The 57178-nt window shown below is 64.6% G+C and carries 51 protein-coding genes, 1 tRNA gene and 2 pseudogenes (2 of these 54 only partly in view); 17 read left to right on the plus strand and 37 right to left on the minus strand.

The features are described 5' to 3' along the window. From ACR9ZC_RS20345 to ACR9ZC_RS20380, 8 genes and pseudogenes are all read right to left on the minus strand, one after another. Positions 1-1033, minus strand: partial view of an ATP-binding protein gene (locus ACR9ZC_RS20345; RefSeq protein ID WP_481581683.1) — the beginning only. 1871 nt of this gene lie to the left of the window's left edge; 1033 of the gene's 2904 nt are visible here — the first part of the coding sequence; the start codon lies at positions 1031-1033; its stop codon lies off the left edge, out of view. Then, positions 1030-1683 (minus strand): response regulator, encoded by a 654-nt coding sequence (locus ACR9ZC_RS20350; RefSeq protein WP_481581684.1) that lies wholly within the window; start codon positions 1681-1683, stop codon positions 1030-1032. The genes ACR9ZC_RS20345 and ACR9ZC_RS20350 overlap by 4 nt, the downstream gene beginning before the upstream one ends. A gap of 242 nt (positions 1684-1925) precedes the next feature. Further along, complete coding sequence (locus ACR9ZC_RS20355) at positions 1926-2534, minus strand: HrpE/YscL family type III secretion apparatus protein (protein ID WP_481581685.1); 609 nt, start codon at positions 2532-2534, stop codon at positions 1926-1928. Continuing rightward, positions 2531-3136 carry a hypothetical protein gene (locus ACR9ZC_RS20360; RefSeq protein WP_481581686.1) on the minus strand — a complete coding sequence of 202 codons (606 nt, stop codon included), beginning with the start codon at positions 3134-3136 and terminating at the stop codon, positions 2531-2533. The genes ACR9ZC_RS20355 and ACR9ZC_RS20360 overlap by 4 nt, the downstream gene beginning before the upstream one ends. Continuing rightward, a complete protein-coding gene (locus ACR9ZC_RS20365) occupies positions 3133-3900 on the minus strand; it encodes a hypothetical protein (RefSeq protein ID WP_481581687.1) in 768 nt (255 codons plus the stop codon). The genes ACR9ZC_RS20360 and ACR9ZC_RS20365 overlap by 4 nt, the downstream gene beginning before the upstream one ends. Beyond that, positions 3897-4310: a hypothetical protein gene (locus ACR9ZC_RS20370; protein ID WP_481581688.1), complete on the minus strand. Its 414-nt coding sequence runs from the start codon at positions 4308-4310 to the stop codon at positions 3897-3899. Before ACR9ZC_RS20370 ends, ACR9ZC_RS20365 begins: the two co-directional genes overlap by 4 nt. 20 nt (positions 4311-4330) lie before the next feature. Beyond that, entirely contained in the window at positions 4331-4528 is a 198-nt protein-coding gene (locus ACR9ZC_RS20375) for a hypothetical protein (protein WP_481581689.1), read from the minus strand. A gap of 59 nt (positions 4529-4587) precedes the next feature. After that, positions 4588-4875: pseudogene (locus tag ACR9ZC_RS20380) on the minus strand (type III secretion system major pilin HrpA); the annotation flags it as partial. A 337-nt stretch (positions 4876-5212) separates the two neighbouring features. On the opposite strand from ACR9ZC_RS20380, the gene ACR9ZC_RS20385 reads away from it, so the two are divergent. Genes ACR9ZC_RS20385 through ACR9ZC_RS20435 form a run of 11 tightly spaced genes read left to right on the plus strand, consistent with a single transcriptional unit; the run spans position 5213 to position 14000 of the window. Next, a complete protein-coding gene (locus ACR9ZC_RS20385; RefSeq protein WP_481581690.1) occupies positions 5213-5707 on the plus strand; it encodes an RNA polymerase sigma factor in 495 nt (164 codons plus the stop codon). Continuing rightward, positions 5704-5958, plus strand: coding sequence for a hypothetical protein (locus ACR9ZC_RS20390; protein WP_481581691.1), 255 nt, complete (start codon positions 5704-5706; stop codon positions 5956-5958). Before ACR9ZC_RS20385 ends, ACR9ZC_RS20390 begins: the two co-directional genes overlap by 4 nt. Beyond that, positions 5945-7492: a secretin N-terminal domain-containing protein gene (locus ACR9ZC_RS20395; protein WP_481581692.1), complete on the plus strand. Its 1548-nt coding sequence runs from the start codon at positions 5945-5947 to the stop codon at positions 7490-7492. Before ACR9ZC_RS20390 ends, ACR9ZC_RS20395 begins: the two co-directional genes overlap by 14 nt. Before the next feature lie 23 nt (positions 7493-7515). Beyond that, positions 7516-8208, plus strand: coding sequence for an FHA domain-containing protein (locus ACR9ZC_RS20400; RefSeq protein WP_481581693.1), 693 nt, complete (start codon positions 7516-7518; stop codon positions 8206-8208). Beyond that, entirely contained in the window at positions 8202-9608 is a 1407-nt protein-coding gene (locus ACR9ZC_RS20405; RefSeq protein WP_481581694.1) for a FliI/YscN family ATPase, read from the plus strand. Before ACR9ZC_RS20400 ends, ACR9ZC_RS20405 begins: the two co-directional genes overlap by 7 nt. Then, entirely contained in the window at positions 9589-10095 is a 507-nt protein-coding gene (locus tag ACR9ZC_RS20410) for a hypothetical protein (protein WP_481581695.1), read from the plus strand. Before ACR9ZC_RS20405 ends, ACR9ZC_RS20410 begins: the two co-directional genes overlap by 20 nt. Next, entirely contained in the window at positions 10092-11141 is a 1050-nt protein-coding gene (sctQ, locus tag ACR9ZC_RS20415) for a type III secretion system cytoplasmic ring protein SctQ (RefSeq protein WP_481581696.1), read from the plus strand. The genes ACR9ZC_RS20410 and sctQ overlap by 4 nt, the downstream gene beginning before the upstream one ends. Further along, complete coding sequence (sctR, locus tag ACR9ZC_RS20420; protein ID WP_481581697.1) at positions 11138-11800, plus strand: type III secretion system export apparatus subunit SctR; 663 nt, start codon at positions 11138-11140, stop codon at positions 11798-11800. Before sctQ ends, sctR begins: the two co-directional genes overlap by 4 nt. A gap of 5 nt (positions 11801-11805) precedes the next feature. Then, entirely contained in the window at positions 11806-12069 is a 264-nt protein-coding gene (locus tag ACR9ZC_RS20425) for an EscS/YscS/HrcS family type III secretion system export apparatus protein (RefSeq protein ID WP_481581698.1), read from the plus strand. Between the two features lie 6 nt (positions 12070-12075). After that, positions 12076-12885 carry a type III secretion system export apparatus subunit SctT gene (sctT, locus tag ACR9ZC_RS20430; protein ID WP_481581699.1) on the plus strand — a complete coding sequence of 270 codons (810 nt, stop codon included), beginning with the start codon at positions 12076-12078 and terminating at the stop codon, positions 12883-12885. Continuing rightward, the gene (locus ACR9ZC_RS20435; RefSeq protein WP_481581700.1) at positions 12882-14000 is read left to right on the plus strand and encodes an EscU/YscU/HrcU family type III secretion system export apparatus switch protein; all 1119 of its coding nucleotides are present in this window, start codon (positions 12882-12884) and stop codon (positions 13998-14000) included. The genes sctT and ACR9ZC_RS20435 overlap by 4 nt, the downstream gene beginning before the upstream one ends. Here ACR9ZC_RS20435 and ACR9ZC_RS20440 read toward each other — a convergent pair whose 3' ends face one another. The 24 genes and pseudogenes from ACR9ZC_RS20440 to ACR9ZC_RS20555 all read right to left on the minus strand — a co-directional run bounded on the left by ACR9ZC_RS20440 (position 14001) and on the right by ACR9ZC_RS20555 (position 46825). Then, on the minus strand, positions 14001-16118 hold the full coding sequence (locus ACR9ZC_RS20440; RefSeq protein WP_481581701.1) for an FHIPEP family type III secretion protein: 2118 nt from the start codon (positions 16116-16118) through the stop codon (positions 14001-14003). It abuts the gene before it with no gap. 74 nt (positions 16119-16192) lie between these two features. After that, positions 16193-19693: a type VI secretion system membrane subunit TssM gene (gene tssM / locus ACR9ZC_RS20445; protein WP_481581702.1), complete on the minus strand. Its 3501-nt coding sequence runs from the start codon at positions 19691-19693 to the stop codon at positions 16193-16195. A gap of 45 nt (positions 19694-19738) precedes the next feature. Continuing rightward, positions 19739-21082 carry a type IVB secretion system protein IcmH/DotU gene (gene icmH, locus ACR9ZC_RS20450; protein WP_481581703.1) on the minus strand — a complete coding sequence of 448 codons (1344 nt, stop codon included), beginning with the start codon at positions 21080-21082 and terminating at the stop codon, positions 19739-19741. After that, positions 21064-22404: a type VI secretion system baseplate subunit TssK gene (gene tssK, locus ACR9ZC_RS20455; RefSeq protein WP_481581704.1), complete on the minus strand. Its 1341-nt coding sequence runs from the start codon at positions 22402-22404 to the stop codon at positions 21064-21066. The genes icmH and tssK overlap by 19 nt, the downstream gene beginning before the upstream one ends. Then, on the minus strand, positions 22391-23005 hold the full coding sequence (tssJ, locus tag ACR9ZC_RS20460; protein WP_481581705.1) for a type VI secretion system lipoprotein TssJ: 615 nt from the start codon (positions 23003-23005) through the stop codon (positions 22391-22393). Before tssJ ends, tssK begins: the two co-directional genes overlap by 14 nt. Next, entirely contained in the window at positions 22998-23264 is a 267-nt protein-coding gene (locus tag ACR9ZC_RS20465; RefSeq protein ID WP_481581706.1) for a hypothetical protein, read from the minus strand. The genes tssJ and ACR9ZC_RS20465 overlap by 8 nt, the downstream gene beginning before the upstream one ends. 8 nt (positions 23265-23272) lie before the next feature. Continuing rightward, positions 23273-25216 (minus strand): type VI secretion system Vgr family protein, encoded by a 1944-nt coding sequence (locus ACR9ZC_RS20470; RefSeq protein WP_481581707.1) that lies wholly within the window; start codon positions 25214-25216, stop codon positions 23273-23275. Positions 25217-25276: 60 nt separating this feature from the next. Next, a complete protein-coding gene (locus ACR9ZC_RS20475) occupies positions 25277-25666 on the minus strand; it encodes a DUF4280 domain-containing protein (protein WP_481581708.1) in 390 nt (129 codons plus the stop codon). A gap of 43 nt (positions 25667-25709) precedes the next feature. Further along, the gene (gene tssH / locus ACR9ZC_RS20480) at positions 25710-28433 is read right to left on the minus strand and encodes a type VI secretion system ATPase TssH (RefSeq protein WP_481581709.1); all 2724 of its coding nucleotides are present in this window, start codon (positions 28431-28433) and stop codon (positions 25710-25712) included. Between the two features lie 11 nt (positions 28434-28444). Then, a complete protein-coding gene (gene tssG, locus ACR9ZC_RS20485) occupies positions 28445-29464 on the minus strand; it encodes a type VI secretion system baseplate subunit TssG (RefSeq protein ID WP_481581710.1) in 1020 nt (339 codons plus the stop codon). Further along, positions 29449-31347 (minus strand): type VI secretion system baseplate subunit TssF, encoded by a 1899-nt coding sequence (tssF, locus tag ACR9ZC_RS20490; protein ID WP_481581711.1) that lies wholly within the window; start codon positions 31345-31347, stop codon positions 29449-29451. The genes tssG and tssF overlap by 16 nt, the downstream gene beginning before the upstream one ends. Further along, positions 31344-31865: a type VI secretion system baseplate subunit TssE gene (gene tssE, locus ACR9ZC_RS20495; RefSeq protein WP_331571064.1), complete on the minus strand. Its 522-nt coding sequence runs from the start codon at positions 31863-31865 to the stop codon at positions 31344-31346. Before tssE ends, tssF begins: the two co-directional genes overlap by 4 nt. Positions 31866-31968: 103 nt before the next feature. Continuing rightward, the gene (locus tag ACR9ZC_RS20500; RefSeq protein ID WP_331571066.1) at positions 31969-32460 is read right to left on the minus strand and encodes an Hcp family type VI secretion system effector; all 492 of its coding nucleotides are present in this window, start codon (positions 32458-32460) and stop codon (positions 31969-31971) included. Between the two features lie 99 nt (positions 32461-32559). Continuing rightward, positions 32560-34068: a type VI secretion system contractile sheath large subunit gene (gene tssC / locus ACR9ZC_RS20505; protein WP_481581712.1), complete on the minus strand. Its 1509-nt coding sequence runs from the start codon at positions 34066-34068 to the stop codon at positions 32560-32562. Positions 34069-34094: 26 nt separating this feature from the next. Further along, positions 34095-34645: pseudogene (gene tssB, locus ACR9ZC_RS20510) on the minus strand (type VI secretion system contractile sheath small subunit). 46 nt (positions 34646-34691) lie between these two features. Next, the gene (tssA, locus tag ACR9ZC_RS20515; RefSeq protein WP_481582724.1) at positions 34692-35708 is read right to left on the minus strand and encodes a type VI secretion system protein TssA; all 1017 of its coding nucleotides are present in this window, start codon (positions 35706-35708) and stop codon (positions 34692-34694) included. A gap of 179 nt (positions 35709-35887) precedes the next feature. Continuing rightward, a complete protein-coding gene (locus ACR9ZC_RS20520; protein ID WP_481581713.1) occupies positions 35888-37036 on the minus strand; it encodes an anthrax toxin-like adenylyl cyclase domain-containing protein in 1149 nt (382 codons plus the stop codon). 96 nt (positions 37037-37132) lie between these two features. Further along, positions 37133-40882: a hypothetical protein gene (locus tag ACR9ZC_RS20525; RefSeq protein WP_481581714.1), complete on the minus strand. Its 3750-nt coding sequence runs from the start codon at positions 40880-40882 to the stop codon at positions 37133-37135. A 26-nt stretch (positions 40883-40908) separates the two neighbouring features. Beyond that, a complete protein-coding gene (locus ACR9ZC_RS20530; RefSeq protein ID WP_481581715.1) occupies positions 40909-41268 on the minus strand; it encodes a hypothetical protein in 360 nt (119 codons plus the stop codon). Beyond that, positions 41249-43180 (minus strand): ATP-binding protein, encoded by a 1932-nt coding sequence (locus ACR9ZC_RS20535; protein ID WP_481581716.1) that lies wholly within the window; start codon positions 43178-43180, stop codon positions 41249-41251. The genes ACR9ZC_RS20530 and ACR9ZC_RS20535 overlap by 20 nt, the downstream gene beginning before the upstream one ends. A gap of 15 nt (positions 43181-43195) precedes the next feature. Continuing rightward, entirely contained in the window at positions 43196-43861 is a 666-nt protein-coding gene (locus tag ACR9ZC_RS20540; RefSeq protein WP_481581717.1) for a response regulator, read from the minus strand. A gap of 670 nt (positions 43862-44531) precedes the next feature. Continuing rightward, a complete protein-coding gene (gene tnpC / locus ACR9ZC_RS20545; protein WP_481581718.1) occupies positions 44532-46067 on the minus strand; it encodes an IS66 family transposase in 1536 nt (511 codons plus the stop codon). Positions 46068-46130: 63 nt separating this feature from the next. Further along, on the minus strand, positions 46131-46448 hold the full coding sequence (tnpB, locus tag ACR9ZC_RS20550; protein ID WP_481581719.1) for an IS66 family insertion sequence element accessory protein TnpB: 318 nt from the start codon (positions 46446-46448) through the stop codon (positions 46131-46133). A 14-nt stretch (positions 46449-46462) separates the two neighbouring features. Continuing rightward, entirely contained in the window at positions 46463-46825 is a 363-nt protein-coding gene (locus ACR9ZC_RS20555; protein WP_481581720.1) for a transposase, read from the minus strand. 36 nt (positions 46826-46861) lie between these two features. Here ACR9ZC_RS20555 and ACR9ZC_RS20560 point away from each other — a divergent pair, with 36 nt between their 5' ends. After that, positions 46862-47245: a helix-turn-helix domain-containing protein gene (locus ACR9ZC_RS20560; RefSeq protein WP_481582725.1), complete on the plus strand. Its 384-nt coding sequence runs from the start codon at positions 46862-46864 to the stop codon at positions 47243-47245. An 898-nt stretch (positions 47246-48143) separates the two neighbouring features. Here ACR9ZC_RS20560 and ACR9ZC_RS20565 read toward each other — a convergent pair. From ACR9ZC_RS20565 to ACR9ZC_RS20585, 5 genes are all read right to left on the minus strand, one after another. Continuing rightward, positions 48144-48845, minus strand: a complete 702-nt coding sequence (locus ACR9ZC_RS20565; RefSeq protein ID WP_481581721.1) for an HIRAN domain-containing protein — start codon at positions 48843-48845, stop codon at positions 48144-48146. Beyond that, positions 48842-49792, minus strand: coding sequence for a HipA domain-containing protein (locus tag ACR9ZC_RS20570; protein ID WP_481581722.1), 951 nt, complete (start codon positions 49790-49792; stop codon positions 48842-48844). The genes ACR9ZC_RS20565 and ACR9ZC_RS20570 overlap by 4 nt, the downstream gene beginning before the upstream one ends. 106 nt (positions 49793-49898) lie before the next feature. Beyond that, on the minus strand, positions 49899-51089 hold the full coding sequence (locus ACR9ZC_RS20575; RefSeq protein ID WP_481581723.1) for a tyrosine-type recombinase/integrase: 1191 nt from the start codon (positions 51087-51089) through the stop codon (positions 49899-49901). A gap of 173 nt (positions 51090-51262) precedes the next feature. Beyond that, a tRNA-Arg gene (locus tag ACR9ZC_RS20580) sits at positions 51263-51337 on the minus strand. A gap of 113 nt (positions 51338-51450) precedes the next feature. Continuing rightward, complete coding sequence (locus tag ACR9ZC_RS20585; RefSeq protein ID WP_481581724.1) at positions 51451-52281, minus strand: undecaprenyl-diphosphate phosphatase; 831 nt, start codon at positions 52279-52281, stop codon at positions 51451-51453. 243 nt (positions 52282-52524) lie between these two features. Here ACR9ZC_RS20585 and ACR9ZC_RS20590 point away from each other — a divergent pair, with 243 nt between their 5' ends. From ACR9ZC_RS20590 to ACR9ZC_RS20610, 5 genes are all read left to right on the plus strand, one after another. Next, a complete protein-coding gene (locus ACR9ZC_RS20590) occupies positions 52525-53568 on the plus strand; it encodes a substrate-binding domain-containing protein (RefSeq protein ID WP_481581725.1) in 1044 nt (347 codons plus the stop codon). A gap of 183 nt (positions 53569-53751) precedes the next feature. Continuing rightward, complete coding sequence (locus tag ACR9ZC_RS20595; protein ID WP_440560514.1) at positions 53752-54729, plus strand: ABC transporter substrate-binding protein; 978 nt, start codon at positions 53752-53754, stop codon at positions 54727-54729. A 95-nt stretch (positions 54730-54824) separates the two neighbouring features. Then, positions 54825-55649 (plus strand): ABC transporter permease, encoded by an 825-nt coding sequence (locus ACR9ZC_RS20600; protein WP_481581726.1) that lies wholly within the window; start codon positions 54825-54827, stop codon positions 55647-55649. Between the two features lie 7 nt (positions 55650-55656). Then, positions 55657-56541 (plus strand): ABC transporter permease, encoded by an 885-nt coding sequence (locus ACR9ZC_RS20605; RefSeq protein ID WP_331573402.1) that lies wholly within the window; start codon positions 55657-55659, stop codon positions 56539-56541. A 20-nt stretch (positions 56542-56561) separates the two neighbouring features. Next, on the plus strand, positions 56562-57178 hold the 5' portion of the coding sequence (locus ACR9ZC_RS20610; RefSeq protein ID WP_481581727.1) for an ABC transporter ATP-binding protein. Its footprint extends 457 nt past the window's final position; the window shows 617 of its 1074 coding nt (coding positions 1-617); the start codon lies at positions 56562-56564; the stop codon falls past the right edge of the window.

A 57178-nucleotide genomic window follows, 5' to 3' on the forward strand; every position in this document is an offset into this window, starting at 1 on the left:
CGGGCAACGACTGAGTGAGTTCCACGAGCTGCCGTTCGGTCGAGCGCCGCTGCCGTACCTCTTTACGAAGCCGAAGCATGTAGACGCACAAGACCGCGAGGAAAAGCGCCGTCAATACGGCGATCGGCGTCAGGACGATCCACAGCGTCCGGGCAGGTACGCCGAACGTGAAGCGCGCCGATAGCCAGCTGTTCTGGATATGCTCGCGCTCGCTTTCTGGAATCGCGGCGAGCGCCCGGTTGATGAGCGGGATGAGTGGAGCATATTGCGGCCCGACGCCGAACGACAGCTCCTCGACATAGCCTGCCGGCGCGGCGATGCGCAGGACCCCCTCGTATTTTTCGCGAACGAGGCGATCGATGACGCCCAGATTGCCGATGTAAGCGTAGGCCTTGCCTTGTGCGACGGCATCGAGCCCTTCCTCGGCCGAGCTTACGATGACTTTATGCGTGTCGTGCATGCCCGGCAGTTCCGCCGTGAGCGCGTCGGAGTCTTTTACGATCGCGACCTCCGCACCGGAAATGTCGCCGGCGCCCGCGATGAAGGGTGCCGTTTCGCGCGTCACGATGACGAGCGGGTAGCGACCATAGGGGGTCGTGTATTTGAACGTGCTGTTGAGACCGTCCGATCGCGACGTCGCGACGACAAGGTCGAGTCCCCCCTCATTGGCAAGCTGCACCGTCTTCGCCCATGACCCGGTGGGCACGATGTGAAGCCGCAAACCGAGCGTCTGGCGAACGAAGTCCAGGTAATCCGCCGAGATACCGCCGACGCGACCCGATGGGTCGAGGAATGCGATCGGTGCCCAGTGGGGATCGGTGCCGATCCGCAGCGGCGGCAACGATTCCAGATAGGCTCGCTCCTGCGGCGACAGCGCAATGCGCAGATCCCAGCCAATGTGGGGCGGTTGCTCGTCCTGTCCATGCGTATGGCAGCCGGCGATCGACAGGGCAAGGATGATGCAAGCCAGCCCGACGATACGCCCGACGCAAGCGCCTACGAATCGCCCGCACGAACCGGCTTGCGCGTTCATGTCAGAAACACGTTATTCTTGCGGCAATATTCGAGCAGTTGCTGGCTATTGTGCGCACCCAGTTTGCGTTGCGCGCTCACCTTGTGACGGCTGATCGTCTTGACGCTCCGGTTCAACCGCTGGGCAATTTCGGTCGGACTCTGACCTTGGACGAAAAGCCGGATCACCTCGAGTTCCGCTGTCGTCAGCTTCGCCTCGTGACCGACGCGGGTACCGACGATGCTCGCGCCCGCGAGCAGTGACTGGAGCCCGGGACTCAGATAAGAGCGCCCCTGCGACACGGCAAGCAATGCGTAATGCAGTTCCGTGACACCGCCGGCTTTTTCGACGATGGCCTTGACGCCTTTGGCGATCAGCTTGTTGAGAATGGCGGCATTGCGCAAAGCAGTGACGACGACGATGGGTGCATTCGGACAAAGCCGCATCAAACGATCGACCAATGCCATGCCATCCTGGGTGATCTCGCCAGGCATCGAATAGTCGGTGACGATCGCGTCGCACGGCTCGCTTTGAACCACCGCGATCAGTTCGTCCGAACTGGAGGCTTCGGCAACGATTTCCGCGACGCCGCTCGCCTCGATAGCGAGACGAATGCCATAGCGGACGATGGCATGGTCGTCAGCGAGAATGATGCGCAATGATTTGTTCATGGTTGAGCTCCGAGCCGACGCAAGTCGCCGAATGGCGCGGCACGCCGATATGCGCATTGCGCAGGAGGGCGACTCGAACCCGGTTTTGCTTGCGAAAATCAAAAATACTAAAGGGCATCAGTCGAACCGATAATACGAAAAATCTTGAAAATGGAAATCCCGAACGCAGACAATTACATCTCGATATCGTCCAACCCCGGTGAAATACCAACATATGGGAACAAGCGGCCCGATTTGCCTAATCAACCGCGATCGAGAAATCGTTCGATGATCGATTCCCATTCGATCTCCCACGCTCCGTTTCCCACCTCGAGGCGGCAATGACCCCGAGGCAGCGAGGCGTCCGCTTGCACCGCCCACGGCAGCCCGATGCGCGCGGCATCGTCGCCAAGCGCCGTTGCATCGTCCGGACTGAAGAACAGACAACCGGTCGCCTCCGTGCCCGCGCATTCACGCAGAGCTTGTGCGCAGATCTGCATACGCTGCCCCGACGGCAGCGTCGCGGCCAGGCGTCTTATCGCCACGGCCAGCGCCGCATCGAGTGTCGTTTCGAGCCGCGCCGCCAGGTCATCGCGGCACGCTCGATACGCGGCCTCGAGTTCGATGGCACGCTCGAGCAAGGCGGCATCGGCGCTGCGACGACGCCGCCCACATTCGAGCGAGGTTCGCCCGTGCAGCGCGGCGGCTTCGTCACGCGCCCGCGCAATGAGTGCATCGGCTTCGCGGCGTACGACTTTCGCATAGTCGATCGCTTCACGGAGCGCATCAAGTTCTGCGCGCCGAAGCACGGTCCGCGTGATCGGCACGGGACACTCCGGAGGCGTAGCGATGCGGCGGGAGACGAAACTCATGAGCCGGTATTCGCATCGAGCGCGCGCAGCCGTCGCAGCACGGCAAGCCAAAGCGTGACGCACAACGTCACATCGATCCGCTCGATAACGAGCCATGCGTCGGTCGCCAATCGTTGCGGTGCTCGCATCATCGCGACGCGGGCTGCCACGTCAGGCCAGCCGGCCTCGGCCATTGCAGACAACACGTTCAGGCCGCAAACCGTCGCATCCCATTGCGCACCGCCGGATGGTAGGAGACGCGCATCGATGCAACTGACGTCACGATAGCGAAGCGCGATCGATAGTCGCGGCTGCGCCGCCCTGTCCACTTCCTGGACGCCTCCCGCTCGCACGAGTGCGATCCATCCGAAGACCGCCGCTGCCTCGACCATCATGGCCCGCGGCGCGGCGAGCGCCTCGAACCATCGAATATCGGCCGGCGGTGACCAGCACCGTCCAAGCTCGAACGCATCGATCCAGCCGCGAAACAGCAATCGTTGGCCCGCTACGCCGGCAGGAGGCACGGCCACCGATGCGCCGTATCGCCGATGCCAATCGGCATGGGCCCAGCGCCACGGAGAGCACCAGAACGCCGGCCAGCCGTCATCGGGTGGTCCGCTCATCGCTTCGTTGCGCGCAAGCGCGTCACCCAACGGCGCAGATGCCATCCCAACATCGCTGTGCCCGCCGTGCCGAGTGCCGCTGCCGCCGCCCATGCCATATAGGACCGACGCACGACGGCTCCGGGGCCGGCTCGCACCGCCGCAGCAGCGGGCTCGCGCTCCTTGACCAGCATCACGGCGACATGTCGATCGTCCTCGCCGGCCAGCCCCGGCACGCCGTTCTTGACGAGCCGTACAAGGCCCGGCAGAAGGCCCGTCAGATCGATATCGGGCCGATGCTTGATGAGCAACGACGCGGAGGCCGGCACGAGGGGCGCACCGGGCGAGGGCCGCTCCGGCGGTACGACGCGGGCACGCACCGACACCACACCGTCGATGTCGAGAATGACGCTTTCCAGCGCTGCTTCGAGCGCATGGACATAACGGGTCCGCTCTTCGAGCGGGCTCGGCAACAGTCCTTTGCCGGTGAATGCATCGGCCAACCCACGACGGGGCTGCCGAGGCAGCCCGGCATCGCGCAGCGCGCCGGCCGCGCCGTAGAAGTCGGCGTCGGTTACGGACAGTACGACGTCGTCCTTGTCCCCCGTTCGCTCGACATCGATTCCGCGGTGACGCAACGCGGCCTGGATTTCGTTGGCGGCCTGGACATCGGACGAGCGAAACAGTTCGACTCGCGCATCGCAGCCGGCCAGCGCCAGCGCGAGCCCCGCTGCGACCGATCTGCCAACGCGGCAACGACGTGACGATGCGGCGCCGTGCGTCATGACGCGGTGATCAGTTGTTTCAGCGAAGCTGTCGCAGTGCCGACGAGCTTCGCGGTCCACAACACATCGAGTTGATACGCTGCCATGAGCCTTGCCTGACGGTGCATCGCGATCGCGATATCGGCCGTGCCCGCGCCGTTCGCATGAGCCTTGACGATGCGCTCGGGCAACTGGCGAGCTTCGATGCGGGTGCGGGCGATATGCTCGAGGTGCCCCTCGAGACGATCGAGCGCCGAGGAATGGGCCGGCGCGCGCGGCTCGAGCGCGCGCAGCGATGCACCGGCCAGCGGTGCCTCGGCCAGCGCCTGCGCGAACTCCACGCCCTCGCGGGCGAGGGCCGGAGCATCCGTTGCCGGCACGACGCCGACGGCGGGAAACGCCCGAAAATCGGAACGGTGCAACGCGTCCATGGTCTCGCTCCTGGCCGGCATCAAGCCTTGATTTGCTGCGTCAGTTGACGAAGCGAGTTGATGAGCTCGGTCAACATGCGCGAGTGCGACGCATCTAGACCGGCTTGCGCATCGACCCGGTGCTTTTGCTCCGCAAACGCGAGCGCGGCGTGAGACGCCGTGTCGATCGCACGTACGCGCTGCGCCATCCGGTCCATCGCCGCGGCTTGAACATCCATCGACATATCGTTCCTCGAAGTGATTCGGCCACCGCGCGATAGGGCGATGGGCCACGCGATCAAAAATGAATGCCTTGCGCTGCTTTGTGCGCGGCGTTTTGCATCTTGGTCGCCGAGTCGAGCTGACCGCTCGCGATGCTGTTGGCCGTATCGGCCATCATCTTCTGGATATTGGCCTCGGTCTGTAATTCGATCGTCTTCAACTGCATGTTCTGCTGACGTTTGAAAACACTGCCCATCTGATCGAGGTTTTCGGTTCCGTCGGCCGAAACGGCCGACGAGGCGGTACTGGCCAATGCGCTCAGCGCGCTGAGTGCGGGAATCACGGCTGCGAAGGTCATGGCTAACTCTCCCTGTGTCGGCGAAACGTCTTTACGCTTCCCGGAATCGACGAGTACCGGGAAGAAATCGACACCTTAGTAACAACGCACGCGCACCGGTTCCATCCAGTGGCGAGCCGGTGCCGGGATGCCGCGACGAGCGGGGCGCCGAACGCAACCGGCCCATGCGCATCGATGCGATCCGTTCGGCGCGGCGCGGTGCGTAACATCGTCCGATTTTCATATCAAAATCGACTGCAGCCGGGGCCTGGCGCGACGATCGCGGCTATTCCAAACCGCAAAACATTCGACGCTCATGATTTCGAGGCCTTCGGACCTGCCGGCGCCCCTTGCCGACGCTGACGTGTCCGTCGTATTCGACGACTGGTACCGCTCGCACGCGCTTGCCATTCAACGCTTCATCATGCGTCGGGTGCGCAGCGCGGAAGATGCGGAAGACATCCTCCAGTCCACCTATCTCGGCGCATGGGAAAACCGGTCGTCCTATCGAGGCACGGCACATCCGAAAACATGGCTCACGGCCATCGCGCTGAACATCGTGCGCAATTACGTCAATCGCACCGCGGACTACCGGTTCATCGTCGAAAGCATCGACGACCACGAAGAAGAACTCGTCGACACGCTGGCTCCCGAGCGCCGCATGTCGATCAACCAGCGCTTTGCGCAATTCATCGAATTCGCGCAGTCGCTTCCGCCCGATCAGCAACGCATGATCGAGCTGCTCTTTATCGACGACGTCAGCTACGTGCAGGTCGCGCAACGGCTCGGCATCCCCGTCGGTACCGTGCGCTCGCGGCTCGCCCGGCTGCGCGCGAAACTCGAGCGGCACTGCGCATGAACCACCCCCTCTCCCAGGCCACGCTCGACGGACGATCCATGACACCCACACTGAGCCCCACTGAACTCCAACTCACGCGCGCGATCGAACACGCCGATCAGGTCCGCGATACGCTTTCGCCGGGCGCTCCCGAGCAGTGGCAGCGCTACGTCGATGCGCTGCGCGGCGTTTCGCTCGCCAACTGGAGCGCAACGAGCGATCTGCAGACGAAGTTCCTGCTCGCGCGTGCGGTGCTCAATGAAATCCGTTGAATGGCTGCGCCGATGCGCGCTCGCACTCGTCGGCGCGATCGTTCTCGGGTCCGCCGGCGCACGCGCGGGCGAACCACCGCATGACGGGCTCGATGCGCCCTATGCGTTTCAAGCGGCGCAATCGACGCCGCTCGATGCGCTCGATCGCTTCGCCGAGGATCACGGACTGCGTCTTCGCCTCGCCGCCGAGAGCGGGCGCGCAAACGATAGCTGGCGCACGGCGCGCCTCGCCGGATGGCTTCGGGCGGAGACCGGCCGCGACTTTCTCGAGCAACTCGCCCGCACCCATCATTTCGATTGGTTCGTCGCGAACCGCACACTGTACGTGAGCGCACGCACCGCTTCGCGCGTCGCACGCATCGCGCTCGGCGGCCTCGACCCCGAGGCGGCGCGCGCGGCGCTGGCAGCCGTCGGGCTCTATGAGCCGCGCTTCGGCTGGGGCGCACTGCCCGGCCAGGATGCGGTGCTCGTCGGTGGGCCGGACGAGTATCGCTCGCTGCTGCGCCGGTTCGTTGCGCACCGTCCGACCACCGGGGCAGCCGCCGATCCGCAGCCGATGGTCTTCGTGCTGCGCCACGCGCAGGCGGCCGATGGGCCCGCGCCCGAGCGCGGGAATGCATCGCGGCCCGGCATCGCATCGATTCTTCGCCAGTTGCTGACCGGCGAAGACACGCACCCGCCAAGGCAGGGTTTCTTGCCCCCCCAGGCTTCCGTATCCGATTTTCCCGGCGTCGCCGCACCTACCCCATTGCCGCTCGTCGATGCGATCTTTCCGAGCCGAACCGGCACCGCACCCGTCATGCCGGTACTGCCCGATACGCAGTCGAGCGCCGCGCTGCCGGGGAGCTCACGCCGCACGGATATCGTCGTCGCCGCCGACGAGCGAACGAACACGGTGCTCGTGTGGGCCGATCTTGCCCTGCGCACACGCGTGGCGCAGCTCGTCGAAGCGCTCGATCGCCCGCAGCCGATGGTATCGATGGAAGTGCTCGTTCTCGAGACAGAGGATGCGGCGCTCATGCCGCCCGCCGCGGAACACGCGTCGGGCCGCGGCCCCGACATCGCGGTGCAGGGCGCGAGCGCTGCCGATGCCCAACGCGATGCACGATGGCTGAACGCACTCGTCGAACACCGCGCGCGCGTGCTCAACCGGCAACGCATCGTCGGCTTCGCGAACCGGCACCTGGGTCTGGCGATCGGCGCGGAGGAGCCGAATGCGCCCGCCCCGTCGTCGGCGCCGAGTGCCGACCACGCGAACGGTCGGTCAGCGCCGCGTGGCGACGCACTCGATCTCGTTGCGCGTGTCCTGCCGGCGCCGCCGAGCGGCCCAGCAGCGATCGCCGTCGACATCGGGCTCGCCATGCGGCAGCCAACCGGGTTGCCCGGGCAGGAATGGGCCAGCACGAGCAGCACCGAACTGACGACGGCGGTGGTGCTCGAATCCGGCGCGCCGCCGCGGCTCGTTGCCGTCTACCCGGTCGCCACATCGCGCGCGCGTCAACGTGCAGTGCTTCTTAGTGCGCACGCGCTCTAACCCGAACGCAGTCATCCCTTCCCATGCTCGAACTTCGCATCTTGAGCGGCTTGCATCGCGGCGCCGCATTTCCGCTCGACGGCGACACGATTCGCCTCGGCAGCAGTCCCGACAACGATCTCGTGCTGTGCGACCCGGGTATGCCGGCGCACGCCGGAACATTCTCGCGCGGAGTCGACGATGTATGGTCGTTTCGCGCCGGCGGCACAGGCAAGGCCGCCTGTCCGATCCTGGTAGGCGCCGGGACACAGGTGGCGATCGGCCCCGCTTGCGCGAAAATCGCCGACGAACAGGCGCCGTGGGACGCGGGCCTGGCATCGTCGAGCCCGGCGGGCAGCGGCGGTTGGCGGGCAGCATTGCGTACTTCGATCGCGGAGCTTGCCTGCGTTGCGGCGTGCGCCGCGATCCTGCTCTGCGCAGCGTTGCTATGGCTCGGGTCCACGCGAAACGCACGCCCCATCGACGCGGCAGGCAATGCACCTGCGGCATCGCAGACGGTCCGCCCTGTCGAGGCATCGATCTATCCGCCGCCCCTGACCGTCGCACGCGCCCCGCTCGACGTCGCGAGCGTACGCCACGGCCGCCACGGCTTCGTCGTCACTCGTGAAGGACAAGTCCTGGCGCCCGGCTATCGATGGCGCGATTACACGCTACAACGAATCGAGCCGCACAAGATCGTGTTCTCGGGTGCGGGCGTCGCGGAGCTCGCATGGTGACGTTCGCGCGCCCGTCGTCCGATGCGTGCGATTCGGCCGATACCGCCTCGCTCGAAGCCCGCCTCGCGGCGTGGCTAGGCCGGGTAAACGAGCGCTGCGCCGGCCGGGCCACTGCGCATGCACTGGGTCATGTCGTCGAAGTCAGCGCCACGCTCATCGCCGCGCGATTGCCTCGCGCCAGAGTCGGGCACTTGTGCGAACTCGATTGCATCGACGCGCATGGCCATCCGATGCTCGCCGAAGTCATCGGTTTCAACGATTCACGTACGCTGCTCGCTCCGCTTGCGGCCACGCAGGGCCTGGCACCGGGCATGTCGCTGCGATCGCTGGGACGCCCGCACGACGTCGAAGCGGGAACATATTTGCTGGGTCGGCAGCTCGATGGCCTCGGGCGACCGCTCGATGCCTCGCCCCCCGTCGTGCCGTCGGGCCGGCACGCGCCGCGTGGATGCGTGCGCCGGCCCGTGCTGGCAGATCCGCCTGCGCCGCTCGCACGGCCGCGCATCGTCGATGCGCTGACGACGGGCATTCGCGCGCTCGACGGGGCGTTGACGTTGGGCCGCGGTCAACGCATCGGCCTTTTCGCGGGACCGGGTTGCGGCAAGACGACGTTGATCGGCGCGCTCGCACGCGGCATCGACGCCGACGCCGTCGTCCTCGGGCTCGTCGGCGAGCGCGGCCGCGAACTCAATGAATTCCTCGAGCGGGAGCTCGATTCGGCTGTGTCCGCGCGAACCGTCGTCGTCTGCGCCACCTCCGAGCGGCCCGCCATGGAGCGCGTGCGCGCCGCTTTCACCGCCACGGCGATCGCCGAGGGGCTCAGCGCGAACGGCGCTCATGTACTGCTGCTCGTCGATTCGCTCACACGCGTCGCTCGGGCTCAACGGGAGATCGGCATCGCGGCCGGGGAGCCGACAGGGCACGCTGGGTTGCCCCCCTCCGTCTACGCGATGCTGCCGCGCCTCACCGAGCGAGCCGGGCCGTTGCCGCGGGGCTCGATCACTGCCGTCTATACGGTATTGACCGAAACGTCGACGCTCGATCCGATCGCCGAAGAAGCGCGCTCGCTGCTCGACGGGCACATCGTGCTGTCGACGGAACTGGCCCAGCGCAGTCATTTTCCCGCGATCGACATACTCGCGAGTACGAGCCGAACCATGGACGCGATCGTCGCCGAATCGCATCGAAACGACGCGGCTCGGTTGCGCTGCCTTTTGTCGCGGCATCGCGATCTTCAGCTACTGCTGACGCTCGGCGAGTATCAAGCAGGGCGCGACACCGAAAACGACGACGCCGTCGCGCGTCATCCGCGCCTTCTCGCATTCCTGCGTCAAGACACGCGTACGCCGTGCCCATGGCGCGATACGCTCGAGCAACTGCATGCTGTCGTCGCTAATTGATCCACGCGTCCTGCGCCTGTTGGGCGGACGGGCGGAGGCCCGGCTCGCACGGGCCGGCGAGCTCGTCGCCGATGCCACGCGCGATGCGAGCGCGGCATCTCACGAACTCGAATGCGCGCGCCGCGTACTGGCCACCCTCGACCTCGAAATCGCGCGCACACGCGAAGCGCTTCGGCGCCGCATTGCGCAAGGCGCTTCCCATGCCGACTTCCTGAACCGCAACGATTTCGTGTGCCACGAGCACGGCTATACGCATCTCATGGCGCGCCGCTCCAACGCAGGCTCCGCCGTCGACACGGCGAACGAGCGATTCGAGGTCGCACGCGCCGCGCTGGCCGCAGCCCTGGACACTCAGCGCAAGTGTTGGCGCCAGCGGGAAAAATATCGGCTGGCCGAGCGACTGTCGGCTCGGGTGGGCATCGAGGATCCCGTCGACCTGTCGTCGCTGGCCGTATCGTCGACACCACCGATGCGAGTGCAGGGATGACGCATTCGCACCGCGCGATAGTCCTGCGCCGGGCTGACGCGGCTCACGTCGCGAAAAGCCGGCTCGCCCGCATACCGACCCTGCGCGTCTCGCTGGGCGACGCCAGTACCGCCACGCTCGAGCTGCGCGGCGCAGCGCGCACCGCTCTCGTCGAAGGCCGCGGGCTCGCCATCTCAACCCGCTTTGGCGGCATGAGTTGGCACCATTGCGAAGCATGGTTGCTCGCGCTGACAGGCATCGATCCGGGTCTGGCCGAGCACCGCGCGGCGCGGGAGGCCTTCGTGCACTACGCCCTGGCGGCATTGCCCACACCGCTCGGCGCCGCGCTCGGCGACCCCCGCTACGACGCGTGCGCGGGCCCTTCGCAAAGTTCGTGCGCCGGCAGTGACGACATCCTCACCGTCAGCCTCAGTTGCACGATGCCGCACCTGCGCGTTGCGATGCTCGTGCGCCTCAGTGCCGATGCGCTCAACGAGATGATCGAGCACGGTCCCTGGCAATTCCCGTCGCCGGCCATCGCCCCGTGGCTCGAGCACTTGCCCAGTCGCGCACGCGTGATCGCCGGAACGCTTGCGCTGCCGTCCGCCGACATCTCATCGCTCGCGAGCGGGGACATCCTCCGCCTGCTTTCGTCCGCGTTCGACACGGCCGGTGTCGGACGTGTCGTTTTCGCCGGCCTCGCCTGGCAAGTCCGCTGGCGCGACGCCGATTCCAGCTTCGAAGTCCTTCATGCGATGCACGACGATACCTGCCCCCCTCAACCGTCAACCGCCGGCCTGCCGCCCGATACCCCGAACCCGGTCGACCCGGCGCGCCTGCCCGTGCAGTTGTCGTTCGTCATCGGCACCCTCGATCTCTCGCTGGGCGCGCTCGCCGCCGCCAGCGGAGGCACGCTGCTTCGGCTCGCCGAGGGCATGCCGCCGACCGTGCGCATCGAAGCCAACGGTGTGCCCATCGGCTATGGCGAACTCGTCGATCTCGACGGCCGGCTGGCCGTCGAGATCACGCAATGGCACAGCGAGTCCGGGAACGGCGCTTCGCCATGACGCCCGATCAGCACCCGCTCGCCCTGCTCGTCCTGCTCGGCACGCTTTCGTTGCTTCCGCTTGCCGCGATCACGATGACTTCCTATCTGAAGATATCGGTCGTCCTCGTCCTTGTACGCAACGCAATCGGCGTGCAGCAAGCGCCGCCCGCGCTCGCACTCAACGCCGTGGCGCTGGCCGCCACGCTTTTCGTGATGGCGCCGACGCTGAGCGCGTGCCTGGACGAAGCGCAACGGAGCGCCTCATCGGCAACGGCCGGCGCCGTTTCGGGACGCGAGCAGATCGCGCGGGCCCAGGCGATCGCCGAACCGCTACGTCAGTTCATGCTGCGTAACAGCAGACTGGAAGAACGCGAGCGGTTCGTCGAGCTAGCGCTGCACGGTTCGCCCGACAGGACGCGAGCGGCCGCCGCGAATGACTGGAGCATCGTCGTCCCCGCATTCGTCGTCTCGGAACTGCAGGCCGCATTCGAAATCGGCTTGATTCTTTTCGTTCCATTCGTCGTCATCGATTTACTCGTCTCCAATGTCCTGCTCGCGCTCGGTATGCAAATGGTGGCGCCCACGATGGTTTCACTGCCGCTCAAGTTGCTGCTTTTCGTGGTCGCGAACGGATGGGGCCGTCTCATCGAAGCGCTCGTCGTTTCGTATCGAAGCTGAAGCCGATGCCCGATTCCCTCGCCTTCATGCAGCATGCGCTCATTCTCACGTTCAAGATGTCGCTGATCGTCGCGCTCGTCGCCGCCTGTGCGGGTGTCACGATGTCGCTCGTGTTGTCCGCCTTCCAGATCCAGGATCAGACGCTGCCGTACGCCGTCAAGCTCGTGGTCGTCTGCGCGACGCTCGCCGCGAGCGCCCACCCGTTCGGTATCGAACTCGTCCGCCTGGTCGAACAAGCATTCGCGCTCGCCGCGCTGCCGCGCGGATGAACGTCCGTGTCCGATCCGCTCACGAACCCGCTCGGCCCGCTGCTGCCCCTCGTTCTTGCCCTCGGTCTCGGCGCGCTCCGCTGGGTGCCCGCACTGATCCTCGTGCCGATTTTCGCTCCGCACGCGCTGTCGCGCATCGCGCGAATCGCCGTTGCACTGGCGCTTGCGCTGCCCATCGTGCCGGGTCTGCTGCCAGCCATCGCGGCGCGCTCGCCAAGCCCCGGTCTCGCACTGGGTCTGGCAGCGAAGGAATGCGGTATCGGCCTGCTGCTCGCGACCGTCCTCGCCGTTCCATTGTGGGCCGTCGAGTCGGCGGGGACTTGTCTCGACTATCAACGCGGCGCGAACCCACAGGCGCTCGACCCGACCGCATCGCCGGACGCCTCGGTCTTCGGCGCCTTGTTCAAGCACGCCTCCTGCGTCTATCTGATCCACGCCGGCGCGCTTCATGCGCTCGTCGCCGTCGTCTACGCAAGCTTCGCCGTCTGGCCGCCACTCGCGTGGCTGCCCGCGCTGGACAGCGGCACGTGGGCCGCGATCGAGCCATTGCTGACCGCCATGATGCGTCTGGCCGTCCTGCTCGCGCTGCCCTATTTGCTCGCACTCGTTCTCGTCGAAGTCTGCTTCGCCGTGCTCTCTCGAGCCGCTCCGCGGTTTCCGGCGTATGTCGCAGCGTTGCCGTTCAAAAGCGTCCTCGCGGTGCTCGTCGTCGCGCTGAGTCTGCCCGCGCTCTTCGATGCGCTCGCCCAAGCCACCTTCGCGCATGCCGAGGCCGCCATGCACCTCCTCGATCGCATGCGCGCCGACAGGCCATGAGCGAGAAGTCACTGCCGCCTTCCGAGAAGCGGCTGCGCGATGCGCGCGCCAAGGGTAACGTGGCACGCAGCGAGCCGCTCGGCGCATTGCTCGTCCTCGCCGCATCGACGGAGCTTCTTTTCTGGGGGCTCGACGCCGCCTGCGATGCCTGGCTCGATATAGCGGGCCTCGCGCTGGAGGCGATCTCGGCCGCGCGCCCGCTCGCTTCGGCGGCGCGGCTCGTGAGTGCATGCGCGCGACTCATGGTGCCTGTCCTCGCTTGCATCGGCGCGACCGCTTTCGCTGCAACCGTATGCGGCGCGTGGATGGCAGGGTCAATGCATTTCTCGCCGAAAGTGTTGGCGCCGTCGCTCGCGCGGCTCGATCCGCTTGCATATTTTCGGCAGATCGTTTCCGCTCGACATCTCACGGCGCTGGCCATCTCGCTCGTCAGCGCCGCGGCACTCGGCATAGCGGCCACGCTCGCACTCGCCGATCGTGTACAAATCGTGCCGACGCTGCTCGCCCGGCAATCGTTGGCTGCGAACTGGCAAGCCGGCGTCGAAACCGCCCACTTCGTGATCCGCGTGCTGCTGGCCGCGCTCGCCGCTCCCGCATTCGCCAGCGTGTGGCTCGCGAAACGCCATCATCGGCGCGGACTGCGCATGTCGCATCGCGACATGAAAGAGGAACTGAAGCAGACCGCCGGCGACCCGCAAGTCCGGGCGCGCTTGCGCTCGGCGCTCATCGAGGCATTGCTGGCCCCGGCCGGCCCGACGCTCGATGCGCCTCGTTCGGGCCGCGCGCTCGTGACGAATCCGGAGCATATTGCCGTCATGCTCCACTACGACGGCAAAACGCAATCGGTGCCCGTCGTCGTTGCCAAAGGCGTGGATGAAGTCGCCCGGCAGATGATCGACGCGGCACATCTGACCGAGATTCCCGTTTTCCACTTCCGCAAGCTCGCACGGCGGCTTCACGCCGACGTCCAGGTCGAAGCCACGATTCCCGCGGATTGCTATCGCGCTGTGGCGGTCGTCTACCGGCTTGTGGACAAACTCGATACCCTCGATGCACGCTGCACCGAACCGATCGAAATCGACGATCTCTTCTTCGACGAACGAGCCGAGATGTGATCACGCCGCATCGCGCGAGATCGTCCCCACTGCGCGCACACGCTGCGTCGGCGTCACTTCCGTATAGGCCAGCACATAGGCGTCGAACACTTCGTCGCGCAGCAAGAGCCGCAGCGGGCGGCGCAAGTCCTGTGCCGTCAGCACGACCGGTGTCGCGCCATGCTCGTCCGGCGGCCGGCATAGCTCGGCCGCACGCGTCAGCAAGTACCCGGCCGTCTCGGGATCGATCGCAAACGTCCATCCCTGCGCGCTCTGTTGCAGCGAAGCGCGCAACGTGTCTTCGAGCGCGCGATCGACGAGTACCGCGTGAAGTATGCCGTCGCGCGCAAATTCCTGGCATATCTGCGCCTGGAGCGCGAGGCGCACATGTTCGGCGAGCATCGCCGTGTCCTTCTCCCTCGGCGCCCAACCGACGAGCGTCTCGACGATGACGCGTACGTTGCGAATCGACACGCGCTCGCCGACGAGCAACCGCAACACTTCGGCGAAACGTGGCAGCGGCATCACCTGCGCCAGCTCCTTGGCCGCGGCCGGCGTTTCGCGCTGAAGCCAGCCGAACACGAGTTGCGCTTCATGGATCCCGACGAAGCGCGCTGCATGACGATGCAGCACCTGCGTGACGAGCCGCTCGAAATAGTCGACGGCACCGATGCCCGATGCGAGCGCGCCGGCGTCTATCCAACGCTCGCGTTCGATCCACACCGCCTTCGCAATGAGCGGGTAGCGCTGCGCAACCGCATGTACGCGAAGCGCGTCGTCCGATATCGCCTCTTCCCTGACACACAGGCTGTCGCAATGAAAGCGTCCATCCGCGGCAACAACCTCGTGAATGGCCACTTCGTAGGCATCGCCTTCGAGCCGGCGCACACGCTGGATGTCGATGTTCGGCACGGTCATGCCATGATGCAGCACGAGCCGGTTGCGCGCGCGCCGCGCGGCGCGCTCGAATCGAGCGAACCGCTCGTCGCCGGCCATGTGCTCCGAGATGAATACGACGATCGGCCGTATCGGCACGATCTGCCGCATGTCACATTCGTCAGGGATCGGCGAATCCGGGTGCATTTCCGGCTCGTCCTTGCGGCGGGAATCGACGCCGGCCCGCTCGCGGCGCAGGCCGAGCGCACCGAAGCCGAGCATCGATGCCGAGACGAGCGCGAATGCTATCCACGGCATCCCGGGTACGGCGGCAAACGCTGCCGCAACGGTGCCGGCGACGATCCATGCCGCCGGCGCCGCCCGCATCTGGCCGAGCACTTCGCGGCCAAGCGTCGTGCCCTGCGGCGTCTGCGCCTCACCACCGCGCGTGATGAGGACAGCCGCGGCGATCGAGATCAACAGCGCCGGGATTTGCGCCATCAGACCGTTGCCGATGGTCAACACGGCATAGCGATGAAGCGCCTCGCCAACCGTCATGTCCTTGTAGACGACGCCGATGGCCATGCCCGCCGTCAGGTTGACGATCACGATCACGAATCCCGCCACCGCATCGCCCTTCACGAACTTCATGGCGCCATCCATGGCGCCGTGCATCCGGCTTTCGCGCGCAAGCTCCGCGCGCAGGTGCGCCACCATGTCCGGGCGCGCGAGGCCGGCGCGCACGTCGGCATCGATGGCCATTTGCCGTCCCGGCATCGAGTCGAGCGAAAAACGCGCGGCCACCTCCGCCACGCGCTCGGCCCCCTTGGTGATGACGACGAACTGCACGACCGCCACGATGAAGAACACGATGGCACCGACGACGACGTGATCGCCGGCGACGAACCGGCCGAATGTCTCGACGATCGCCCCTGCGTCGGCGTGCATCAGAATCGAACGGCTCGTGCTGATCTCGAGGCCGAGCCTGAAGAGCGTCGTCAACAGCAGCACCGCCGGGAAGCTCGAGAAGGCGACCGCATTCGGCAGATAGAGCGAAAGCGCGATGAGCAACAGCGCTGTCGCGATATTGAGTGCGACGAGCGCGTCGATGACCGGCGTCGGCAACGGCAGCACCATCATGAACACGACAAGCGCGACGATGATAGCCACGACGGCATCGCTGCGCGCGCCGAATCGATGCAGCCATTCGAGCGTGCGCGCGAAGACTATGCGCGGTCCACCCTGAGCATGATTGATATCCATAGCGCATTGAGTAACGCGCGGACCCCGAGCGGTTCCCTGGGTACGCGCTTCAGGCGCGCTCCGGCACGCTATGATTAGAGCGTATCGACAAGCTGGAACTTGCTCAGCGCGTCCAATGCGAACGGATTGACGACGCTGCTGGCCGCGAGATCGAGCGACACTTTTCTGCCGCCGAGATCGAAGCTCAGATCGAAGCTGTCGGCCCGCTTGCGTGTCAGCTTGCCCAGGTCGAGCAAGCGAAACAGGCCCCACTGGCCCTGCGCATCGACCGCGCTGCGCCCGCCGGCCGCCGCGGGTGCGAAGTCGATTCGCGTGGGCTGTGGTGCGGCTGCGCCGGGCCAGTCGAACGAGACGGCGCGTCGCGGATCGTGCTGATAGTCGAGTGTTTTACCGGCGAGCGTCAGCACGAAACGCGTCAACGCAGGATCCATCGATTCGGGCGTGAGCGCGAAGCGCACCTGCATCGTCCGGCTGCCGTCCGGAAAGAACGCGTCGCGAATCGCCGCCGCTTCGCGGAACATCTCGAGCGTCTTCGCCGACATGCCCAGCGCTTTCGCCGACGGTTTCCAGCTCCAGTGGGGCGTGGACATATCGACATACTGCTGCACGTTGTTGCGGAAAAACGTATCGATGAGACCGCCGGGGCCGAATACGCGCGTGAAATCGTCGAGCGTTACGTCGACTTGCGACGTCCTCACGAACGGATAGCGTCCGTCCAGCGCGGCGTGACCGAAAGGCGCGACGCTCGCGCGCCATAGCGCGTCGAGGCGCAACCGCTCGCCGGCAAGCGTCGCCGCGGTACCGCTTGCGGAGAGTCCGCGCAACATGCCGGCCATCGGTTGCGGCACACCGAGCGCGGCTTGATCGAGTGCCGTGAGCGCATCGCCCGGCGGCGCGGGGAGGCCATTCGCATGGGCGGCGTCGACGGCGTCGAGAAAAGCGCCTGCCGCGGCAAGCTCGCGCTGCACCTCATCGAGCGCGGACGGTTGAGCGTCACGGCCCGAGGCCACGAACCGATGCAACGCTTCGAAATGGCGGTCCACGGGCCGGCCATCCGTGGGCCGACCATCCGCCCCAGGCGCCCCCGAAGCCCCCGGCGCGGGCCCATTCGCCGACGTAGCATGCTTGGCACGCCCTGAGCCGAAGATCGTTCCGGCACGCGCGAGCATGGTCCGCCATATCGATTGCGTCGCATGCCCCGGGCCCTTACCGCCATCGAGGGCACCAGTCGCATCGCCGGCCAGCGTCGTTTGCGTGGCCGCCGTCATCAAAAACGTGCGCAGCGGCGAATCCGGCCGTGCCAGGAATTTCACGATCGACGCGCCGTCACTTCCTTTCGGCAGCGGCCGCAGCGAGACGTCGTTCAGGATGCCGTCCCATGCCGCGATGTAACGGTCGAAATAATAGCGGTCAATGTCGCCGCTCAGCATCGCCCGGCGTGCGGGATCGCCCGCCGGTGCCATGATGCCGCCCATCACCCAGGCATTGCGATCGAGCGCTTGCAAGGTCTCCTCGCGCAACCCCAGATACCGCGCGTAGCCTTGGCGCGTGTAGGCCCCCGGCACGCCGTCGGTCAGCGGCTTGCCGCTTTTGCGAATGAGGACGAGCCCCGCGTCGTCGCCGCCCATCATGTCGACCGAAAGCGGCTGCGGCATCGCTTCTTCGAGCTCGGGACGTATCGTGTCGAAGACGCGCTCGGCCACCGGAACGGTACCGATGGAGGCACGCGCGCTCCCGACGAGCTCCGCATTGAGCGGCAGGTCGGCCTCGAAGCTGCCCGTCCCGAAGAGCGCGTCGACATGCTCGAGCCAATCGGCTCGCTGCGCGTCGGTGAGCGGCAGCGAGCGCGCGTCGCTGGCGGCCCATGTCCGTACCGCGGAGGCATCGAAGTGGGCTCGATCGCCCAGCATTAGATAAACGCGCAGCGCAGCGTAGCGAGCCCCCGCATCGAGGCCCGGAGCCGCCAATGCGCGAGCGAGCCGTCGCGCGACGAACGGCTCGATCGTCGCGCGCAGCAACGCCTGGTACCGCAAGCTGGCAGCGGTGCCGAGCTGCTCGCTCTGGCTCAGCCCGAAGCGGGAGGCGAGCGGCACGCGCGCGTCGCGCTGCGCATAACCGAGCGGCAGATTCCTCGCGGCATCGAGCACCGGCAGCATCGAAGCCGGCGCGTCCGAGTCCACGCCGACGCGGGCCAGCTGAGTCAACCTCAGGTCCGCGCGCTCGAGGGCCGCTATCGATGCGAGATTGCGTTCGTAGCTGATCGCGAGGCACGCAGCCACAACGAGCGTGCCAAGGGCGATAGCGGCCCAAGTCGCCCGGCGCGCGACGCGCTGCCGGCGCGTCGACGGAAGCCGCCGGCCTGCGAGGCCTGCCTCGCGAAACACGACTTCACGCAAAAGCCGCTCGATGAAGTAGCCGCGCCGCCGGCCGCTGCGCTCGCCACGACTCTCGCAGGCGGCCGGCGGAGCCGCCGTGAAGTAGACGCCGCGCAGCATGGCGTCGTCCATGTACGGCGACGCACCGAACGCCTCCTGCAAAAAGCCGCGCAACGACGGACCGAGCGCAGCGAATCGCACGGGAAACCCGTAGATCGCCGCACTGAGCCCCGGTTCGCCGGACGACGGCAACGATTCGACGACTCGCGCCTGCAGCCGGCGCACGAGCGCATCGAACCGGCTGCCGAAAGATGAGAGCGGCGAGCCCGCGTCGCTATCGACCTCGAACGTCGTGCCCCACACCTGAGCCCGCGCTCCCTCGTCCAGCGATTCAAAAAACGGCTCGAAACCCGGCAGCCGGTCGCATCGCGTCACGACGACATAAACCGGAAAGCGAATGCCGAAGGTGCGATGCATCGCATCGATGCGCTCGCGTATCGATGCGGCGCTGTCGTCCAGCCAGCCTGCGTCGACCGTGACGATGGCGCCATCGATCGCGCGCATCCGCCGGGTTTGCCGGAGCTTGCGCAGCAACGCTTGCCAGCCGTCTTTTGCGTCGTGCCCGTGCGGCGAGGCTTCGATCAGGATCGCCTCGTTGGCGAGCCACCAGCGGTACGGCGCAAGATCGTCGTCGACCTCCGCAAGCGCACGCTCATGCGAAAATTCGAGCCCGCTCGCCTCCAGCATCGCGCTCTTGCCGGTGCCGTGCTCGCCGAGCACGAGATACCACGGCAGCTTGCGCGCGCGCCAATGGCCGGCGCCCGGCAACCCGTTGCCGCGGATCAGCGCGAGCGCGCGGCGAAAGCTGCGCTCGAGCGCCGCCCGCGTGCGTCTTGCCGTGTCGGCCGAGGCTGCATCGGCCTGCGCCTGGCTATGGTCCTGCGTTTCGTTGCGCGGCGCCTTGCGCACGATACGTATATCGCGCAGGCATTGCACGAGCCAACGCCCGAGCGCGAATGCCGCCCAGCATGCGAAGAGCGCAACCACGAGCCACGCGCGTGCCGACGGGCTGGCAAACGGCGTGCGGCCGTTGTAGCCGACGCGCGGCGCCTGATGCCAAATCAGCGTGAGTCCGAGGAGCATCGCCAAGGCCGCAGCGAATGTACGCCAGCTCACGCGTTCAACTATGCGAGGGATCACTTTTCTCATCTCCGACAAGCGCGGCGGACACTGCCCGTCGCGCACTCATAAGGCCGCGCCCGGCGCAAGCACGGTGATGACGACACGCCTGTTGCGCGCGCGTCCCGCGGCGGAATCGTTCGACGCGATCGGATCGAGCGCGCCGCGTCCTTGCGCGAGAAAGCGCTCGGGCCTGCCTGCTTCTTCGCGCAGCAGCTCGACGACGGAGGACGCGCGTGCAAGCGAGAGCTGCCAGTTGCTTTGCCCGCTCGCAAGCGGTGGTCGATCGTCCGTGTGCCCGACGACGATCACGCGATCCGCGGTGCCGTCGAGCGCCGCGCCGATACGCCGGATCAGCGGCACGTCGTCGGGCCGTACCGTCGCGCGTCCCGACGCGAAGACGCCGTCGCTGAGCAGCGTGATGACGGCACGATCGGATGTTCCACCCACCGTCACGCGTTGGCTGGCAATCTCGGGCGCGAGCAGCGCGCTCAGCCTCTCGCGTAAGGCGGTTTCAGTCACCGCGGGTGCGGCCGCAGGCCGCGGCGCGGCAGTGGCAAGACGCACGGAGCGCAGCGAATGAATCACGGGCTGCGCTTGCTCCTGCAGCCGGTGGTCGAATACGGCCCCCAGTGCGGCGAGAAAAACGAGTACGCCCGACAGCGCCAGCGCCGTGCCGTTGACGTACCGCCGCCGCGGTAGCGGCGCATGATCGGCCTGCCATTGGGGCGAAAGCGGCGCGCGCACTCGGCCGCGTTCGGCCACGATGAGGCGGCGCAGTGTGTCCCGAACGCGCTCGAGTTCGGCGTGGCCGCGTGGCATCAATCGATAGCGCCCCGCCATGCCCAGCGACAAGATGACGAACAGCAGTTCGAGCGCATCGAGATGGCGTCGCGGCTCCTGCGAAAGCCCGTGCAGTATCGTGAAGAAGCGCTCGCCGCCCGACGCTTCGCCGAAAAACGTCACCAGCAGGCTTCTTGCGGCCCAGGCGCCACCGCCCCATGACGTTGCGGCAATCGTCTCGTCGATGAACGTGCACAGGCAGTAACGCGCGAGCGCAACGGTTTCGGCATCGATGCCTTTGGCGGTCGTTTCGTCGCCGAAGGTCTCGATCATCCCGGCGAGACGCGCGCGCAGCGGTTCCAGCGGCTGGGCCGCGCGTGTGTCGCGCAGCGCCGCGCCTGCCTCGATGAGCGCGTGCGCGGCACCGACGAGCGGATTCAGCCCCGATGCGAGCGCGGCCCGACGATGGGCCTCGGATAACGGCAGCAACTCCGCATCGATACGCGTTTCTTCCGGCGCCACCTGTTTCTCGGCCGCCATCGTGGCGGCTCCGCTTTCGCCCGCAGCGGGATCCAACGCGGGAGCCGGCGGCAGGCTCATATTCTCGATCATGGTCGAATCGCCCACAGCTGCACCTCCAAGCCAGGAAAGTCACCGGCGACATGCAGCGCGATTGCGGCCGATGCCACGATCTGCGGCCATGAGTCGTCGGACGTGTCGAGCGCGAAATAGCAATAGCCGGCGCGAAACGGCAATTGACGCGGCGCCACCGGCAATCTGCGCAAGGCGACGCCCGGCAGTTGCAGATTGACCAGATCGTGAATCCGCTCGACCGGGCCCACCTTCGTTTGCGCAGGCAGCGCCATCGAGAGCGCTTCCGTCGCCATCTCCGCCTTCACCGCGAGCACGAACTCGGCGGTCTTCAGCAGCCGCGTATCGGGCACGCGCGCGATGCTGACGCCGAACTGCGATTGCTCGAGGCCGATCGCGACCGCCTGCGGCTCCATCACCAGACTGAGCGATCGACGCAGTTCGTCGGCGAGCGGCGCGAAGGTGTCGGCGAGCGCGTCGTGACGGTATGGCGCACTTATCGCCGCGCGGCGACCGCTCGCAGTGAAGCCCGCCAACTCGCCCGCCAGTTGCAGCAGTTCCCGAAAGAGTGCCTCGGGATGCAGGCCCTTGACGCTCGCGAGATGTCGCATGAGCGGCTCGTTGCGATTGACGAGCTGCAGCAGCAGAAAATCGGCGATCTCGGCCGCGCCGTTGGCCCCCGGCTGAGCGAGGCGCGCGGCCAATGCGTCGCCGCGCTGCCGAAGCATGCCGGCCAGCTCCTCGATCAACGCCGCGAGTCGGCCGGCGACGCGATAATCGAGGCACGGCGGCACATACCCGCGATCGAGTACGACGCCGTTCGCCTCGCTGCACTCGACGACACGCGCAACGCCGAGCACGGCATACGCCTGCGTCACGTCGTCGGCAAATGCGAGCGACAACCGCAGCTTGCCCACCTCCATCTCCGTGCCTTCGCGCGAGTCCTCGTTGTTGTCGACGACGACGCACGCTTCGCGGCGGTAGCGGGCATAGCTCTCGCCGGCCGTCTTCTGCTCGCTCGCCATCTCCGCCACGCCGGGCCGCCTGAGCGGCAGCGCCAGCACGACCAGCGCGTCGCGGCGTGTCTCGGGAACGTCGAGCGGCAGCGGCAGCTCGTCGTCGAGCGGGAGCACGAACGCGGTTCCGTCGGGCATGATGCCCTCGCACGCCGTCAGCGCCACCTTGCCGAGGCCCAATTGCGCCTCGTCGATGGCGAGCTTCCAAAAGCCCCACCCGTAGTGCCGCCGCGTGCCCCAGCGCGAATCGATCTGACTGAGCCAGTAGCGGTCTTGCTGCTGAAGATGCTGCTGTTGCAACAGCATGCCCTCGGACCAGACCACCCGGTTATTCCACGTCATGATGATCTCCGTTTCCTATCGCGTTCGGCGGCGGTCGTTCGTTTGCGCCCCCGAACATGCTCGTCGCGGCCTTCCAGACCGGACCCATCCAGCGCGTCACGAGTCCGCGTTTCGGCGCGGGATGAGCCGGTGTCGTATCGGCCAGCGTCACCGCCGAACTACCGAGCGTCGCCGTCAATTCGACGGCGCCCGCGCTGCCGAGCGTCACCGAGGCGCGCCACTTTGCATCGTCGATGCGTTCGTACGCCGCCACGACGGCGACGGCGCGCGTCGCCGGATCGAGCAAACGCACGAGCGGCACCGTCTCGCCCGGGCTCACCGTGATCTCGGCGCGCCGCAGCAGCGCGCCCTCGAGCACGCGTGCGTCGTGGTCGTACAGTTCGAAGAATGTCGCGCGATCGAGCGCATCTCTCGCACGCAACTCGTAGATCCGGACGGTCACGGGCGTCGGCCGACCCTCATCGTCGGGATTGAGTGTCGGCGACGCATGAATCGTCACGGAAAGCGTCGCCTGCGAGCGCGGAACGGGACTCGCACATCCCGCAAGGGCCGCCGAAATGACGATCGTCACCGCCTGCAGGCATCGCCGAGCGCTATTCATCTGCGCTCTCCCGTGCAGGCGTGGCGCGCTCGCAGACCGGCAGGCGAAAACCCTGACGCTGAGGCGGTGCGTGATCGGCGCGTGCCGCATTCGACACCTCTGCGACGGCCCCACCCGTCGCAGGCGTGCCGAGCCCGAGCGGGTCGCGCGCGGCCACCACGGATGCGCCACGCGCGAGAAACGGCGAACCGGCCAACAGCCGCGATGTCGAGCGCGATGGATCGAGCGCGTCGACGCATTTCGGAAGCGTTGAGGTCATGGCGGGCCTCATTTGATGGACGAGCCGTCGTCGGCTTTGTCCGGCGCGCTCGGCGATTCGGGCGAGGCATTCGCGCCCGAGCCAGCCGAGCCGCCGCTGTTCAAGCCGACGATCGGCCCCGAAATCTGTACCCCGGCGGGGCTGATCGCGACGAAGCTCTCCCCGACCTTGAGCGTCAGCAGCGCTCTCGCTTCGATGCAAACGGTCGCACCGCCGGAAATCGAAACGAGTTCGGCGCTCGCGGCGTAGGTCATGCCCGCTTTGTGGACCACGTTCGCCTCCGCCTGAAGCGACGCGCTGCCATCGACTTTCACGTTTTGCGAACCGATGACGCTCAGGTGTTGAGATCCCACCTTCACCAGTTGCTTGCCGCGCACGATCGTGTGCTGCGACCCTCCCACCCACGTGAGGTCGTCCTTCTTGACGTAGGTATCGTGGCGGCCGCCGGTGTACAACAGCAGTTGCAGGTCCTTGTCGTTGAAGCGCACTTCGTTGCGCTCGGAGCCAACGATCGCCTTCGTCCTGATCGTGGAAACACCGCTGTTCGCGGGTAACTGATATGGGGTCTCGTTCGTGCTGTTGTAAACGCTGCCGACGATGAGCGGGTGATCGGGGTCGCCGTCGAGAAATGCGACCACCACTTCCTGCCCCACACGAGGCACGAACATGGCACCCCATGCCTTGCCCGCCCAGCCCTGTGCGACGCGCACCCAGCATCGCTGCATGCGCTCGCTGTCTTTTGGCGGGTTGAACTGCTCCCAGTGGAACTGCACTTTCACCTGCACATAGGCGCTCGCAGCCGTCTGGTCGCCCTCGGGGGCGACGACGATCGCAGTTTGCAAGCCCGTATGCGGGAGCGGCGTGCGCCGTTGCGGCCGATACGGCCGGCTCTTGCGGATGGCGACGAACTCACAGTCGAACAGCGGCTCGGACGAAGCGGCACCGGGCATCGATGCGAGCGCATCGATCGCGCCGAGTTCATACTCCGCTGCGACTACGAGATACTCCGCGTTTTGATCCGCGCGCGGGTAGCCCGTCAGCGAAAACGTCCCGCCGGGGTGCACGCCGCGCGCGCTGGCCCGGCCCACTGCACAGACGGCCTGAGCCTGGTGAGCCTCGACAAGCGTCTGAGCGTAGCGATGTCCGTCGCTTTGCGCGGCATAGCCGGGCGAATAGTCAGCGAGGACGTACGCACTGCGGCCCTCCTTCGACGACGCACGTGCGAGCAAGCCCTGGTTTTCGCTCGAGCGGGCTTTCTTGAAGTCGAACGCATTCACCTCGCTCGTGCCCGCCGCAAGCTCTTCTTCGAACGACCATCGATAGACCGACTCGGTCATCGGCTGCCCACCGGTCACCCACGGCTGAAACGAGATCGTCCCGTAGTTCGCGATCGGCTCGTGCGCGCTCGGCGCATCGGCGAGCACCAGGATGTCCTTACCACCGCGATGTTCGAAGTAGTAGTAGATTCCTTCGCGCTCCAGCAGCCTGGAGAAGAAGTCGAAATCGGTCTCGCGGTACTGCGCGCAGTGCGCGAGCTTCGGATAGCTGGCGGTACATCGGCTTTCGTAATCGACGCTGTAGTCGTCGAGCAGTCTGCCGACGATCTCCGGCACCGACAGATCATGAAAAAAGCGGCAGTGCGCGCCGCGCGTGAGCAACCACAGGCGTGGGCGAACCGTCGCCTGGTAGCCGACCCGATGTGTGCCGCTCTCGTCGACACCGTAATCGACGAGGCCGACACGCGCGACGATCCCATTGAACTCGCGCATGCCGCCGACGGCCTCGATTGCGAGCGAGAGCGTCGTGCCGACGAGGTCATGGGTGCTGATATTGGCGGCATCGCTCGCGAGCTCGAGCTCGAATTCGAACGGCGTGGCGAGCGCTTCGCTTCCACGCATGCGGACCAGACGCAAGGTGTCGCCACCCACGCTGCTTTTGAGCTCGATCTCCATATCAGTGTCCGCCGCGGTTGAAACGTCGATTCATCGGTTTGGCGCCCGCCGATCCGGCGCTTACGGCACCATCGTGCGCAGGCTGCCCGCGAGGTCTATCGTGATCGCGCCCAGCCAGGTGCACATACATACGGACTCGTTCGTCAGGGCGGGAAATCCGCCCACCAGTACATTCGGCGCGCCCGGCACCCAGGGCGCGACCGTCGCCGGCACACAGGGTGCGGGCGTGGGCGTGCCGAGCGCCGCCGCCGTCGCCGCGATGACCTCCGGATTCGTCGGCGCATTGCACATCCCGAACGTCGGAATGTTGATGAGCGGCTTCGAATCCATGATCGACGCGGCGGGGCGTCCTTCGACGATGACCCGCGCTTCCGGCAGCACGTTGAGCACCGAAGGCGCAAGACCGAACGAGCACTTCATCATTGCACCTGCAACGACTTGCTGAGCCATGAAAATTCTCCTTTCCCCAACCGAAGTCGGCTGTCGGTTTCGATCAGAAAAACGTGCACCGAATCGCGTCGTCGGCGACGGTCACCTCCACCCGCTCGATTCGCGTTCCGCCTCTTTGCCGCGCGAGCAGCGCCTGCCCGATTTCCGGCAACAGCCGTTGAGCGATGACTGCATCGACGAGACGCGCACCGCTGTCGTTTTCATCGCACCGTCCGACGATCCAGGTCACGACGCCTTCGTCGAAACTCAACGCAATGGCGTGCTGCCTATCCATCTGGTCTTGCACCCGTGCAAGCTGAAGTCCGACGATCGTGCGCAGCGCCGCTTCATCGAGCGGGTAATACGGAATCGTCGTCATCCGGCCGAGCAGCGCCGGTGCGAATACGCGCAGCAACGGGGCGCGCAGCGCCGCCGCGAGTTGCTGCTCAGAAGGCATGGATGCGGCATCGGCACAGGCGCGCATCATGAGTTCGGTTCCGACATTGCTGGTCAGCAGGATGAGCGTGTTGCGGAAATCGATCACCCGCCCTTCGCCGTCCTCCATCCAACCTTTGTCGAATACCTGATAGAACACCTCGTGCACGTCGCGATGCGCCTTCTCCACTTCGTCGAGCAGAATGACGCTATGCGGCCGGCGACGCACGGCCTCGGTCAGCACACCGCCCTCGCCATAGCCGACATATCCGGGCGGTGCGCCCTTCAACGTCGATACCGTATGCGCCTCCTGGTACTCGCTCATGTTGATCGTGATGAGGTTGTGCTCGCCCCCATAGAGCTCGCTGGCCAGCGCAAGCGCCGTTTCGGTTTTGCCGACGCCGGACGGTCCGGCGAGCAAAAACACGCCAACGGGACGGCCGGGACGGTTGAGTCCCGCGCGAGCGGTCTGAATGCAACGTGCGATGCGCGCTGTCGCGTGAGGTTGACCGACGATGCGCGCATCGAGGCGCCGCGCGAGATCGAGCAGCGTTTCGACTTCATCACCCACCATGCGCCCGACTGGAATACCGGTCCAATCCTGGACGACGGCGGCCACCGCATGACGGTCCACGCAGGCCATGACGAGCGGTGCGTCACCCTGCGTGGCCCGCAGCTCGCGTTCCGCGCGGCCAAGCGCGACGAGCGCCTCCCGCTGCGTAGGGGCGGCGTGGGGCGCGTGGGTTTCGTTCAAGGCTTCGGCGTCAAACGATTCCGCTTCGACTGCATCGATCTCTTCGGGCACTTTGGACAGATCGCAAAGGCGCCGATGCAGCTCGCGTATCGTCTCGACCAGCGCGCTTTCCCGCTGCCAACGGGCGGCGAGCGCCTCGGCGCTTCCCCGTTCCGCGGCGAGACGCTCGGCCACCGCCTTCGCACGCGCTTCGCGATCGGCACCCCACGCCGTCTCGCGCTCGATCGACTCGCGCTCCGCTTCGAGTGCCGCGATGGTTTCGCGCGCATGTTCCAGCGCCGGCGGGGTGGCATGGTGACTCGCGGCGACACGGGCGCAAACGGTATCGATGAGGCTCACCGCCTTATCCGGCAATTGCCGATCGGCGATATAGCGGGCGCTCAGCGAGACGGCGGCATGCAGCGCTTCGTCGAGCACGAGCACGCCGTGATGCGCCTCCATCGCCGGCACGAGGCCGCGTAACATCGCGAGCGCCTTCGGCTCATCGGGCTCGCGTATGACGACGGGCTGAAAACGACGAACGAGCGCCGGGTCCTTTTCGATATACCGCTTGTATTCGGCCCAGGTGGTCGCCGCAATCGTGCGCAGCGTACCGCGCGCGAGCGCCGGCTTGAGCAGATTCGCCGCGTCGCCGGTGCCGGCGGCGCCGCCCGCGCCGATCAGCGTATGCGCCTCATCGATGAAAAGAATGACGGGCGGCCGAGCTTGCTGCGCCTCTTCGATCACCTGTCTCAAGCGCTGCTCGAACTCGCCCTTCATGCTCGCGCCGGCTTGCAGCAGCCCGACATCGAGCGCGCGCAGGCTCACGCCTCGCAAGGGCGGCGGCACGCTGCCCGACACGATGCGCTGGGCGAGCCCTTCGACGACCGCCGTCTTGCCGACACCCGCCTCCCCCGTGAGGATGGGGTTGTTCTGACGCCGCCGCAGCAAGATGTCGATGATCTGACGGACTTCGTCGCTGCGCCCGACGATCGGGTCGAGCTTGCCTTCGCGCGCAAACGCGGTGAAATCGACGGTGTAGCGCGCGAGCGCCTGCTGCTTGCCCATCGGCGCCGGCGCGATCGCACCGCTCGCCTCCCCGGGCACCGCGTCGATGCGCGTACCCGCTGCGCTGCCAGAGGCTTCCGGCGACTCCCGCAGGAGGGCGTCGAATTCGCCAGTCAACGCCTCGCAATCGATCCGTTTGAATTCCGGCGAAATGCCGACGAGGTCGCGATGGAGCGACGGCGTCTTGAGCAACCCCACGAGCAGATGCCCCGTGCGTACTTCGTCGGCGCCAAACAGCAGCGACGCGTAGACCCAGGCGCGCTCGACCGCTTCCTCGACACGCGGCGACAGATCGATGACACCATCTGCAGCGCGCGGCAACGCGTCGAGTGCTTCGGTGAGATCGCGCGCCAGCGCCGCCCTGCCAAGACCGAAGCGGCGCACGATCCGATGCAGATCGGAGTCCTGGTCTTGCAGAATCTGGTGCAGCCAGTGCGCGAGTTCGACGTTCGGATTGCCGCGCAGCTTGCAAAAGACGGTGCCGCTCTCGATCGTGCGATAGGCCAGCGTGCCAAGCTTGCCGAAAAGCGCCACCCGACGAATTTCTGCCATAACGAATCCCCTCAATGTGAGCACGGCGTTGCAACGTCGCCGCGAAAGTGCAGCGACGGCGAACCGCCGCGCGACGCGGAACGCGACCGGCCAAGCCAGGTCTCGCGCGCAAGACGTGTGTTTCGCGCAAGACGCATGGGTACCGGCACATCGGCGTTCAAGCGGATCTCGACATCCCAGTCGAGCATGCCGCCGGTATAAAGACGAACCCATTCGACGAGTTCGGCGAACTGGGGCGTGCCCGGCTCCAGCACCCGGCGCGTCGCATCGTCGACGGGACCCATGACGATGCGCACCCCATGCTGACGGTCCCAGATACGGCGTCCGAGCAGGTGTCCTCGTCCGAGCGAGACCGCGCCTCGCGACCCCAACGGAGCCAACGCCTCATCGGGCAATGCGACCCACCGGCCCGCGAACTGCTCGATCGAAACGGGTACGCCGAAGTACGTGGCGAGCAATGTCGCGAGCCCGCTCGCATGCCGCGTTCGCCCGGTCAGCAAGCCCCCGAAGTAAAGCAACGCCCGGGCATCGAGACGCGTGCCGTCGCGCAGCGTCGCGCGGCCGAACCCGGCAAGGCTTCCGACGCTGCGCGCGAACGCGTCGTCGTCCGGACGATCGAGTGCAATCACGGGTTCGCTCGCCACGCGGGCCCGATAAAGCAGGCTCAGCACCCGATGATGAAAGACGTCGAGAAATGCGGTCCATGTCGCATCGCCGGCGCGCAACCAGCGCTCTCGAACGTACTCGGTGAAGTGCAGCGGCATGGGTCCTTGCGGACCGAGCAATCCCGTGTTGACTGCCACACGCGGAACGCCGCCCGAGGGGGACACGCCCGCTCCGGTGATTTCCTTGCCGCGAAACGCGAGATCGGCGTTCTGACTGAGCCTCAGTGGTTCGTCGGCCACGCGCAGTGCGCGGCCGATACGCGGCTTGTCGCGGTAGGCCGCCTCGATGAGGCGCAGCGCCGCGATGAATTCGAAGCGCGCTGCGGCGGCGCCGATGCGGCGCATCGTCGTCAGAGGATCGCGCATTGTCCGGCTCTCGGCGCCCATCGCATCACTTCGCCACGGCCGGCCGTGCGCACGACCGTCTCGGTGAAATGGTTGATGGACACATAAAAGGCGAAGAACGCCTGCAACACCGCGCCGAAGAGAAAACCGCCCTCATAGGCAAACGGCGAATCGGCGAACTCGACCGCGATCTCGAGACCGCGGCCGAAGGCGGTCGGCCCGGCTATCGGTAGACGGCGCGTCACGGGCCGCGCACTCAGGCGCTCGATCGACATGATCTGGCGCTTCGCGACGTCATCGTCTTGCCTGCAATGCAGGCTCAGCAGATCGCGCAGTGCGCGCGCCCTTGCCTGCGCCGCCAAGCGGTCGTCGTCGAAGCCGAGGTTCTCCGTCAGCGGGAGGTAGTTGGCCGATAGTCCATCGACGAGACGCCAGACCACATCGTCGCTTTGCGCGAGCGCGCCGCGCGGTTCGCTCGGCCCAGCGATGCAACGCACAGACTCGACCGGCATGGGCTCGCCACACACGAAATCGGTCGCCCCCGCACCCACGCGCATGCGCAACGGCAGGTCCCGGTTCGTGCAAAGTGCGTTTACCCCGAGCTGATTCAAGTCGATCGGCAGGTGTTGCTCCGCGCCGTCGACGAGCGCGATGTAGACTTCGCTGCCGACATAACGCGAACGAGTCCCGAGCCGGCGCTCCTGCTCCGATGGCAGGCGCGTTTCACGCCGCACCTGGTAGTACGCGCCGTCGCGCCCCGCTTCGCCGCCGCGCACGCGATAAAGCGGATCGAAGCGCCTCGGCTCCATCGCACCCATGCGATAGCCGTCGACGCCGACGATCGAGTGGATCTCGAAATCGATCGGTCGCGTGCGATCCGCCACGACGTGATATTCGAACTGCTCGTCGGTCACCCAGATGCGGTCGGTCCTGCGCTCGAAGAGATTGACCGCCGGCGTGCAGTACAGCGCGAACTGCGAGGTATCGATCGTCGATTCGAGCGTCGAGTCGTGCGCATCGAGCAAGAGGACGAGTTCGAACGCCGTCCCGTCGCAACTGCGCAGCGCCTGACGCAGGCCTTGCAGCTCGACGAACAAGAAGCGCTGGGCAAACGCGAAGTACTCCTGCAACAAGCGGAAACCCGAGAACGATTGAGCGGCATTCGGCAGCAGCGCCTGTTCGTCGGACAAACCCGTCGGGACCACGCAATTCGCCGGCAACACCGCGCAAGGCACCGACGAGCCGACCGGCACGACATACGCGCCGACGACATGGCCCGTCAATTGCTCGTAGATGCGCACGGCTGCGTTGTCGCTTCCGCGCAAGTAGATCGGCAAGGTATCCAGGGGCAACGCGCTCACCGCGTCCACGCCATGTGCTTGAAACCGCAGATGCAGTGCCGCGCGCGGCCGCGGCGATCGGGCCCCGGAGACGTGGCCAAGCGCCCCGCTGTCGGGCGCATAACGCGCGTGGACGAGCTCGAGGGGCCACAGCGTCAGTTCGTGTGCGCTCCGATATTCGCATCGCGTCGTGTCGTGCTTGTCGAGCTGTCCGACGAGCGCTGTGTGCCGCGGCACGCTAACCCCGCGGGCGAGACTCGGGTGCGAAAAGTCGGGCGCGAATTGCGCGACGACCATCGACGGAATAGGCGCGAGATACTGCGGAAACAACACTTCCATCAAATGCTGCGCGAAGCGGGGATACTGCGCATCGAGCCGCATCTGCACCCTGGCCGCCAGGAAGCTGAAGCCTTCGAGCAGACGCTCGACATAGGGGTCGGCACACTCGAAGCGCTCGAGGCCGAGCCGTGCGGCGACCTTCGGAAACGCCTGCGCAAACTCGGCGCCCATCTCGCGCAGATGCGCGAGCTCCTGGCTGTAGTACTTGAGCAGGACGGGATTCATCGCGCGCTCGATCCGTCGAGTCCGCGCACGCTGACATCGCCGTCCTCGACATCGAGTTCGGTGCGGAAATAAAGGCGCTCAGGATAGGGCTGCATCCAAAGGTCGCCCTCGATCAGGAAGGCCATTGCGCTCGGACGCGTGCGCTCCTCGTCAGGCAATGCGCGAACCCGTACGCTATCGCTGACGATTCTCGGCTCGAACGAACGAATCGCCTCGGCGATCCAATCCGATATCTCGTTCGAGTCGAGATTCGACAGCGCCTTGCCTGTGAAATCAGGCAAGCCATAGTTCAACACGGTGCGACCCATCGCCGAGCAGCCATCGCCACGCTTGGGCTCGTAGCCGGGGAGTCTCGTTGCGTTGAGGAGATTGGATAAATCGCGGAGCACGCCGCGGCGCAATTGCTTTGCCGAAACCACGCGCCGCTCGCGAGCCTCGAACGGGTTCGACGGTGCATCGTCGGTCAGCCGGTCCAGCAGTGCCGGCTGCAGACGGTCCTTCGCTGTGAGTTCGGCCATGAGTGACAAGGTCCATGAGGTGGAAGGCCGCGGCCCGCGCGGGAGCCGCGGCAAGACGAACGCGGGACCGCCAGCCGAAGCCGGCGGCGTAGACGTTGCTAAATCAGAGCTTCGTCTTCTTCGTGGTGCGGTTGTAGTCGAACGGAATTGCGGCCCCGAGCGTACCCTTGTCGGTCTGCTGCGGACGGTAGTCGATATGCATCGTCTCGAAGACGAGCGACACGTTCTCGATCATTTCATCCGTCGAGCCATCGCTTCCCGTGGTGTAGGTCGCAACGAAGACGTTCGTCAGGTCCACCGTCAGGAATACTTCCGGCGCTTCCGCACCGGTCGATTTGCGCATCTCGAGCTTGGCCGTCTTGAAGTGCGAGCCGGTGGTCAAGTACTTCATGATGATCGGCGAACCCGCACAGAACTGTTTCTGGAAGTTGATGCCGCTCACCTGCGCCGTACTTGCCGACAAACCGCCGTCGGACCGGTCCTGGGGATAATTGCTCATCCCCCAGTTCCAGTTCATGACGTTGAGCGCGGCCTTCTCTTCGCCGGACTCGCCCTTGATCCCGTCCAGCAGGATCGTGATACCGTTATCTGCCATCTTTCAACTCCTTGAGGTCTTTCGACCATACTGAATTCCCGCGAACCTCAGGCTCACGGGTGCTTATCGAGGCCTTCCCGGCGCGATGCGCCGGCCTCGTCAAGCCCCTCCTTCGACAGAAGGCAGCTTGCTGACCAGCCGCAGCGAGACTGTCAGACCCTCGAGCTGGTAATGCGGACGCAGGAAGAACTTCGCGGTGTAATACCCGGCATTCCCCTCGACCTCGTCGACCACGACACTCGCCTCGGCCAGCGGCCGGCGCGACTTCGTCTCGTTCGACGAGTGCTCGGGGCTGCCGTCCACGTAATGAATCACCCAGTCGGATAACCACCGCTGCATGTCTTCCCGGCTCTTGAACGAGCCGATCTTGTCGCGCACGATGCACTTCAGGTAGTGCGCAAACCGGTTGCAGGCGAACAGGTAAGGCAGCCGTGCGGCAAGGCTCGCATTGGCGGTCGCCACCGGATCGTCGAATTCGGCGGGCTTGTGCAGCGACTGCGCACCGATGAACGCCGCCATGCCCGAGTTCTTCATGTGTACGAGCGGCAGGAAACCCGCCTTCGAGAGCTCGGCTTCGCGACGATCGCTGACGGCGATTTCCGTCGGGCAGGTCGAGGCCATCCCGCCTTCGTCGCTCGGGAAGATATGAACAGGCAGATCGTCGACGGCGCCGCCCGACTCGATACCGCGAATGCGGGTACACCAGCCGTAGTGCTTGAACGAGCGGTTGATGTTGGCAGCCATCGCATAGGCGGAGTTCGCCCATATGTAGCGGCTGCTGTCGCCGTCGGCCGTGTCTTCCTCGAAATCGAAAGAATCGACGGGGTTCGACTTCGCGCCATACGGCGCTCGCGCCAGAAAACGCGGCAGCGTCAACCCGATGTAGCGGGAATCCTCCGATTCGCGCAGTGCCCGCCATCCGGCGTGCTCCGGCGTCTCGAACAGTTTCGCGATGTCGCGCGGATTGGCGAGCTCGCCCCACGATTCCATCAGCATCACGGAAGGCGCCGCGGCTGCGATGAACGGCGCATGCGACGCAGCGCAGATCTTCGCCATCTGGCTCAGCAGGTCGACATCGGGGCCGCTGTTGTCGAAGTAATAGTCGGCCACGATCGCACCGTACGGATGACCGCCGAATTGGCCGTACTCTTGTTCATAAAGCTTCTTGAAGAGCGGGCTCTGATCCCATGCCGACCCCTTGTACTTGCGCAGCGTGCGGTACAGCTCGGTCTTCGATACGTTCATCACGCGGACCTTGAGTTGCTCGTCGCTTTCGGTGTTGCTGACCAGGTAGTGCAACCCGCGCCATGCGCTTTCGACTTTCTGGAAGGCCTCGCAATGCAGAATCTCGTTGATCTGTTCGGTGAGCTTCTTGTCGATCGCTGCCACCAGCGCTTCGACGGTGTTCATCACGTCCGTGGAGACGAGTGCGGTGTCCGCGAGCGCATGTTCGGCCAAGGTCCGCACAGCGTTTTCGATGGCCTCTTGCGCCTTGTCGGTCTTCGGCTTGAACTCCTGCTGCAAGAGCCGGGAGAAGTCGCCGGCCTCGATCGTCTCGCTGACGGTCTGCTGCGAGGCGTTCTGCTCTACAGTACTGACGTCTGTCATGACTGAATTCCTTTTAAAGATTGCGTTCAGGCGGCGGGACTATCGGCCTCGGCCTGCCCCTCGGGCTTGGGCTCGGCGGGCTTGGCCTCATCGGACTTGGCGGCGAGTGCGCGCATCAGATCCGGATCGGCAAGCAGCTTGGCCACGAGGTCTTCGGCGCCGACCTTGCCGTCCATGTAGCGAAGCAGATTGGCGAGATGGCCTCGCGCCTCGTAGAGCCGGCGCAGCGGCTCGATATTGCGAGCGAGCGCCTCGGGGAAAAATCGTCGATCGACCCAAACGTCAGATCGATGCCGAGATGGCCCTCGCCCGTCAACGTGTTTGGCACCGTCGCGGCAACACGCGGCTTGATCGCTTTCATGCGCTCGTCGAAGTTGTCGGTATCGAACTCGAGAAACTCGCGCTCGGCGACAGACGGCAAAGGCTCGACCGATTGTCCCGACAGTTCCGCCATGACGCCCATGACGAACGGCAGCGAAACCTTTTTTTCGGCGCCGTTGATTTCGACGTCGTACTCGATTTGCACACGCGGCGGGCGCGTACGTGCAAGAAACTTCTGACTGCTTTCCTTGGCCATTGAATCGATCTCCATAAGAGTGAGTGGACCGGACGAAGCGCAGGCGCTACTGCGACTCGATACCGGCTAGGTGCTTGACTTCGCCCAGACCCGCGGGCGACAGGTCGCTCACGATCTCGATGAAACTCAGATTGACCAGGCGTCGTGCACGCTGCAGCAACAACGGCACCGGGCTGCCAGGCTCGTTTTGCTCGTAGTACGCACATAGGCGGTCGAGCATGCGTACGACATCGACCCGATTGACGATGTCGTGCGATGTGGCCGCCAACACGGCGTTTGCCGTTTCGTTCGCGTCCGCCACGACGACCGGACGCCCGGGATGGCGGACGAGGCGCTCCTGCACCGCTGCGGCGGCGCGGCGCAACAGTTGGTGAAGACGGTTCAGACTGATGGCATGGCTAGGCCCGGCAAACGCGGTCAACAGGGTGTCGATCTTCGCCATGCGCTCGCATGCCGTCGCCAGCATGAGCTGAGTCGCGCTCAACGCGTCGAACGGACACGCTGCGAAAGCAGCCTCGATTTCGGCTGAATCGGCCGGCTTTGCGTCCGGCGGTGCCGCCCATTCGCCGGCGGCAATATCGAGGTCGCGCAGGCTGAACGCCTCATGCATCGACGATTGAACGAGCGGCGCGGTATGAACCTCGCGCACGAGTCCGGCCTGATCGTCGAGCGCGACGAGAATGTTGATGCGTGCGGTCGGATCGTTGTCATCGTCGGAGTCCAACCTCGGGTGCAAGTGGTCCCAATGGCGCGCGAGCAAGCCCTCGATCAGCGCCAGCCCCGCCTCCAGGCCCGCGAATCCCGACAGCGATTGCAAGGCGCGCGCGAGCCATACGGCCAGTCGCAGATCGTGGCTTTGCGAGAACAGCGAAGCACAACGCGTCTTGACTGCTTTCCAGTCCGGCTCGACGGCCTCGAGATGCATCCGGCCGTACTGGACATCCGGCGAGCCCTCGACGAGACGCGCCAGCTCGACGTATTCAGGCGAATACTCGAGATCGGCACCGCATGGCGCCTCGGAAGAAACATCCGCCAACATTGCATCGATATCGGGCAGGGACATGGTTCTCAACGTACGCATCGGAAGAAAGGGGTGAGCGCGTCGACATGTCGGATGTGCATTTCATGACGTGTCGCGATCTGTGAGCCATTGTTCTCGGTTTGCTTGGCCCTGCCCTTGCGAAACTTCTCAAAATGAACCGCGCTGACGCGATGCGATGGCCAGGAAAGTTCGTACACGCCCTAACGCCAGGAGGGCAGCGCCCATGCGGGATTGGCTTCAACGCGGAATCCATCCCGTCTGATATCTCGCAACAGGCGTTGCAGTTCGGGCTGGCTCGCAGCGACACGGTGCTCGGCGCGGCGAAACCCGCTCGCGGCATGCGGAATGAAGAAGATCAACGGATAGTCGATTTCGCCGAGCGCGAAGCCGCCGTAGTCGCCATGCACGACGACATCGTTACCCGGTCGGCATACCGCGTTGAGCCTTCGCCGAATGCGGTCGACGGCAAAGGAGATGTTGCCCAGATGCGGATCGCCCATCGCCGCCGCGATGCGTTGACGCTCCGCATCGTTCGCGAACACGAGCGCCGCCTGATGCGCGAGCTGTCTTACGGCACCACCGATCTTCGGCGACACGAGTGTCGCCCGAGGCATGGGACGGTCGTTCACGCCGGGGCTCGCGAGACTCGCGTGCGGAAAGACGCACCAGAGGTCGTAGTCGCCGCAGACGGCGTCCATGTCGCGCACAGCGCGGCCGGCGGCGCGTGGATTCGTCAGCCCGTAGAGGGGCTCGCAGCCTTTCGCCGCGAGCGCGTCGAGCGCCGTGCGTCCGACCGGCAAATCTTTGGCAAGACGCGCCCGCGCAAGCGCGGGGGGTAGCGGAGCATCGGGCCGATACCAGACGCTCCACTTCGCGGTGCCTTCCGTTGGAACAAGAAAAAAGGAACGCGTATCGCCCGCGCCGCCCTGTCGCGCGGTGACCTCGACGAGCGACGCGCTTGCAGCCGAGGCAGCGTCCGAGACCGAACGCTCGATCACCCCTCTTGCGAACAATGTCGAAAGCCGCGAAGCCGAGATGACGAGCGGCACGGCGCCCACGCCGGCCGCCACGGCCTGGAGGACGGCTGCCTCCTGCTTCGCGAGGGACTGCGACGCCTTCGTGAAACGCGGATCGAGCGCGACAAAACCCGCCATCGGTCCCCAGTCGCACGTCTTCGCCTTGATGTGAAAGCCCTTCGCCGCGTAGCCCTCCATCATCAAATCGGTGCACAGCGGGTTCAACTCGCGAGATGCAATGACCATGCGCAACTCGATGCTGACCTGCTTGAACGACTCGACGTGCCGAGGGTGAAATCCCGCGGTCGCATCGTATTCCGGAAATAGACTCATTGCCTTCCCCATTCGATTTATCGAAGTCAAGGGAAAGCATTGGAAATCAGACCGAATTACCTTTCGACGCGATTATTCTGGAAGTTGGCGCGTTTCTCACTCGCGTTGCAGATAGCGATCCTCGAGCGCCGCGGCGCGCCGGGCCGCGGTTCGACTGGCCAGCAGGCGAGCCAGCGCCGCGTCGTCGCCCCCGAGAGCGAGCGACGCCACGAGTTGACGCGGGTAATGGAACCCTGCCTCCTCCAGCACCCGGTCAGTGAAATAGACGGCTGCGCCGCGATTGAGGTCGGCTTCGCCGGTCGTCAGCAGTTCGAAGCTGCCCAGCGCGCGAACCACCTCATAGGTCAACTGGCGCTCGAATTCGACACTGCACAGACCGCTATCGCTCAGATACCGCAGGTCGTCGTCATCCAAATAGATCCGACGTTGCACCGCGCCGGGCTCATTGCGTGACGCGCCTTGAAGCACCGCATCGGCCGGCGCACGGCTATCGAGCATGATTTTCCACTGCAGCAACTGGCCCTCGGCGTCCGTGCGCGGCGCATGCGCGAGCAGGTGGCGAAACGTCTCGCTCTCGCAATAGAGCCGGCGATAGAAGTCCGACAAGACCTGCGCATCGGCTCGAAGTACCTCGTTGGCGCCCCCGGGGCTCGTCACGAAGACAAAGCGCTTCTCGAACTGCGCTTCGAAGTCGTGCCATGAGAGGAAGACGTCGTCTTCCTCCGCCGGCATCGCGTCCACGATCGCCTTGGCCTCGCGCACGGTCGCACGTGAAAGCAGCGGCGTTTCGCCGATGCGTGCGTCGTCCGACACGGGCCCACGTCCCGCATCGACGATCGGATCCAGATACGAGTCCTCCGCCTGCGCGGCTCGCAGGGCCGCATCGCGATGAGCCTCGAACGCTGCGAGTTGTTCCGGGTCGGGCGAAAGATCGGTAACTGGACTCATGATCTGCTCCGGGATTCGATAACCGGCTTCGCTCAAGATCTTGTCCGTCAGGTACACCGGTGAGCCACGATTGAGCAGACCCACGGCCGGCACCGGATCGGCCTCGCCGGTGAAGGCATGGATCATTTCGCGCAGATAGGCCTGCTCGAGCGTCCACGGTTCGCGCCCGTTTGGCGATTCATACCTCATAGCGAGGATGTCGCTGTCGTTCGGCATGAAAATTCGCTTGCCGGTGAAATCCGCATAAACCTTCCTCGGCGACCCGAGCGGGTTCGCCTCGCCCACGACGATCGTCCATTTTTTCCAGTCCGGTCCCGCGTTGTTGCGCGCACTTGCCTGTTCGTCGTCGAAGCGATTCGCGAGTCGTCGAAACGTCGGGCTCTTCCGAAAGAGCGCTTCGTAAAACGCATCGACGTCGAACGCTCGCTCCGCACCCGCCCGCGATTCGATCTCGAAGTTTTCGGAGAGAATCCGCTTGAAATCGCGCAGCTCGATATCGTTGGCACGTGCCAGCGCCCGTTCGACCTTCTGCACCGTGATACGCGTTTGCGGATTCGCGACGGCCGCATCGGATCGCGCATTCAGGCCGGTGTCCAAATCGGTGTAGTACCGTTCGGTGACGGGATCCCGCTCGATCACGCGTCGATCCCGCGTGCGCCGCCCCGTGTGCCAATCGATTTCGTAGCCGAGCCCATCCTTGCTGAGGATCGGCACGATCTGGTCCTCGTCGGCAAGGTGCACGATATCGAGCTCGCGCCACCGTACATGGCGCTCGCCCGCGCGCACGCGTTGCGCGAGTTCGCCATAGGCGGCGGGAATATTGCTGTCGCGCAGGCCGATATCGACATGGTCCGCGGCGGCTCTGACCACGGACGGATGCACCGTGAGCTCCATTATCGATCCATCCGTGCGAGCAACCGCACGCCCCAGCCTCGTGACGACAGGATGGCTTGCCCGGCCAGCGCCGGCGTGGCCGCCCGCGCCTGTCGTGAGGTCGAACAGATCGACGCCCAGAAAGACGAGGCCGAGCGCCGCTTGAGCGGCATCCTTGTGACGCACGCCCTCCTCGATGTTGTAGAGCGATCCCGCGACCGGCACGGTGTTGATCCACGTCTCGAAGCCTCGCACGGCCGCGCGGTGCTGCTCCGTTTCGGCCGCAAGCGTGCTCGCGATCCGTGCGGCCTCCTGCTCGACGGCACCGGCTGTGAGCGGCTCGGCACGCTCCCAGAGCTTTTCCTTGGCGCGCGCGACGACCCAGGGGTGTGACGGCAGTGCGGCGTTGAACTTGTCCTCGGCCGCTTGCAACGCATCGCGCGGCACGAGCTGAACGTCGCCCGGCAGCGACATTCGCGAACCCACGAGACCGCTCCAGTCGGCGCGATCGAGGAACTCGTCGATGCGGTTGCCGAACGCTGTTTTCGCGATGTTGGGGTTGTCGCCGCCGATCGTATAGCGACGCTCGTCTTCGATTTCGTCGTCGGCCAATCCGGCGCCGCGCAGGATGACGCGGGCCGCTTCTGGGCGCTCGAGGGACGGCGGCGTGCCGAAAACCGCAAGCAGGCGCTCGTTGCCGTATTCAGTCAGCGCCTGCGTGCGCGCGGTCCAGTCGCCCACGACGATCCGCTGCGCGCCCAGCGCGCCATCGGCTGTCACTTTCCGCGCGAAGTCGCCGATGGGTCCGTCGTTGTCGGCCGCCTCCCGCAGCGCACCGATCAGTGACTCGATTGCCGCCGTGGCGGCGGCGTCGCCCTGCTCGTCCCATGCTTTGCCCTGCCTCGCGAACTTGGAGAGGTGGGCGTTGATCCATTCCATCGGTACATCGTTGCGGCGTGCCAGTTCCTCGGCCGCCCGCGCCTCGACGCAATTGCGATAGAGCAGCACGAAGTTGGCCGCGTCGGAGACGACGATGTCGTTGCTACGGGCGAGATGAGCCGCGAAAAGCAACCGGGGATGAGTCGGATAAAAGGGAGCGGCGGTCCACTCGTCCTCTATCTGCTGGAATGCCTTCAAAAGCGTCGCTGCATCATCGAGCTTCGGCGGAACCGGCTGGCCGCGGTAGCGCTGAATACGCTCGACGGCTGTCGCCATCGAGTGCTGGGCGGTACCAAACGGGTAGAACACGCTCTCGCCGATTTGTTCGAACTTGCGCTCGAGCAGGCTGCGCTTCTGTTGAGGGCTCAGCAGCATGAAGACCGGGTCCGCACTGACATCCGCCGCATCGAGCAGGCTCTCGAACGACATGCGCTGTCCATTGCGCAGCGCGAATCCATCGAAAAAGGGCGTAGTGCGTCCAACTGTGGTCGGCACGGGTAACAACAACGCCAGCGCTCGTTGTCCGGCGTGGTCTTCCCGGAGTGCTTTCGCAAACGCACTGCGCAACTCGTCGATTGCCGGCGAGGCCGCCGTGCTCGCCATCGACGCATCGTCATGCAAGCGCCGATAAAGCACGGCGGCCGCGTCGAGTATCGCCTCGTCCGCGAGCTTGCGCGAGCCGGGCCGCGCATCGAAATCGAGCGGTATCCACGTATGGAAATGGCGCGCGACACCTTGCAGCAGATCACTTGGGCGATCGGCATACAGAGCGGCCTTGGCCGGGTCGATCCACTGCCGCAGCGATGCGTCGATGCGGGCCACCTTGGCATAGGGATCGAACTCGCTGACGCCCCGCGTCGTCGACGCGACTTGGGCATGGGCCGCCCCGGCCGCCTTGGTCTCGATCGCGCGGCGCAGCCGCTGCTCGCGTACGCCATCGGCCAGAACCGGACCGGCGCCTTCGGCACGCGGTTCGTCGCGCGCATCGACAGGCTCGTGCGCTTCATTCGGTTCGGCGAGCGCGCCGGAATCGGACACAGTGGATGAATTCGACAGGTGCGACAACACATCAACCGAAAACGACATCGGGGTTTCCCACTCCATATAGACGATCAACCTCTTACGCGCCGCGCCTCGAAGGCCCCGGCCAGTGCTTCCATCGCGCGCCGCGCGCGCGGCAACGTGAGATCGATGAACTTCGGATCGGCAAGCGCAAGGGCCTTTTCCGCGGCATGAAGCGCGGCAAGCGCCTCTTCGTCGCAGCTAAAAAACGACGCGGTGCCCTTGATTCGGTGCAACTGCTGCGATGCCCTCGAGTACGCTCGTTCGTCGAGCATGCGCTCGAACTCGGACATATCGGTGCGCAGTAATGCTCGGGCCCGCTCGATCAGGCTCGCGAATTCGGCGTTGCCGTAAAGCGCCTCGAGCTGCGTCCATTCGAGCGTGTCGGAATCACCCTCGCATGCCCGCATCGGTGCGCTCCCTCCATTTCTCGAAGACGGCGGCGAGTTTTTGCCGAGTGATCGGTTTGGACAGATAGTCGTCCATGCCCGCGTCGTGACAAGCTCGCCGGTCGTCAGGCGTTGCGTTCGCGCTGATGGCGACGATCGTCGTACGGCGGTTCGGATTCGCCGCGTCGTCGATTTCGGCCTCGAGTCCTCTGATGCGCCGGGCCAGCGTATAGCCGTCCATTCCCGGCATATGGCAATCGAGCAGCACGAAGCGCGGGCGCCACCGCGTCCAGAGCGCGTGCCCTTCGAAGCCGTCCGACGCTCCCTGCGCGGCAATGCCGAGCGCGGCAAGCTGGCGCACGATGATCTCGCGATTGATCTCGTTGTCCTCAACCACCAGGACACCGGCTTCCGCCCAATCTTTCAGCGGTGACGGCACGGCCGTTGGCAGCGGTGCGGACGAGGCCTCTGTCTCGCCGCCTGAGCGCGATGCGGCTGCTTGCAACGCGCCACTCAGCTCGTCGATCGAACGCAGGTGGCGCGTTTCGCCCCCCTCGATGCCAATTGCGAACGCGCCGGCCATATCGAGCGCGACGTCGGCATCGACGGGACCGTCTTGCGCGGTCACACGACGCACGCCCAGTTTCGCGAGCGCCGCCCGCGCGGCGACCGCCATTGCCGGGACGGGCACCCGCATTCTCACGCGTACCTGATCGAGCCGCGGCCAGTGCCGCACGAGCGCGCCCCATCGCAGCGGCACGCGTACATCCACGCGCGTACCGGCCCCAGACGCACCACATACGTCGATCGTGCCGTCCATCGCGTCGACGAGCTTCTTCACGATCGACAAACCGAGGCCCGTGCCCCCATAGCGCCGCGTCGTCGAACGGTCTTGCTGAGTGAACGGCACGAACAGGTGCTGCCGGTAGGCCTCGGCAATGCCGCAGCCGGTATCGCTCACCACGAACTGCAGCAAGCTTCGCCCGCGCTCGACACGGTGCCGCACCTCGAGCACGACCGAACCATGGGCCGTGAACCGGATCGCATTGCTGAGCAGATTGGTGAGGATCTGGTTCAAGCGGGCCTCGTCGCCGATCACGAGACGATCGAAATGCGGCATCGCCGCGAGATAAAGCGGCAAACCCTTGCTGGCCGCAAGCGGTGCATGTAGTTCGATCGAAGTCGCGACGAGGCGATGAACGTCGAACGGGGCCGCTTCGAGGGAAAGCGCGCCCTGCTCCATTTTCAGGTAGTCGAGCGTATCGTCGATCACACGCAACGTCAGGCGCCCCGAACGCTGTGCCACATCCAGATAGCGGCGCTGCTCCGGCGCGAGCGGCGTCGTCTCGAGAAGATCCAGCACGCCGATGATCCCGTTCATCGGCGTGCGAATCTCGTGGCTCATCATCGCGACGAACGCGGACTTCGCCCGATCGGCCGCCTGCGCCCGCTCGCGCGATTCGACGGCTTCGTGCCGAGCCGCCTCCGCGATGCGCCGGGCCGCACGCATGCGGCAATAGCCCCACAGCAGCAGCGTCAGCGCAACGATCACCAGCACCGCCGAGATGATTGCGATGCCGATGACGATCCGCTTGTCATACCCGACGAGCAGTACCGCGCCAGGGCCTTGCCACTCGCCCTGGTCGTCGACGAGGTCGTAAGGCCGGTTGAGGCGTTCGACACCGACACGGATGAAGGGATGCGCGGCAATCCGATGCCGTTCGCTCTTGGTCAGTGCGAACGGGGCGCTGTCGTCGAGTACGCTCGCACCGTGCCGATAGGCCGTGTCCACCAGGCGCGGGCCATTCGCCGCTTCGGGGGCTTGCACGCCGGCCGCCGCGCCATGCGAGACCGCGAGTACAGCGAGTACAGCGAGGAGGCAGATCCAAGCGCGACGCATCGTGCGACGCAATTCATCGAAGACCGAGTTCATGCGTTGGGTCCGCGCTCAGGCGCGGAATTTCTCTTTGAGATAGAGCGCGAGACTGAGATCGTCGGCGACTTGCAGCTTGCGCATGGCGCTGCGCTTGTGCGTGCTGACCGTTTTTTTGCTGCGGCGCAGGCGCTCGGCCGTTTGGGAGACGGAAAGCCCCTCGCCGATATAGCGCAGTACTTCCATCTCGGCCGATGAGAGCGTATCTTCGCGCGGCATGGGCACGATGGCCTCGATTCTCCCGTCGCGCGCGGCAAAGAACTTGCGCGGCGAGCCGACCGCCTCGCGTACCGCATCCGCGATGAGCGGCAATGGCGTGGCCTTTTCGAGAAAGGCGTTGGCACCGGCGCGATGGCAGACACACTCGGCGTCGGCGCTGCGCGCCGCCGACAGCACGACGATGACGAGCGGCGGAGCCAAAACGCGCAGGCGACGGATAAACGCGGCGCCGTCCAAACGGTCGTCGGGCAGATAGAAGTCGACCAAGGCGACGTCGAACGTGTCGGATTCGATCGCGGCAAAGAGCGCATCGGCCGAATAAACGGTCTGTGCGATTTCGAAGTCGGCGTATCCTCGCAAAAACGTCTCGACGCCGAGCGCGACGACTGGATGATCGTCGAGCAGCACAACACGTATTCGATGCTTCGGTCGGGATAACAACAGGATTTTTCTGGACTGCATGCGCTTGTGCCCTCGGCAACTATTTAGTCGATTCGAGCAAACGACCATCGATTCTCAATTGCCCGTCGATCTGGAATGAATGAAAAACTGACTTCTAATATTGCTGGAATATATAGATGACGATGTATGCCAGATGTACTTCGATTTGCATCGTCGAAATTTCTCATTTCCGCGCTGACGCGAAGACGATATTCGCGCCGCATTGCGTATCGCACGCCTTTCATCATGCTGATTGGCATGGGCGATCGATTCTAACGGACGGGACTGCACCGGGCAATAGATTTGAGTTATCTCAATATTCCAATCTCAACTACACTTCTCTTCGTCTGATTTTTTTAATTACCAGCCATCTCAATTAGGCTCTGTGATAGGCGATTTGCGGGTTCTCGTACCGAATCTCGATCGATTCGAAATGGGTAATCAAAAAGCCCGCACGGACGGGCATTTTTCGAGCATGCACGGGGGGCGAAAGCGCCACTTTCCCGCCCTTCTCTATCGCTCTGCTGATTGCCGTGTGAGCCTTTGCGCGTACGCGCGCGGATGGCCTAGGATGTCATCAAGGTTGCTCTGAGGTTAGCGAGGCTGCCCGAGCCGAGAGCATTGCACCTGCCCATCGATAAGCCATTTGTAAGCGCACGGCGATCCCGTCTTGACCACGAGACCGCGATGGTCAGTTAGCCGGCGCCGGTGCCTGCCACCGATGCGGCAACAATTCATCGATACGCGCTGCGGGATGTGCCGGCAAGCGCGCGAGCACATCCTTGAGATAGGCATAAGGATCGTGGCCATTGAGCTTGGCTGACTGCACCAGACTCATCACCGCGGCCGCGCGTTTGCCCGCTCGCAATGAGCCTGCAAACAGCCAGTTGTTGCGGCCGGCGGCAATCGGTCGGATCTGATTTTCACACCAGTTATTATCGATCGGCGCTTGGGGATCGTCCAAGTAGTGCGTGAGCGCTGCCCATCGGCGCAGACTGTAGTCCAGCGCCTTCGCTATTGCCGAGCCCTCACTGACACGCGCACGCTGCTGCGTCATCCAGTGATGAAGCGCATCCGCAATCGGACGCGAGCGCGTTTGGCGGATATCGTGACGCTCGCTCGGTGTGAGCAGTTGCACATCACGCTCGACGTCGTAAAGCTGAGCGATATATTGCAGCGCCGAGTGCGCTATCTCGCTTTTATTTGCCGCATGCAGATCGAAGAACTTGCGTCGCGCGTGCGCCATACAGCCGAGCTCGATCACACCTTGTGCGAACAACGCCTTGTAGCCCGTATAGTCGTCGCACAGCAGCTTGCCTTTCCATTCACCGAGGAACGTTCGCGCGTGCTCACCCGCGCGTGTTTCGGCGAAGTCATAGACCACGGCTTTCAGCGCTTCGAAGGCACCCGGCGTGTACGTCCACAGATACGCGCGTTGCGTCTTGCCTTTGCCGGGGCTGAGCATCGCCACCGGCGTTTCGTCAGCTTGCACAATGTCATGTGAGACGATGCAGCGCGTGAGCGCATCGACAAGCGGCTGCAATTGCACGCCGCACTCGCCGACCCATTGGCCGAGAGTCGATCGCGGGATTGCCAGGCCAGCGCGCTCGAAGATACGTTCCTGTCGGTACAACGGAACATGGTCTCCGTATTTCGACACCAGCACTTGCGCGAGCAGCCCCGCCGTGGGGATGCCCTTGTCAATCACGTGTGCAGCCACGGGTGCCTGGATCAGCGTCTCGCACTGCTTGCATACCCATTTGCCACGCACATGACGTTCGACGGTGAACACGCCCGGCGTGTAGTCGAGCTTCTCGCTGATGTCTTCACCGATGCGCTCGAGCGTGCAGCCACAGGTGCACGTCGATGAGCCAGGTTCGTGCGCGATATCCACTCGCGGCAAGTGTGCCGGCAAAGGTGTGCGTTTGGGCTTTTTCTTCCCGGCAGACTCGGGTTGCGAGGACAGCGCTTCGAGTTCCATCTCGATCGCTGCGATATCGCCGTCAATCGCTTCTTCGAGCAGGCTTTGCTGCTCGCCGCTGAACTTCTCGCTGCGGGCGGCGAACTTCAACCGCTTGAGCAGCGCGATCTCGTGCGTGAGCTGCGCGTTGCGCGCTTCCTTGAAGCGAATCAATTCGTCCTTCTCGGCAACCTGCGTCATCAACTGCGCGGCGAGCGCGCGCAGTTCGTCGGCATTCAGGGCATTCAGGTCGATCGAGGAGTTCATCCTGCAGAGTGTGCCAGAACACACCTTGCAGGCGGGGCAAGCCAGTTTACGGCCGTGGGGATATCAGACCACGCGGATCGCGTGATCTGCGCTGAGCGTGTGCCAAGCGAGGCCCTTGATCAGGGCGTCCCATTGCTCGGTGTTCAGGGCGACGGCGAATTCGCCGTGCCCAGTGCTCCACGCGAAGCGGCCCTTGTTCAGGCGGCGCGCTGCCAGCCATAGGCCGAGGCCGTCGTACACGAGCACCTTCATGCGCGTCGCGCTCTTGTTGGTGAACAGATATGCGTGATGGGGGCGGGCCGAGCCGAACACCTTGACCACGCGCGCGAGGACCGTGTCCGGTCCGGCTCGCATGTCCAGCGCTTCGGTGGCCAGCCACATTGCTTCGACTCGGATCACCGTAGCCAGCCCTGCAGCCAATGTGCGCAGTCTTGCGCAGCGCTCACCGGCCAGCGCATCGTGATCGCTGTTGTACCGCGACGCAGTTCGACGACGATCTCTTGCGCAGGCACAGGCATCGTCGTTGCCAGCGGCACCGGCACGAATTCCGCAACCCGCGTCGAACGCTCAACGACATCTTTCGCTTCGCGAGCGCCAATCCACCGACGCAACAGGTTGGCGTTGATTCGATAATGCAACGCAATCGCTGCAATCGAGACGCCCGGACGCATGCATGCGGCGACGGCCTCAGCTTTGAATTCTGCGGTATGCCGGCGTCGGCGCCGGCGCGGCGTTTGAACTTCGATCTGCTCTTGCATAGCGTACACGTGTCCACTTAAGTTGAAGTGGACGCGATGGTCGCCGCTTACGGCGTCGTCATTCAAGACGGGATGGCCGTGCGCTTACAGCCATTTTGGCGAAGTCGAGTTCGGTCGCTCGCATCGGGGCTGACGATCGACGATGATTCGTCCGGCCGACTGCTGCCCGGCAAGCATAACGAAGCGCACGCCGGTTCAATGACGGAAGCCGATGTGATTCGAATCGTCCATCGAGCATTGGATCTTTACAAGGCGCGGCACCCTCGCCCGATCCAAGTCAATATGACGCAAGCAGCCAAGATGCTCGGCTTGAGCGTCCCCACTGTCCGCAAGCTCGTGCGCACAGGCAAACTTCGCTTCGACAAGTGCGGCCTGATCCCCATCGAGCAGGTGGACAACCTGTTGACGGCGACCGAGTAAATGCTCGCCGCAGCGGGGCTCTTCGCGACGATGGCGTGACGGGCGCCAGCGTTGGGGCGACGGCGCGTTAGCCGGTGAACGGGGATCAGTACTGACGAAACGTTGCCTGGACCTTGGCTACAAGCGTCAAAAGGCACCAGCCGATCGACGCTTCGGCACTACTTTCGCCGAATCGAAACGTCCAGTCGAAGGTCCCATCAGGATCCCATGTAGCGTTGTTATTCGCGTCGAACAATATCGTCCAAACTTCTTTCTCTGTGATTCCCGAAGGCATTCGCTCGACTGTGAAGAACCTATATCGGCCAACAAGCTCCCCATCTTTGAATGCCTCGTCAAAAATTGCTTCGATTCGTCCATGCGGTGATCCAATAGCGAAGTTCAGTTCGCCGACGGTGCAGGAATCCGATATCGCATAGCCGGAGGGGGTCCGCTCCGAGGCCACCGCGATAGTCCTCTCAAATGCGCTTCGAAGCTCTCGCGCAGCCGTACGAAGAGTTGCGGCACGACCCGCGTGCGCTCTCGCGGCTCTCATTTCTTGTTGGTTTAAAGCGGGCACGTTGGTCTCCTTCGTGGAAATGCGTGTTGTCCTCGCGCCCCAGGAGGGGTCGCTGTCGCCAAGGCCAGCGCCGAAGCTACTGCAACGGTGTCGACACATTACCTTGCTCGCCGAGCGGCACAACTGTGATCAATAACAGGTGACAATCGACGTCGCCGTCCAGCCGGCGCGCTTCAAGGGCTAGAACGCGGAAGGGGAACTGCTGTGGAATTTCATCGGCATCGACGGTTCGACGAACTGGCCGGTGCTGTGGATCGGCGAGGCGATCGAGTGCCGATCACGCCACTGCGCCAACGACCCGCCTGGGCGCAGATGTGAAAAAGCCCGCGCGGGCAGTTATCACTAGGCCGCTTGCAGCAGAGCATAGACGACTGGGCGCCCTGGCTTTCCGTTTATGTACTCGATATGGGCCGTCAACCGCCCGTCATCATTCCAACGCGCAATCCGATGACGCATGGCCCGGTTCACATACCCTAGCGGCCGCCCCTTATGAACGACCAGTAGCGCGTCCGAGTCCACGCCGTTCTCTTCGTCGCGAACAAACGTGATGCGATCCCCACTGTGAACACCCGAAACGTCGGTGCCATGGACGTGCCGGACCCCCGCGATTTCGAGCAAAAAGTCACAAGGCAAATCGTCAGCTGCGAAGTCGGGTACTAGCGCGAAGCCATCGCTAGGAAGGGAGCCTCCCGTGTATCCGAGCAATGCCAAATCGGACAGAGGGAAAGGATTCGGAAGGCAATGCTTTGCCAAAAATTCGCCAAAGTCTTCTCGCTTGCGCGGAGGTAGGCGCCGACTCAGTGCCTCCTCCACTCCGGACCAATGCTCCGCCGCTGACAGAGGGAACGCCGGATGCCCTGTAAAGCCGTCTCCAACGGCGATCCGATAATCGTCGGAAGTTGCCAAATAGCGCAAAACGACACCCGCCCCCTCCCGCACGATCTCCGCGACGACGCGCCGGGTACGACTAGCACTCCCTGCCTCGGAAGCCTGCCAGGTGAGTAGTAACCGCCGCGGTTCGATTAAATGCTGAAGGGTATTCATGAGATCATCGCTCGCAACAATGCCAGCCGCCGCATAAGCAGTCGAAGAACGAACTCGGACCGCGCTGCGGTAAGCGGGACCGGGGCATCCATCCCCAAAAGATCGTCCCAAAGCCGCGGTAAGCTGCGGTGCAACAATTCTAGTCTTTCTCGCGCGATCACGCGCGTTTGTGGCCAAACGTCAAGCGCCGTAGCAACAAGGTCAATGTGCCCGCACGACATCGCGCCCGCCATCCGTGTCTGCCCCATGTGGTGGAGACCACGCTCGATGTAACGATCGACGTCGACATCGCTCCATCCGCGTACGCGGTCAGGGAAGCGTTCATGTCCCAAGCTGGTTCCGTTGTCGAAGAGCGGGGCCAACTTGCAAGCTCCAGGTGCCTGTTGATTATCGTGGAAAACGAATCCCCAGTTATCCTGGTGGCGATCCGTGTTCCCTATGACCGAATCGAACACGAGCATATCGACTAACCACTGCCGCCAATCCGCTACAAGGAAATTGCCCAACACGAACAATCGAATGATCGCTGCTGCGTCGACCAAGTTGTGCTGCAACCCTCTTTTCCGGTCAAAACCCGGAATTACACGCTGGAAGTATTCGCCTGCATACACGAACCTAGCTGGCTGCTCATAAAACCATTCAATCAGGGCTGCAGAATGCCCAGTTTGTGAGTTCACCGCCGTAAAAGCGTGCGGGACGTCCAGCCCCATACAGCATCCAATTCGATAGGCAATGACCTCGCCCCAGAATTGATCCGGATAACTCTGCTTCGACCTTTTGAACAAATACCTCTTATTAGGCGTGAGGCACGGGTCGCCGGGTTCCTGCGGAGAAAACACTGCCTCTTTTGCGCGCGCGCCTTGAGGAAAGACAGCAAACTCTTCGTCCGCGTCCCAGGTCGCAACGTCGATTATGGCGACCTGTCGTTTTGGCTCGATCGACTGCATATTGTCTTCGCATTCCTCTTTGGCGCCCGCGATATTGGGCGATGGCGACTAGCTGCACTTGGCCGAACTCTACCCGTGCACCTTTACCATACAGGATGAAACACCATCATTGCTTCCCGCACGATCTTTCTAGGTAGTCCGCCCACCATTGCATCATCCGGCGCCGTTCCGAGAGGTACTGAGCATGGTTATAGGCGGCCCGGACGTCGTTCCGCTCGCTGTGCGCAAGCTGCCGCTCGATCCAATCGCTCTCGAAGCCGTTCTCGTTGAGGATCGTCGACGCCAGGCCACGGAAGCCATGCCCCGTCATCCGTGAGTGGTAGCCCATGCGGTACAGGGCGAATAGGACCGTATTTTCGCTGATCGGCTTCTGACTATTGGACTGGCTCGGGAAGACCCACTTCCATCGGCCGTTGAGTTCGCGAAGCTGGCAGATCACCTCGAGCGCCTGTGTCGACAGCGGTACGATGTGCGGGCTCGGCATTTTCATCCGCTCCGCCGAGATTCGCCATTCGGCCTTCGCCTCGTCGATCTCGGACCATTCGGCAAACCGCATCTCGCCGGTGCGAACGAACGTCAGCGCCATGAACTGCAGGGCGAGGCGTGTCTGAAACTCGCCGTCGTACGTCGCAATCTTGCGCATCAGCTCGGGCAACTCCGCCTCGGTGACGCGCGCCATGTGCTTGACCCTCCGGGTCTTCAGCGCACCCTTCAGGTCAGGCGTCGGATCGCGTTCGCAGCGGCCCGTGGCCACCCCAAAGCGAAACACTTGGCCGGCGAGCTGCATCGACTTTTTCGACATTTCCAACGCGCCGCGGGGTTCGATTTTTCGAAGCACGGCAAGTAACTCGGGCGCCGTAATCTCCGCGATCGGCCGCGCGCCCAGCGCCGGAAACAATTCTTTCTCGATCAGCGAGATCACGCCGTCGGCATAACTCGACTTCCACGTCTGGCATTTCGCTTCGTGCCACTCGCGCGCGATCGCCTCGAACGAATTCGTCCGGCGCAGCCCGGTCTCGATCTTCACGCGGCGTTTCTCGTGGGACGGGTCCAGGCCGGCGCGCAACTGGTCTTTGATAGAGTCTCGAGCCTTGCGCGCGGCCAGCAGCGAAACGGTCGGATAGACACCAAGCGCCGCCAGCTTCTCCTTGCCGTCGACGCGGTACTTCAGCCGCCAGTATTTGGCGCCCGTCGGCTTGACTTCGAGGTACATGCCTTGGCCGTCAGCCAGTTTGTAAGCCTTCTCGCGAGGCTTCGCGGCACGCACGGCGGCGTCCGTCAGGGGTTTCGAGGGCATCTGAAACTGGGGGTATCTCGATACCCCGTTTGGTCAAAAAGTACCCCGAAAAGCACCCCCGCGATTAGTGGGTGTCAATGGGAAAACTTGGGAAACGTTGGTAAGAAGATTCGCCGCAAACCCTTGACGGGCCTGGGATTTTGGTAGCCGATGGGAAACGTTAGGAGCGTTTTTGGCCCCCCCACGAGGAATCGAACCTCGATTTCAGGTTTAGAAGACCCGTGTTCTATCCGTTGAACTATGGGGAGGCGAAGCCGTTATTTTACGGCGACGCAAGCGGGACCTGCGTCGGGGGCGAGATTATAACCGAACGGCCGCAGGGCCGCCGTTCACCGTCGGCCGCCCCCGCCCGCCCCTGCCCTCAAACCGGCTGCGGATGCATCAAAAACCAGACCAGGCATGCCGCGCCGGCAAGAACACAATAGACACCGAACGCCGCGAGCCGCCCGCGGCCTTCGAAATACCGCATCAGGAACCGCACGCTCAGATAGGCCGCGATGGCCGTCAAGACACCTCCGAGCACCGCGTCGGCGAGTTGGCCGGGCGCATGAAACAATTTCGGCAGTTCCAACACCCCCGCGGCGAAAATGATCGGCGTGCCGAGCAGGAACGAAAACTCCGCCGCCTTTTCCGCAGTCAACCCAGCCGCGTTGCCCGCAATCATCGTCAGGCCGCTGCGCGAAAAACCGGGCACGAGCGCCCCGACCTGCGCGAGCCCGACCAAAAACGCCTGGCGGTACGTCAGCGCTTCAGGCGGCCTGTGCGCCCGGGCACGCTGCAGCCGGTCGCCCACCCAAAGCAACAGTCCATTCACGATCAACGCCACCGCCACGATTCTCAGATCGTGAAATACCCGCTCCAGACGCTTTTCGAGCAGCAGACCGACGATTCCCGCAGGAATCGTGCCTATGATGAGCGCCCACATCATGTGCCCTTCGTCGTTGCGGCGTCCGCCCAGCATGGCGAACCAACCCGCGAACAGCGCTACCCAGCGCTTGCGAAAGTACCAAAGCAGCGCGAGCGCCGTGCCGAGGTGCAGCGCAACGAGAAACGGAATCAGCTGCGGCGCGTGTTTATCGATGTGCATGCCCATCAGCGCAGGCGCCAGCAGCGTATGTCCCAAGCTGCTGACGGGAAAAAGTTCGGTGACGCCCTGCAGGACGCTCAGGAAAATCAGAAAGGCAAGTGTCACGCGTTGGTTCCTTTTTTGCTGACAAAACGGTGAAAATAGAGCAACGGGGCCTTCGACCGCCGGGCGCCCGCATGAAGCGCGAGCGATTATGCCCATCGGGTAAGGCCGCGCCAAGCGGCAGCCTCCATTTTTTACGATCAAAATGTGACCAAAAACGTCACGTGTCAGTCATAATCGGCTCGGATAATCGTTGCACCGTAAACGTTTTCATCCCTCAGCTCTACCGGGACGGTACCCACTGCGATGAAACATACCATCAAGGATGTGGCCGCTTACGCCGGCTTCTCGATCGCGACGGTGTCGCGTGCAATCAACGCACCGCACACGGTCAACCGTGTGACATTGGCGAAAATTCGAGAGGCGATCGAGGCACTGCAATTCCGGCCGAGTCCGCTCGGTCGCCAGTTGCGCGGCGAGCGCACGCGCCTCGTCGGGATCGTGCTGCCTACGGTCGCGAACCCGGTGTTCGCGCAATGCCTTCAGGGCATCGACGATCTCGCCTCGAGCCAGGGTTACCGGCTCATGCTGATGACCACTCAGTACGACGCCGCGCGCGAGCGCCACGCCATCGAGACGCTGCTCGCGCAGCGCGTGGAAGGGCTCGTACTCACCGTGGCCGACGCGGATACCCACCCGCTGCTCGACGAGCTCGACCGCGATGGCATGCGCTACGTGCTCATGCACAACGACACCGCGAGACGGCCGTCGGTATCGGTCGACAATCGCCGCGCGGCGTTCGACGCTGTCAGCATGCTCATTGAACACGGCCACGAACGCATCGTCATGCTGGCCGGCACCCTCGCCGAGTCGGACCGGGCGCGGCTGCGCTTTAGGGGCTATGAGGAGGCGATGCTGCGTGCCGGACTCACGCCGGCACCGGCGCTCGAAGTCGATTTCAATGCCGACGAGCTCGCGCCATCGGTATTGGCCCATCTCAGCTCGGGGGCGCAGCGCCCCACAGCGCTCTTTTGCAGCAACGACCTGCTCGCGATGGTCGTCATGCGCGGGCTGCGGCGCGCCTCGTTCATGGTGCCGGGCGACATGTCGATCATCGGCTTCGACGGCCTCGCCATCGGCGAGCTGCTCGCGCCGCCGCTCGCAAGCGTTTGCACGCCAAACCGCGACATCGGCAGCACGGCCTGGCGGCGTCTCATGGCCCGCATCGAAGGGGCCGACGACGGCGAATCGCTCTCGCTGCAGCTCCCGCACTCGGTGCGCATGGGCGGAACGATCGGCGCGCTGTCGAGCACCGGCGGCTCCTCCTTGCCGGAGCGACCCGCCGTCTGACCGGGCACATCGAGTACGTCCAGTAGATCGAGCGCATCCGTTCCAACGACGCGCTTCGCTTGACACGCGAGGCGCGTGTTTCGTCCTTCCCTCTGTTTGCATGCAAGGAGACCTCACGTGAAATGTCGTCCCGCTTCCGTCCGAGCAAGACTCGCAAGGTTCGCCGTCGCGAGCGCCGCGGCCATCGGCGTTTTCGGACTGTCGTTCGCAGCCACGGCGCAGGCCGAAGAGACCGCGATCTGCTACAACTGCCCTCCCGAATGGGCCGATTGGGCCAGCCAGCTCAAGGCGATCAAGGAAAAGACGGGCATCACCGTGCCGTCGGACAACAAGAACTCGGGCCAGGCGATCGCGCAGCTCATCGCGGAGCAGAAAAGCCCCGTTGCCGATGTCGTCTATCTCGGCGTATCGTCGGCGTTCCAGGCCAAGGACAAGGGCGTCGTGCAGCCCTACAAGCCCGCCCATTGGGACGACATCCCCGCGGGGCTGAAGGATCCGCAAGGCTATTGGTTCGCCATCCACTCGGGCACGCTCGGCTTTTTCGTCAACAAGGATGCGCTCGAAGGCAAGCCGGTGCCGCAATCGTGGGCCGATCTGCTCAAGCCCGAATACAAGGGCATGGTCGGCTATCTGGATCCGTCGAGCGCGTTCGTCGGCTATGCCGGCGCCGTTGCGGTCAATCAGGCGTTGGGCGGTACGCTCGATAACTTCAAGCCGGGCCTGGACTGGTTCGAAAAGCTCAAGAAGAATTCGCCGATCGTGCCCAAGCAAACGGCTTACGCCCGCGTGCTCTCGGGCGAGATTCCGATCCTCATCGACTACGACTTCGACGCTTATCGCGCCGAATACAAGGACCACGCGAACGTAGCTTTCGTGATCCCGAAGGAAGGTACGATCACGGTGCCCTATGTCATGAGTCTCGTCAAAGGTGCGCCGCACGAGGCAAACGGCAAGAAAGTGCTCGACTTCGTCTTGTCCGACGAAGGCCAGCGGCTTTGGGCCAACGCTTACCTGCGCCCGGTACGTGCGAGCGCGATGAGCAAGGAGGCTGCCGCCAAATTCCTGCCGGCCAGCGAATACGCGCGCGCCAAAACGGTCGACTTTGCGAAAATGGCGGAAAAGCAGCAGCAATTCGGTCAGGATTACTTGAAAACGAGATAACGCGTCACGCGCATAGGCAATCCGGCACGGGCGCCGCGCCGCTCTTCGCGACGCCCCGTGCGGCGGTATGGCGCCGCTTCACCGCGGCTTTCGACATGCAAGACATCACTTTCCCTCTGCACTGGCGTATCGCGCTCGTCGCCCCCGCACTCGCGATCTTCCTTGCTTTCTGGCTGCTGCCAATGGGTGTGCTCGCCCAGGTGAGCGCCAACGGGCACGCCTTTGGAACGTATCGCGCCCTACTCGCCAACCCGCGCTACATGGGCAGTCTCGGCGCAACGGTCGCGCTGTCGGCAGCCGTCACGCTCACTACGCTCGTACTGTCGGTCATCGCCGGCCTGCTGCTCGCGCGCCGCACGTTCACTGGAAAAGGCACGCTCGTCGCGCTGCTCACCTTTCCGCTCGCGTTTCCAGGTGTCGTCGTGGGCTTCATGGTCATCATGCTGGCCGGCCGTCAAGGGCTCATCGGTGCGCTCACCGAAAAGCTCACGGGCGACAAATGGGTCTTCGCATACTCCATGGCCGGCCTTTTTTGCGGGTATCTCTATTTTTCGATTCCGCGCGTGATCGTCACCGTGATGGCATCGGCGACGAAGCTCGATCCGGCGCTCGAGGAGGCGGCGCGCTCGCTCGGCGCGTCGTCCTGGCAGGTTACGCGCGACGTGGTACTGCCGGGTCTCGCGCCCGGGCTCATCGCAGCCGGCGCGATCTGCTTCGCGACGGCAATGGGCGCGTTCGGCACGGCGTTCACGCTGGCGACAGACATCGACGTACTGCCGATGACGATCTACACCGAGTTCACGCTCAACGCGAACATGGTGACGGCGGCCGGGTTATCCATCGTGCTCGGCCTCGTGACGTGGCTCGTCCTCGCGCTCGCACGCAGATTGACGGGCTCGACCGTCGCGGCCACCGCGTGAGGCCCCCATGAGCGCACTCGTCGATACGAAAACGGACACGAAGCGCGGCACGCGCGGCACGGCACGACGCATCGGCGCGCGGCATCTGCTCGCGCTCGGCCAATGGGCCGTCACGCTTGCGCTCACGGCCTTTCTCGTGGTGCCCGTCGTCATGTCGATCATGGCCGGCTTGACCGTCAATTACTTTCGGGGCATTTCGAGCGGCTTGACGCTGCGTTGGGTCGCCCAGGTCTGGGCGCAGTATCACGCGTCGGTCTTCCTCTCGCTCGAAGTGGCAGCCGCCACGCTCGTCATCACGCTGCTCACCGGCGTGCCGGCAGCTTATGCGCTCGCCCGCAGCAAAACGCGCGCGGCGCGCATCGTCGAAGAACTGCTCGTCTTGCCCGTCGCGCTGCCCGGACTTGCTTCGGCACTTGCCCTCATCATCGTCTACGGTGGCTATGCGCCGTTTCGCACGAGCGCCGCATTCATCGTCGCGGGCCATGTCGTCTTCACGCTGCCGTTCATGGTGCGCGCCGTCGCGGCGGTCGCCGCGAGCGCCGATCTACGCGTCCTAGAAGAAGGCGCCGCCAGTCTCGGCGCCACGTTCTGGCAGCGCTTCGCAACCATCGTGCTGCCGAACCTGCGCCCGGGGATCGTGGCCGGCGCACTTGCCGTCGTCACGCTGTCGATCGGCGAATTCAACCTCACGTGGATGTTGCACACGCCCTTGACGAAGACGCTGCCCGTCGGGCTCGCCGACACCTACGCCTCGCTGCGTATCGAAATCGGCAGCGCTTATACGATCGTCTTTTTTCTCATGACGATGCCGTTGCTCGTCGCCATGCAGTGGCTCGGCCTCGATGCGACCGGTCAGCGCGCGCTGCGCGAGCGTGCCGGCGCGCGCCGCTAACCCTCCTCTCGTTCGCCGCGATGAAATTCACTCCCATCCCGATCACGCTGACGCACTGTGCGAAAACGTTTCACCTCACGCGCGTTCTCGAGCCGATCGACCTCTCGATCGAGGCTGGCGAGACCGTCGTGCTGCTTGGGCCGTCCGGCTGCGGCAAAACCACGACGCTACGCATCGTCGCCGGACTCGAGACCCCCGATGCGGGCGGCAAGGTCGCGTTCGGTGACGACGACGTCACCCATTTGCCGATCGAACGCCGGCAAGTCGGCATGGTCTTTCAAAGCTATGCGCTGTTTCCGAATCTCGATGTGCGGGGAAACGTCGGCTACGGGTTGCGCATCGCCAGAACGGAGCCCTCGCTCGCGCGCCGGCGCGTAGACGAACTGCTCGCGATGATGCGGCTCGAAGCGCACGCCGACAAGCCGATCGACAAGCTCTCCGGCGGCCAGCGTCAGCGCGTCGCACTGGCGCGTGCGCTCGCGCGCGAACCACGCGTGTTGTTGCTCGACGAGCCGCTTACGGCACTCGATGCAAAGCTGCGCGATACGTTGCGTCGCGAAATGAATACGCTGCTGCGCAGTCTCGGCGTGACGACGATCTACGTGACGCACGATCAGGCGGAAGCCATGGAACTCGG

It is taken from the genome of Trinickia sp. HAY1-2D, from assembly GCF_056754935.1.

Excerpts from the sequence above, each read along its gene's own strand:
- ACR9ZC_RS20530 (WP_481581715.1), bottom strand. The coding sequence starts at position 41,268 with ATGCGGGCATGCGAGGGTGATTCCGACACGCTCGAATGGACGCAGCTC.
- ACR9ZC_RS20400 (WP_481581693.1), top strand. The coding sequence starts at position 7,516 with ATGCTCGAACTTCGCATCTTGAGCGGCTTGCATCGCGGCGCCGCATTT.
- ACR9ZC_RS20475 (WP_481581708.1), bottom strand. The coding sequence starts at position 25,666 with ATGGCTCAGCAAGTCGTTGCAGGTGCAATGATGAAGTGCTCGTTCGGT.
- tnpB (WP_481581719.1), bottom strand. The coding sequence starts at position 46,448 with ATGTGGCTGGCCACCGAAGCGCTGGACATGCGAGCCGGACCGGACACG.
- ACR9ZC_RS20535 (WP_481581716.1), bottom strand. The coding sequence starts at position 43,180 with ATGAACTCGGTCTTCGATGAATTGCGTCGCACGATGCGTCGCGCTTGG.
- ACR9ZC_RS20570 (WP_481581722.1), bottom strand. The coding sequence starts at position 49,792 with ATGCAGTCGATCGAGCCAAAACGACAGGTCGCCATAATCGACGTTGCG.
- ACR9ZC_RS20470 (WP_481581707.1), bottom strand. The coding sequence starts at position 25,216 with ATGGAGATCGAGCTCAAAAGCAGCGTGGGTGGCGACACCTTGCGTCTG.
- sctQ (WP_481581696.1), top strand. The coding sequence starts at position 10,092 with ATGACGCATTCGCACCGCGCGATAGTCCTGCGCCGGGCTGACGCGGCT.
- tssK (WP_481581704.1), bottom strand. The coding sequence starts at position 22,404 with ATGACGTGGAATAACCGGGTGGTCTGGTCCGAGGGCATGCTGTTGCAA.
- ACR9ZC_RS20365 (WP_481581687.1), bottom strand. The coding sequence starts at position 3,900 with ATGACGCACGGCGCCGCATCGTCACGTCGTTGCCGCGTTGGCAGATCG.
- ACR9ZC_RS20375 (WP_481581689.1), bottom strand. The coding sequence starts at position 4,528 with ATGGATGTTCAAGCCGCGGCGATGGACCGGATGGCGCAGCGCGTACGT.
- sctR (WP_481581697.1), top strand. The coding sequence starts at position 11,138 with ATGACGCCCGATCAGCACCCGCTCGCCCTGCTCGTCCTGCTCGGCACG.
- tssE (WP_331571064.1), bottom strand. The coding sequence starts at position 31,865 with ATGGCCGAACTCACAGCGAAGGACCGTCTGCAGCCGGCACTGCTGGAC.
- tssH (WP_481581709.1), bottom strand. The coding sequence starts at position 28,433 with ATGGCAGAAATTCGTCGGGTGGCGCTTTTCGGCAAGCTTGGCACGCTG.
- ACR9ZC_RS20410 (WP_481581695.1), top strand. The coding sequence starts at position 9,589 with ATGCTGTCGTCGCTAATTGATCCACGCGTCCTGCGCCTGTTGGGCGGA.
- ACR9ZC_RS20355 (WP_481581685.1), bottom strand. The coding sequence starts at position 2,534 with ATGAGTTTCGTCTCCCGCCGCATCGCTACGCCTCCGGAGTGTCCCGTG.
- ACR9ZC_RS20500 (WP_331571066.1), bottom strand. The coding sequence starts at position 32,460 with ATGGCAGATAACGGTATCACGATCCTGCTGGACGGGATCAAGGGCGAG.
- ACR9ZC_RS20395 (WP_481581692.1), top strand. The coding sequence starts at position 5,945 with ATGAAATCCGTTGAATGGCTGCGCCGATGCGCGCTCGCACTCGTCGGC.
- ACR9ZC_RS20390 (WP_481581691.1), top strand. The coding sequence starts at position 5,704 with ATGAACCACCCCCTCTCCCAGGCCACGCTCGACGGACGATCCATGACA.
- tssG (WP_481581710.1), bottom strand. The coding sequence starts at position 29,464 with ATGCGCGATCCTCTGACGACGATGCGCCGCATCGGCGCCGCCGCAGCG.
- ACR9ZC_RS20565 (WP_481581721.1), bottom strand. The coding sequence starts at position 48,845 with ATGAATACCCTTCAGCATTTAATCGAACCGCGGCGGTTACTACTCACC.
- tssJ (WP_481581705.1), bottom strand. The coding sequence starts at position 23,005 with ATGAATAGCGCTCGGCGATGCCTGCAGGCGGTGACGATCGTCATTTCG.
- ACR9ZC_RS20360 (WP_481581686.1), bottom strand. The coding sequence starts at position 3,136 with ATGAGCGGACCACCCGATGACGGCTGGCCGGCGTTCTGGTGCTCTCCG.
- ACR9ZC_RS20590 (WP_481581725.1), top strand. The coding sequence starts at position 52,525 with ATGAAACATACCATCAAGGATGTGGCCGCTTACGCCGGCTTCTCGATC.
- ACR9ZC_RS20540 (WP_481581717.1), bottom strand. The coding sequence starts at position 43,861 with ATGCAGTCCAGAAAAATCCTGTTGTTATCCCGACCGAAGCATCGAATA.
- ACR9ZC_RS20555 (WP_481581720.1), bottom strand. The coding sequence starts at position 46,825 with ATGCAAGAGCAGATCGAAGTTCAAACGCCGCGCCGGCGCCGACGCCGG.
- ACR9ZC_RS20575 (WP_481581723.1), bottom strand. The coding sequence starts at position 51,089 with ATGCCCTCGAAACCCCTGACGGACGCCGCCGTGCGTGCCGCGAAGCCT.
- ACR9ZC_RS20600 (WP_481581726.1), top strand. The coding sequence starts at position 54,825 with ATGCAAGACATCACTTTCCCTCTGCACTGGCGTATCGCGCTCGTCGCC.
- ACR9ZC_RS20605 (WP_331573402.1), top strand. The coding sequence starts at position 55,657 with ATGAGCGCACTCGTCGATACGAAAACGGACACGAAGCGCGGCACGCGC.
- ACR9ZC_RS20525 (WP_481581714.1), bottom strand. The coding sequence starts at position 40,882 with ATGTCGTTTTCGGTTGATGTGTTGTCGCACCTGTCGAATTCATCCACT.
- ACR9ZC_RS20425 (WP_481581698.1), top strand. The coding sequence starts at position 11,806 with ATGCCCGATTCCCTCGCCTTCATGCAGCATGCGCTCATTCTCACGTTC.
- ACR9ZC_RS20520 (WP_481581713.1), bottom strand. The coding sequence starts at position 37,036 with ATGAGTCTATTTCCGGAATACGATGCGACCGCGGGATTTCACCCTCGG.
- ACR9ZC_RS20440 (WP_481581701.1), bottom strand. The coding sequence starts at position 16,118 with ATGGATATCAATCATGCTCAGGGTGGACCGCGCATAGTCTTCGCGCGC.
- tssF (WP_481581711.1), bottom strand. The coding sequence starts at position 31,347 with ATGAATCCCGTCCTGCTCAAGTACTACAGCCAGGAGCTCGCGCATCTG.
- ACR9ZC_RS20350 (WP_481581684.1), bottom strand. The coding sequence starts at position 1,683 with ATGAACAAATCATTGCGCATCATTCTCGCTGACGACCATGCCATCGTC.
- tnpC (WP_481581718.1), bottom strand. The coding sequence starts at position 46,067 with ATGAACTCCTCGATCGACCTGAATGCCCTGAATGCCGACGAACTGCGC.
- ACR9ZC_RS20435 (WP_481581700.1), top strand. The coding sequence starts at position 12,882 with ATGAGCGAGAAGTCACTGCCGCCTTCCGAGAAGCGGCTGCGCGATGCG.
- ACR9ZC_RS20465 (WP_481581706.1), bottom strand. The coding sequence starts at position 23,264 with ATGACCTCAACGCTTCCGAAATGCGTCGACGCGCTCGATCCATCGCGC.
- ACR9ZC_RS20370 (WP_481581688.1), bottom strand. The coding sequence starts at position 4,310 with ATGGACGCGTTGCACCGTTCCGATTTTCGGGCGTTTCCCGCCGTCGGC.
- tssC (WP_481581712.1), bottom strand. The coding sequence starts at position 34,068 with ATGACAGACGTCAGTACTGTAGAGCAGAACGCCTCGCAGCAGACCGTC.
- ACR9ZC_RS20405 (WP_481581694.1), top strand. The coding sequence starts at position 8,202 with ATGGTGACGTTCGCGCGCCCGTCGTCCGATGCGTGCGATTCGGCCGAT.
- ACR9ZC_RS20560 (WP_481582725.1), top strand. The coding sequence starts at position 46,862 with ATGGTCGCCGCTTACGGCGTCGTCATTCAAGACGGGATGGCCGTGCGC.
- tssA (WP_481582724.1), bottom strand. The coding sequence starts at position 35,708 with ATGTCCCTGCCCGATATCGATGCAATGTTGGCGGATGTTTCTTCCGAG.